This window comes from Methanosarcina sp. WH1, from assembly GCF_000970005.1.
Classification (GTDB): domain Archaea; phylum Halobacteriota; class Methanosarcinia; order Methanosarcinales; family Methanosarcinaceae; genus Methanosarcina.
Genome location: NZ_CP009504.1, coordinates 634,387 through 691,579 on the forward strand (window position 1 = coordinate 634,387; position 57,193 = coordinate 691,579).

At 41.9% G+C, this 57,193-nt stretch carries 57 protein-coding genes and 3 tRNA genes (1 of these 60 cut by a window edge); 26 read left to right on the forward strand and 34 right to left on the reverse strand.

Annotation, left to right across the window (positions count from 1 at the left end):
- Positions 1–29 precede the first annotated feature (29 nt).
- Entirely contained in the window at positions 30–452 is a 423-nt protein-coding gene (gene nikR, locus MSWH1_RS02830; protein ID WP_048125900.1) for a nickel-responsive transcriptional regulator NikR, read from the forward strand.
- 103 nt (positions 453–555) lie between these two features.
- Here the strand turns inward: nikR and MSWH1_RS02835 are convergent, their stop codons facing one another.
- The 3 genes from MSWH1_RS02835 to MSWH1_RS02845 all read right to left on the reverse strand — a co-directional run bounded on the left by MSWH1_RS02835 (position 556) and on the right by MSWH1_RS02845 (position 5,075).
- Positions 556–912 carry a helix-turn-helix transcriptional regulator gene (locus MSWH1_RS02835; protein WP_048125903.1) on the reverse strand — a complete coding sequence of 119 codons (357 nt, stop codon included), beginning with the start codon at positions 910–912 and terminating at the stop codon, positions 556–558.
- A gap of 42 nt (positions 913–954) precedes the next feature.
- The gene (locus MSWH1_RS02840) at positions 955–2,706 is read right to left on the reverse strand and encodes a flippase-like domain-containing protein (RefSeq protein WP_048125906.1); all 1,752 of its coding nucleotides are present in this window, start codon (positions 2,704–2,706) and stop codon (positions 955–957) included.
- Positions 2,707–2,909: 203 nt separating this feature from the next.
- Positions 2,910–5,075: a DUF2298 domain-containing protein gene (locus tag MSWH1_RS02845; RefSeq protein ID WP_048125908.1), complete on the reverse strand. Its 2,166-nt coding sequence runs from the start codon at positions 5,073–5,075 to the stop codon at positions 2,910–2,912.
- 388 nt (positions 5,076–5,463) lie between these two features.
- Between MSWH1_RS02845 and MSWH1_RS02850 the strand changes: the two genes are divergently transcribed.
- Entirely contained in the window at positions 5,464–6,903 is a 1,440-nt protein-coding gene (locus tag MSWH1_RS02850) for an aldehyde dehydrogenase (protein WP_048125911.1), read from the forward strand.
- A gap of 71 nt (positions 6,904–6,974) precedes the next feature.
- Here the strand turns inward: MSWH1_RS02850 and MSWH1_RS02855 are convergent, their stop codons facing one another.
- The 4 genes from MSWH1_RS02855 to MSWH1_RS02870 form a co-directional block, all read right to left on the reverse strand.
- The gene (locus MSWH1_RS02855) at positions 6,975–7,172 is read right to left on the reverse strand and encodes a zinc ribbon domain-containing protein (protein WP_048125913.1); all 198 of its coding nucleotides are present in this window, start codon (positions 7,170–7,172) and stop codon (positions 6,975–6,977) included.
- A 14-nt stretch (positions 7,173–7,186) separates the two neighbouring features.
- On the reverse strand, positions 7,187–7,633 hold the full coding sequence (gene tnpA, locus MSWH1_RS02860; protein ID WP_048125915.1) for an IS200/IS605 family transposase: 447 nt from the start codon (positions 7,631–7,633) through the stop codon (positions 7,187–7,189).
- A 288-nt stretch (positions 7,634–7,921) separates the two neighbouring features.
- Entirely contained in the window at positions 7,922–8,191 is a 270-nt protein-coding gene (locus MSWH1_RS02865) for a DUF3303 domain-containing protein (protein WP_048125918.1), read from the reverse strand.
- A gap of 384 nt (positions 8,192–8,575) precedes the next feature.
- Entirely contained in the window at positions 8,576–9,883 is a 1,308-nt protein-coding gene (locus MSWH1_RS02870) for an NAD(P)/FAD-dependent oxidoreductase (protein ID WP_048125920.1), read from the reverse strand.
- 260 nt (positions 9,884–10,143) lie between these two features.
- On the opposite strand from MSWH1_RS02870, the gene MSWH1_RS02875 reads away from it, so the two are divergent.
- Positions 10,144–12,858, forward strand: coding sequence for a cation-translocating P-type ATPase (locus MSWH1_RS02875; RefSeq protein ID WP_052722542.1), 2,715 nt, complete (start codon positions 10,144–10,146; stop codon positions 12,856–12,858).
- Between the two features lie 76 nt (positions 12,859–12,934).
- Here the strand turns inward: MSWH1_RS02875 and MSWH1_RS02880 are convergent, their stop codons facing one another.
- From MSWH1_RS02880 to MSWH1_RS02890, 3 genes are all read right to left on the reverse strand, one after another.
- Positions 12,935–14,116, reverse strand: a complete 1,182-nt coding sequence (locus MSWH1_RS02880; protein WP_048125925.1) for a cation:proton antiporter — start codon at positions 14,114–14,116, stop codon at positions 12,935–12,937.
- Positions 14,117–14,185: 69 nt separating this feature from the next.
- Positions 14,186–14,833, reverse strand: a complete 648-nt coding sequence (locus MSWH1_RS02885; protein WP_052722543.1) for an HPP family protein — start codon at positions 14,831–14,833, stop codon at positions 14,186–14,188.
- A 382-nt stretch (positions 14,834–15,215) separates the two neighbouring features.
- Positions 15,216–16,862, reverse strand: coding sequence for a flippase activity-associated protein Agl23 (locus MSWH1_RS02890; protein ID WP_048125927.1), 1,647 nt, complete (start codon positions 16,860–16,862; stop codon positions 15,216–15,218).
- Between the two features lie 80 nt (positions 16,863–16,942).
- Between MSWH1_RS02890 and MSWH1_RS02895 the strand changes: the two genes are divergently transcribed.
- The 4 genes from MSWH1_RS02895 (at position 16,943) to crcB (MSWH1_RS02910) (ending at position 19,342) form a co-directional block, all read left to right on the forward strand.
- Positions 16,943–17,236, forward strand: a complete 294-nt coding sequence (locus MSWH1_RS02895) for a ubiquitin-like small modifier protein 1 (RefSeq protein WP_048125928.1) — start codon at positions 16,943–16,945, stop codon at positions 17,234–17,236.
- 20 nt (positions 17,237–17,256) lie between these two features.
- The gene (gene glp / locus MSWH1_RS02900; RefSeq protein ID WP_048125931.1) at positions 17,257–18,447 is read left to right on the forward strand and encodes a gephyrin-like molybdotransferase Glp; all 1,191 of its coding nucleotides are present in this window, start codon (positions 17,257–17,259) and stop codon (positions 18,445–18,447) included.
- Positions 18,448–18,589: 142 nt separating this feature from the next.
- Positions 18,590–18,970, forward strand: a complete 381-nt coding sequence (gene crcB / locus MSWH1_RS02905) for a fluoride efflux transporter CrcB (RefSeq protein ID WP_048125933.1) — start codon at positions 18,590–18,592, stop codon at positions 18,968–18,970.
- A 3-nt stretch (positions 18,971–18,973) separates the two neighbouring features.
- A complete protein-coding gene (gene crcB / locus MSWH1_RS02910) occupies positions 18,974–19,342 on the forward strand; it encodes a fluoride efflux transporter CrcB (protein ID WP_048125935.1) in 369 nt (122 codons plus the stop codon).
- Between the two features lie 291 nt (positions 19,343–19,633).
- Here the strand turns inward: crcB (MSWH1_RS02910) and MSWH1_RS19560 are convergent, their stop codons facing one another.
- Positions 19,634–19,807, reverse strand: a complete 174-nt coding sequence (locus MSWH1_RS19560) for a DUF5350 domain-containing protein (protein ID WP_197074012.1) — start codon at positions 19,805–19,807, stop codon at positions 19,634–19,636.
- A gap of 479 nt (positions 19,808–20,286) precedes the next feature.
- On the opposite strand from MSWH1_RS19560, the gene MSWH1_RS02915 reads away from it, so the two are divergent.
- A complete protein-coding gene (locus MSWH1_RS02915) occupies positions 20,287–21,006 on the forward strand; it encodes a YkgJ family cysteine cluster protein (RefSeq protein WP_048125937.1) in 720 nt (239 codons plus the stop codon).
- A gap of 39 nt (positions 21,007–21,045) precedes the next feature.
- Here MSWH1_RS02915 and MSWH1_RS02920 read toward each other — a convergent pair whose 3' ends face one another.
- The 4 genes from MSWH1_RS02920 to MSWH1_RS02935 form a co-directional block, all read right to left on the reverse strand.
- Complete coding sequence (locus tag MSWH1_RS02920; RefSeq protein ID WP_048125939.1) at positions 21,046–21,732, reverse strand: 2,5-diamino-6-(ribosylamino)-4(3H)-pyrimidinone 5'-phosphate reductase; 687 nt, start codon at positions 21,730–21,732, stop codon at positions 21,046–21,048.
- 228 nt (positions 21,733–21,960) lie between these two features.
- The gene (locus MSWH1_RS02925) at positions 21,961–22,815 is read right to left on the reverse strand and encodes a CBS domain-containing protein (RefSeq protein WP_048125941.1); all 855 of its coding nucleotides are present in this window, start codon (positions 22,813–22,815) and stop codon (positions 21,961–21,963) included.
- An 84-nt stretch (positions 22,816–22,899) separates the two neighbouring features.
- The gene (locus MSWH1_RS02930; protein ID WP_048125943.1) at positions 22,900–23,352 is read right to left on the reverse strand and encodes a universal stress protein; all 453 of its coding nucleotides are present in this window, start codon (positions 23,350–23,352) and stop codon (positions 22,900–22,902) included.
- A gap of 21 nt (positions 23,353–23,373) precedes the next feature.
- On the reverse strand, positions 23,374–24,483 hold the full coding sequence (locus tag MSWH1_RS02935; protein ID WP_048125944.1) for an amidohydrolase family protein: 1,110 nt from the start codon (positions 24,481–24,483) through the stop codon (positions 23,374–23,376).
- A 1,156-nt stretch (positions 24,484–25,639) separates the two neighbouring features.
- Between MSWH1_RS02935 and MSWH1_RS02940 the strand changes: the two genes are divergently transcribed.
- Entirely contained in the window at positions 25,640–25,966 is a 327-nt protein-coding gene (locus MSWH1_RS02940) for a DUF167 domain-containing protein (RefSeq protein ID WP_048130189.1), read from the forward strand.
- 67 nt (positions 25,967–26,033) lie between these two features.
- Positions 26,034–26,468 (forward strand): toprim domain-containing protein, encoded by a 435-nt coding sequence (locus MSWH1_RS02945; RefSeq protein WP_048125946.1) that lies wholly within the window; start codon positions 26,034–26,036, stop codon positions 26,466–26,468.
- 254 nt (positions 26,469–26,722) lie between these two features.
- Here MSWH1_RS02945 and MSWH1_RS02950 read toward each other — a convergent pair whose 3' ends face one another.
- Positions 26,723–27,139, reverse strand: coding sequence for a DUF356 domain-containing protein (locus MSWH1_RS02950; RefSeq protein WP_048125948.1), 417 nt, complete (start codon positions 27,137–27,139; stop codon positions 26,723–26,725).
- An 892-nt stretch (positions 27,140–28,031) separates the two neighbouring features.
- Here MSWH1_RS02950 and MSWH1_RS02955 point away from each other — a divergent pair.
- The 3 genes from MSWH1_RS02955 to proC all read left to right on the forward strand — a co-directional run bounded on the left by MSWH1_RS02955 (position 28,032) and on the right by proC (position 31,564).
- Positions 28,032–29,375: a glutamate-5-semialdehyde dehydrogenase gene (locus tag MSWH1_RS02955; RefSeq protein WP_048125950.1), complete on the forward strand. Its 1,344-nt coding sequence runs from the start codon at positions 28,032–28,034 to the stop codon at positions 29,373–29,375.
- Between the two features lie 138 nt (positions 29,376–29,513).
- Positions 29,514–30,671, forward strand: a complete 1,158-nt coding sequence (gene proB / locus MSWH1_RS02960) for a glutamate 5-kinase (RefSeq protein ID WP_048125952.1) — start codon at positions 29,514–29,516, stop codon at positions 30,669–30,671.
- Between the two features lie 80 nt (positions 30,672–30,751).
- Complete coding sequence (proC, locus tag MSWH1_RS02965) at positions 30,752–31,564, forward strand: pyrroline-5-carboxylate reductase (RefSeq protein WP_048125954.1); 813 nt, start codon at positions 30,752–30,754, stop codon at positions 31,562–31,564.
- A gap of 730 nt (positions 31,565–32,294) precedes the next feature.
- On the opposite strand, the gene MSWH1_RS02970 is transcribed toward proC, so the two are convergent.
- A complete protein-coding gene (locus MSWH1_RS02970) occupies positions 32,295–32,954 on the reverse strand; it encodes a peroxiredoxin (RefSeq protein ID WP_048125956.1) in 660 nt (219 codons plus the stop codon).
- A gap of 330 nt (positions 32,955–33,284) precedes the next feature.
- Between MSWH1_RS02970 and MSWH1_RS02975 the strand changes: the two genes are divergently transcribed.
- The 3 genes from MSWH1_RS02975 (at position 33,285) to MSWH1_RS02985 (ending at position 35,796) form a co-directional block, all read left to right on the forward strand.
- Positions 33,285–34,265: a DUF523 and DUF1722 domain-containing protein gene (locus MSWH1_RS02975; RefSeq protein ID WP_048125958.1), complete on the forward strand. Its 981-nt coding sequence runs from the start codon at positions 33,285–33,287 to the stop codon at positions 34,263–34,265.
- Between the two features lie 38 nt (positions 34,266–34,303).
- Positions 34,304–35,395, forward strand: coding sequence for a hypothetical protein (locus MSWH1_RS02980; RefSeq protein WP_048125960.1), 1,092 nt, complete (start codon positions 34,304–34,306; stop codon positions 35,393–35,395).
- A 221-nt stretch (positions 35,396–35,616) separates the two neighbouring features.
- Positions 35,617–35,796, forward strand: a complete 180-nt coding sequence (locus tag MSWH1_RS02985) for a PspC domain-containing protein (RefSeq protein WP_048125962.1) — start codon at positions 35,617–35,619, stop codon at positions 35,794–35,796.
- Between the two features lie 113 nt (positions 35,797–35,909).
- Here MSWH1_RS02985 and ftsY read toward each other — a convergent pair whose 3' ends face one another.
- From ftsY to MSWH1_RS19820, 14 genes are all read right to left on the reverse strand, one after another.
- Positions 35,910–37,163 carry a signal recognition particle-docking protein FtsY gene (gene ftsY / locus MSWH1_RS02990; protein WP_048130190.1) on the reverse strand — a complete coding sequence of 418 codons (1,254 nt, stop codon included), beginning with the start codon at positions 37,161–37,163 and terminating at the stop codon, positions 35,910–35,912.
- A 236-nt stretch (positions 37,164–37,399) separates the two neighbouring features.
- A complete protein-coding gene (gene pfdA / locus MSWH1_RS02995) occupies positions 37,400–37,828 on the reverse strand; it encodes a prefoldin subunit alpha (protein WP_048125964.1) in 429 nt (142 codons plus the stop codon).
- A gap of 5 nt (positions 37,829–37,833) precedes the next feature.
- The gene (gene rpl18a, locus MSWH1_RS03000) at positions 37,834–38,010 is read right to left on the reverse strand and encodes a 50S ribosomal protein L18Ae (protein WP_369798573.1); all 177 of its coding nucleotides are present in this window, start codon (positions 38,008–38,010) and stop codon (positions 37,834–37,836) included.
- Between the two features lie 54 nt (positions 38,011–38,064).
- Complete coding sequence (locus MSWH1_RS03005; protein ID WP_048130191.1) at positions 38,065–38,724, reverse strand: translation initiation factor IF-6; 660 nt, start codon at positions 38,722–38,724, stop codon at positions 38,065–38,067.
- Between the two features lie 31 nt (positions 38,725–38,755).
- Entirely contained in the window at positions 38,756–39,025 is a 270-nt protein-coding gene (locus MSWH1_RS03010; RefSeq protein ID WP_048125967.1) for a 50S ribosomal protein L31e, read from the reverse strand.
- Positions 39,026–39,044: 19 nt separating this feature from the next.
- On the reverse strand, positions 39,045–39,200 hold the full coding sequence (locus tag MSWH1_RS17800; protein WP_082088016.1) for a 50S ribosomal protein L39e: 156 nt from the start codon (positions 39,198–39,200) through the stop codon (positions 39,045–39,047).
- Positions 39,201–39,317: 117 nt separating this feature from the next.
- Positions 39,318–39,500 (reverse strand): hypothetical protein, encoded by a 183-nt coding sequence (locus tag MSWH1_RS18760; protein WP_048158736.1) that lies wholly within the window; start codon positions 39,498–39,500, stop codon positions 39,318–39,320.
- An 18-nt stretch (positions 39,501–39,518) separates the two neighbouring features.
- Positions 39,519–40,121: a tRNA (5-methylaminomethyl-2-thiouridylate)-methyltransferase gene (locus MSWH1_RS03015; RefSeq protein WP_048125969.1), complete on the reverse strand. Its 603-nt coding sequence runs from the start codon at positions 40,119–40,121 to the stop codon at positions 39,519–39,521.
- Positions 40,122–40,126: 5 nt separating this feature from the next.
- Positions 40,127–40,495 (reverse strand): DNA-binding protein, encoded by a 369-nt coding sequence (locus MSWH1_RS03020; RefSeq protein ID WP_048125972.1) that lies wholly within the window; start codon positions 40,493–40,495, stop codon positions 40,127–40,129.
- A gap of 94 nt (positions 40,496–40,589) precedes the next feature.
- Entirely contained in the window at positions 40,590–41,039 is a 450-nt protein-coding gene (locus tag MSWH1_RS03025) for a 30S ribosomal protein S19e (protein WP_048125974.1), read from the reverse strand.
- 293 nt (positions 41,040–41,332) lie between these two features.
- Positions 41,333–42,607 carry an adenylosuccinate synthase gene (locus tag MSWH1_RS03030; RefSeq protein WP_048125976.1) on the reverse strand — a complete coding sequence of 425 codons (1,275 nt, stop codon included), beginning with the start codon at positions 42,605–42,607 and terminating at the stop codon, positions 41,333–41,335.
- A 319-nt stretch (positions 42,608–42,926) separates the two neighbouring features.
- The gene (locus MSWH1_RS03035; protein ID WP_231585552.1) at positions 42,927–43,289 is read right to left on the reverse strand and encodes a TIGR00304 family protein; all 363 of its coding nucleotides are present in this window, start codon (positions 43,287–43,289) and stop codon (positions 42,927–42,929) included.
- Complete coding sequence (locus MSWH1_RS03040) at positions 43,286–43,531, reverse strand: DUF131 domain-containing protein (protein WP_048125980.1); 246 nt, start codon at positions 43,529–43,531, stop codon at positions 43,286–43,288. The genes MSWH1_RS03035 and MSWH1_RS03040 overlap by 4 nt, the downstream gene beginning before the upstream one ends.
- Before the next feature lie 636 nt (positions 43,532–44,167).
- On the reverse strand, positions 44,168–44,851 hold the full coding sequence (locus MSWH1_RS19820) for a hypothetical protein (protein ID WP_231591885.1): 684 nt from the start codon (positions 44,849–44,851) through the stop codon (positions 44,168–44,170).
- 1,255 nt (positions 44,852–46,106) lie between these two features.
- Between MSWH1_RS19820 and MSWH1_RS03050 the strand changes: the two genes are divergently transcribed.
- The 4 genes from MSWH1_RS03050 (at position 46,107) to MSWH1_RS20700 (ending at position 48,645) form a co-directional block, all read left to right on the forward strand.
- On the forward strand, positions 46,107–47,348 hold the full coding sequence (locus MSWH1_RS03050) for a proteasome-activating nucleotidase (protein ID WP_048125985.1): 1,242 nt from the start codon (positions 46,107–46,109) through the stop codon (positions 47,346–47,348).
- Positions 47,349–47,533: 185 nt separating this feature from the next.
- Positions 47,534–47,608 (forward strand) — tRNA-Glu (locus MSWH1_RS03055).
- A 263-nt stretch (positions 47,609–47,871) separates the two neighbouring features.
- Complete coding sequence (gene tnpA / locus MSWH1_RS17810) at positions 47,872–48,192, forward strand: IS200/IS605 family transposase (protein WP_369798556.1); 321 nt, start codon at positions 47,872–47,874, stop codon at positions 48,190–48,192.
- A 315-nt stretch (positions 48,193–48,507) separates the two neighbouring features.
- Positions 48,508–48,645 carry a zinc ribbon domain-containing protein gene (locus MSWH1_RS20700; RefSeq protein ID WP_082088017.1) on the forward strand — a complete coding sequence of 46 codons (138 nt, stop codon included), beginning with the start codon at positions 48,508–48,510 and terminating at the stop codon, positions 48,643–48,645.
- A gap of 115 nt (positions 48,646–48,760) precedes the next feature.
- Here the strand turns inward: MSWH1_RS20700 and MSWH1_RS03060 are convergent, their stop codons facing one another.
- Entirely contained in the window at positions 48,761–50,182 is a 1,422-nt protein-coding gene (locus MSWH1_RS03060) for a hypothetical protein (RefSeq protein ID WP_197074610.1), read from the reverse strand.
- Positions 50,183–51,432: 1,250 nt separating this feature from the next.
- Here MSWH1_RS03060 and MSWH1_RS03065 point away from each other — a divergent pair.
- From MSWH1_RS03065 to MSWH1_RS03080, 4 genes are all read left to right on the forward strand, one after another.
- Positions 51,433–52,401: an ADP-ribosylglycohydrolase family protein gene (locus MSWH1_RS03065; RefSeq protein WP_048125990.1), complete on the forward strand. Its 969-nt coding sequence runs from the start codon at positions 51,433–51,435 to the stop codon at positions 52,399–52,401.
- A 48-nt stretch (positions 52,402–52,449) separates the two neighbouring features.
- Positions 52,450–52,887, forward strand: coding sequence for a DUF123 domain-containing protein (locus MSWH1_RS03070; protein WP_048125992.1), 438 nt, complete (start codon positions 52,450–52,452; stop codon positions 52,885–52,887).
- 132 nt (positions 52,888–53,019) lie between these two features.
- Positions 53,020–54,549 (forward strand): MBL fold metallo-hydrolase, encoded by a 1,530-nt coding sequence (locus MSWH1_RS03075; RefSeq protein WP_048125994.1) that lies wholly within the window; start codon positions 53,020–53,022, stop codon positions 54,547–54,549.
- 162 nt (positions 54,550–54,711) lie between these two features.
- Positions 54,712–55,245 (forward strand): phosphatase PAP2 family protein, encoded by a 534-nt coding sequence (locus MSWH1_RS03080; RefSeq protein WP_197074611.1) that lies wholly within the window; start codon positions 54,712–54,714, stop codon positions 55,243–55,245.
- 36 nt (positions 55,246–55,281) lie between these two features.
- Here MSWH1_RS03080 and MSWH1_RS03085 read toward each other — a convergent pair.
- Positions 55,282–55,366 (reverse strand) — tRNA-Leu (locus MSWH1_RS03085).
- A 73-nt stretch (positions 55,367–55,439) separates the two neighbouring features.
- A tRNA-Gly gene (locus tag MSWH1_RS03090) sits at positions 55,440–55,511 on the reverse strand.
- A 1,481-nt stretch (positions 55,512–56,992) separates the two neighbouring features.
- Here MSWH1_RS03090 and MSWH1_RS20705 point away from each other — a divergent pair.
- Both MSWH1_RS20705 and MSWH1_RS03095 read left to right on the forward strand, forming a co-directional pair.
- Positions 56,993–57,097 carry a CcmD family protein gene (locus tag MSWH1_RS20705; protein ID WP_082088018.1) on the forward strand — a complete coding sequence of 35 codons (105 nt, stop codon included), beginning with the start codon at positions 56,993–56,995 and terminating at the stop codon, positions 57,095–57,097.
- Between the two features lie 25 nt (positions 57,098–57,122).
- Positions 57,123–57,193, forward strand: partial view of a cytochrome c maturation protein CcmE gene (locus MSWH1_RS03095; RefSeq protein WP_048125998.1) — the beginning only. Its footprint extends 310 nt past the window's final position; the window shows 71 of its 381 coding nt (coding positions 1–71); its start codon is at positions 57,123–57,125; its stop codon lies beyond the right edge, outside the window.

Genomic DNA, 57,193 nt, shown 5'->3' on the forward strand with positions numbered 1-57,193 from the left:
GGATAAATTACAAATTATTTGGTGATTCGATGGAAACAGAACTTATGAGGATAGGGGTCTCCCTGCCCGACACCCTTCTTAGCACATTTGATGAGATTATCGAAAAAAGAGGTTACTCTTCCCGTTCGGAAGGCATAAGGGACGCCATCAGGAGTTACATTTCTTACTACGAATGGATGGGTGACATTAAAGGTCATCGTGTCGGAACTATTGCTGTCATATATGACCACACAAAGCGTGGGCTTTCAAACGCCCTTGCAGACATCCAGCACCATTACTCTTCCCTGATTAAGTCCTCCGTGCACATTCACCTGGATCATGATAACTGTTTTGAAGTAATCGTTCTGGATGGGGACGGTGAAGAAATTAAAGAGCTTGCTGAAGCTATAATGGCCCTTAAAGGAGTGAAATTCTCAAAGCTCACTACGGTAGCCTCAAACGACAAAATGTAATCTTATCCTTCAGGGATACGAATCTATATACAGATTCTATTATTTTTTTAGTGTCATGGGGCTCCTACACATTAAATTGTAGAAAGTCCCTCCACTTCTTCGGTCATTTTTTTTCAAAATGTTTTTCAATGTGCTTCAGTAGCAGGTTTCCGAATTCTGTAAGGTCATAGATCTGGAAATTGCGCTCTCTCCTTGAATCCACGAGCCCTGCTTCCTTTAAGAGCTTGAGATGGTAAGAAAGTGCAGAGTGCTTCTGGTCCGTAGCTTCAACAAGGACACAGACGCAGAGGCTCTGGATTTCGAGGGCTTTAAGAATTCTCAGGCGGGTCGAATCTGCAAGAACCTTAAACAGGCTAACGCTTTCTTCAACATCTTCCTTCAGTGCCGTATGAACAGCCTCAAGCACATCTTCCGGAAGGGAATAGGCATCCCTAACTTCTATTATTTTTTTTTCGAACATTTCTTCCACTCAGACTTTTTGCGGATTTTTTGTTTCAAGTTATCACATCCCTTTCAGCGTGTCGGTATTCGTTGAGAGAACTTCTCTCCATTTGAGCCCGAGTCCCGAGAGGGCGAGCCCGCCTCCAAGCAATGTGATCGAGTTCTTTATTATGTGGTCAAGCACGGCGACTGTAAACCCGAGTTCTGGCCTGATTCCTCCAAGCCCGAACACTGCAGTAAGGGCTACTTCATATGTTCCTATAGCTCCAGGAGTGATTGGAAACGTTTTTACAATGTTCCCGAGGGCTACTGCCAGGAAGACCAGGGAGATGGTGAACGCTGAAGACATATCTCCCCCGGCTGTCGGAAAGGCTTTCAGAACCAGAAAACAGGTAAGGATATCCATACCCCATATGAATAGGGAGGATGCAACCACTGTAAGAAACGCCCCGGGACGGACAGCAACAACGCTTATCTGGTGAACAAAAGTAGATGCAAATCCTTTTATTTTATGGAGAGGTTCGCCAGAAGAAATCACAGAAGCCTTTTTCCCCCCACTCTTTGTCATGCGGCCTTCTCTGAAAGATAATGCAAAGAGAGCTATAAAGAAAAAGAGAACTGCAAGCCCTGAGAACTTGATCAGGGACTCCATCCAGGAAGCAATTTCAAACCTCGTAGTTACACCTGAAGAAGCAAGTGCGGCAATGAAAGTTATTGCAATTATGTCAAAGACCCTTTCTACGGTCAAAGAGGAAAGGCTCGTTGTAAAGGCAAGATCTTTACTTTTTTTCAGGATATACATCCTGCTCAGGTCTCCTATTCGTGCAGGGAGGATCACATTTGCAGACTGGCTGATGAAAATGCTCCCCGTAAGAAAGCCAAGTCCGTAGTGGTTTCCGAGTCTGTTAAGGATCTGCTGGAAACGGATCCCTCGGAGCGGCCAGGAAATGCAGTAAACAAGAGAAGCAAGAGCCAGGGTACTCAGAGACGCCTGCTTGATATTTTCCAGAACAGAGGAAGCGCCCAGAAAGGTTGCAGCAAGGGCAAGAATCAGAAGGGCAAGAGAAGCTGTAATAAATAGCTTTCCTTTCCCAGAAAAAAGCCCCGGAAAAAAAAGTTCCCACCACAGGCGGAAAATCTCTGATCCCATTCCAAGAATATCCTTTACGAAATTGACCTTACTTGACTCTCCATGCCTCCAGTAGACAGGAAACTCCAGAACCCTATACCCCCGGTGCTGAGCCCTGACCAGCAATTCGGTGTCCCAGAACCAGTGCTGATTCTCAACTTCATCGAGCAAATCAAAAAGAGGGTCTCTCCTGAAAGCTTTGAAACCGCATTGGTGGTCGTAGAGTTTTGAATGCAAAAGAAGCCGCACAAGGGAGTTATATCCTCTACTTGCAAACTCCCGTTTGAAAGGTCTTTTTGCATCGCTTTCGGGTATTATTCTCGAACCGGTGGCAAAATCATAGCCACCCGTACTTACAGCTCTGACCAGTTTTTCCAGATAGCTCATATCTGTTGCAAGGTCCACATCAATATAGCAGAGCACTTCTCCTGAGGCTGCCTTAAAAGCCCTGTTCAGGGCTCTTCCCCTGCCCTGTCGTTCCTCGGAATGCAGGTGTTTGACATAAGAGTACTGTTCCGAAAGCTGGAAAGCTATCTGGTCCGTACCGTCCGTGCTCCCATCCTCTGCTATGATGATCTCAAAGGAATCAGTTATCTTTGAAAGAGTCTCTGCTGTTATCGAGACCGTATTTTCTATTCTGGCGGCTTCATTATAAGCGGGCAGAACTACCGAGACGCTGATTATGCGAACAACCTCTTAACATTTATGATAATAATCTGGTTTTTTTTGCCTGAGCCATTTTTTCTCTGAAAAACAGACAATTATAATGTCCCTTTTACGTAATGTCCCTTTTACGTAATGTCCCTTTTAAGTAATGTCCCTTTTACGTAATGTCCCTTTTAAGTAATGTCCCTTTTACGTAATGTCCCTTTTAAGTAATGTCCCTTTTACGTGCCTTTCTTTAATTTATATATTGTGACTGTATCCCGATAAACTGGTTCAAAATAGGTTTCATTCTCAAATTTATCCAGGTTTATGGAATACACCTGCTGTTCAAGTTTACCGATATACACATAGCTTACGTTATATTTATCCATAAGCTCCAGGGCTCTCTTTTCATTGCCAGTGCAATAAATCGAGCGAACATCTTTTATCCTCTTTTCCACTTCTTTGTGGTTTCTTCCCCAGAACCTCTCGTGTCTTGTCCACCCGATGACTGTGGGGAGCCCGGTATTTGCAGAGACCCTGGACGTGTAACTGTAACTGCTACCATCTTCAGAAGCTTCAAGAACTATCGGAGATCCTTTAATATTTTCCTGCATCCACCGTATGGCATTGTAATCTCCCCTATCCAGTTTCTTCATGTATTCTATCCCGTCAAGAGTGGGCCTGGCATTCGTATCATTAATTCTTGTAAAGGTTGATACTACAGGAAAAAAGACACAGGAAATAACTAGTAGCACAAGTACAGTTGACCATGCCTTCTTTATATAAGCCCCCTTCAAAAAAGCTCTATTTTCGGACTCACCCCGGTAACGGAAATGAAGTTCATAGTACGAATAAGAGGCTGCAATAGCAAGGAAAATCCATAAATGCATGTAAAATTTGAAAACCGTGTTCATACGGGCAAAATTGCCTGATATTGGGTCATCAAGAAAAACAACTTCGCATAGAAGGGCAATGAAGGCGGCTGTCGCTATTAGAAGAGATACAAATCCTGTCGTGCTTCTTTCCGGAAGATCCTTCAGGAATAAATACAGAGAAAGGACAAGCAGGGGAAAAAGGACCGCAATCAGGGGAATAGACCATGCAGCAGAAAGAAGTGCTGATACCCCTACCCATAGGATAAAAAACCCGATTTTTCTTCTGGAGTTCAGGCGAGGTACAAGGAAAGAGAAGGTTAAAAACAGGAAAAGTCCGAAAAGGATCAGGAATTTATCAATCGTTGTCCTGAGTTCCGGTACAACAAAATCAAATCCTCCTGCTGCTTGAGGGTTAAAGGACAGATAAAAGGGCAAATATGGCAGGAAGCTGAAGATAGAAACAAGAATGACTGATTTGGAAAATCCTGCAATGAAACCGAATAATTTTTTATTATGAATATAATGCCCGCAATAAAATGCAAAGATAACCAAAAGTGCCAGGCTGAAGTACACCGGGAAATCCCAGGAATTAGAGGGGAACAAAAAACCCAGAGCTATTGAAAATGTAATGAAGGCCAGGCTATTTTCAAATATTGTGTGTTCACTTTTCCTGAGGTAGATATTCAGGAGAAATACAAGTACAAGCAACTGAAACGGAATTGCAAGCAGATGAGGGTGCAGGTCCCCGTGTATGAAAGTGAAATATGGAAACTCGTTTATCGTAAAAGGAATAACTCTCGAACTGCTCCAGTAATACCCTCTTGAAACCTGTTCCTTGAGAACATACATGGATACGAATTCTATAAGTCCCTGCAAATTTCCAAGCAGCATCCCGGACCCCGCAGTAAGGAGTCCATACCGGATTTTACCATGAGTGAGGTTATACCCGATGCCGAAAAAGAGGTTGAAGGAAAGAGCAAAAGTAAAGGCAATTGCCAGGTTAAAAAGGATGGTAGGTTTGACAGCACTGAGTTTTCCCAGAACGCCCACGGAAAGATATCCGAAATAATAGTAAAAATCCAGAAACTCGCCTGCAAACCAGGGATCAGCCGGAGGAAAAGAGGAAGTCTTTATTACTACATTTAAAAAGGCAAAGTCCATAAATTTCTCGTGCATGTATATTTCCGGAAGGTGCACGCGTACAAGTAAGAAAAAAAAGAATCCTGCGAGGAACACGAGTTCATTGACGAGCAGAACTTTTCTTTCGGGGAAAATCTTCTGTTTCCGATAAAGACCAATTGACAGTAGGCAAGGAACAAGGAATGAGATCAAGATCGTAGTATGGTTAAAACCCCATATGTAAGAGAATATCCAGGAAAAATAGGCAACAAGTATAATTCCCAGAGTTTTTGCTGCCGAAGCACCCCTATCAGCCAGCCTGTTTCCAGCATTTCCAGCAAGTGGGATAGAAATCAAACCCAGGATCTCTATAATAAAAAACCATAAAATTACTTGAAGGCAATCTGACACTGTTCTCTGTACCTGCCTGTGAAAGTTATTCTTTTAGCTACTGACAAATTGCAGTCCGGAAAGTAAACTCCGACGTCAAATCCTGCAAAATGTCTTTCCTGACGTATTTAACCTCATGTAATCATCTGGAGTCCCACTCTTATTCTCCAGAAAAGTCTCTGAAGCCTCTTTGAGCCTTTTATGATAAGTGTCCCACAAGTCCGTTTTTTTTGTTTATGTCAGGAGATCCTGTATTTGATACAATGTAATTTGTAAATATACTTATATTTCTGTCGAACAGGAATTTGTTTTTCTTTTTACTCTCGCTGTATTCTTCGCCCCTTTCATTTAAACTATTATCTCAAAGTCATACTATTTTTTGTTAGTTTAAAATAGGTCTTCGCAAATAATGGTAGCTATGAAAATGCAGATTAACGGAAAAGCTGTGGAAGCATGCGGTGGCGAGTTTTTTGATGTTAAAAATCCTGCAACAGGTGAACTTATCGAGCAGGTTCCCCGGGGCACAGAAGAGGATGTGGCTTCAGCAGTCGAAGCTGCTTCATCAGCTTTCTCAGGCTGGGCTTCCGCATCTGCACAGCATAGGGGGGGAGTTTTTTACAGAGCTGCAGAAATTGTCCGGCAGAGGAAGGATGCGCTTGCTGCCCTGCTTACGCAAGAACAGGGAAAGCCTCTTGCAGAAGCCCGAAACGAAATAGAAGGTTTTGCACATGTCCTTGAATATTACTGCGGACTTGCAGGCAGCCTGCGAGGGGACTTCATTCCGGTCCCGGGAAATGGGTATGCTTTTACCGTAAAAAACCCTCTCGGGGTCTGTGCAGCCATAATTCCCTGGAACATGCCTGCTTTGATTATGGGCTGGAAAATTGCCCCTGCTCTTATTTCGGGGAATACTTTTGTGCTGAAACCGGCAAGTAACACTCCCCTTACAAACCTTACCCTTGCTTCTATTCTTGGGGAAGCCGGGTTGCCTGCAGGTGTGCTGAATGTGGTCACAGGACCTGGGGAGACAGCAGGAGAAAGTCTTGTTCGCAGTCCGGATGTAAGAAAAATTTCTTTTACAGGAGAAGCCCGAACCGGAAAACGAGTAGTTGAACTTGCAGCCCACGGGATGAAAAGGGTTACTCTTGAGCTGGGTGGAAGTGACCCTATGCTTGTGTGTGACGATGCCGATCTTGAAAGTGCTGCTGCTGGAGCCCTTAGAGGGAGGTTTTACAACTGCGGTCAGACCTGTACCGCTGTCAAGAGGCTGTATGTTTTTGAATCCATAGCTGAAGAATTCATAAAAAAGCTTGAAACAGGTGTTCGGAGCTTAAAAATAGGAAACGGGCTGGACAAAAATACTAATATTGGACCTCTTAACAATCGCCATCAGTGGGACTATATAAAAGAGCTCACAGCCGAAATTGAGGAGAATGGCGCAGGCAGGATAATTACCGGAGGAAAAGTACCTGCGTTCAAAGGTTCTGATAAAGGGTACTTCTTTGAACCTACCCTTGTTTCGGATGTACCCGAAGACTCCAGACTTTTGAAAGAAGAGGTTTTTGGGCCTTTGCTGCCCGTGGTGACGGTAAAAGACCTGGATGAGGCAATAGGGGAGGCAAACAGTGTCGGTTATGGGCTTGGGGCGTCCATCTGGACAAAAAATTTAGACCGGGCACGTGTAGGATGTGAACAGTTAAATGCAGGGATTATATGGATCAACCAGCATCTGAAGATAGCTCCCGAAGTTCCTTTCGGAGGAGTTAAAGAGAGTGGTTTTGGAAGAGAAAATGGACCTGATGCCCTTTCTGAATATCTGGAAACAAAAACCATAATGTTAAAGACTTGAAATAGAGCTGAGTAGTGAACTATCCCACCCTGTTTTCTGATGAAAGCGAGGACGGAACTTCCTTCGAGTGATTACGTCACCTGGATATTTGCAGTGATGCAAGTATCCATCTGTAATCCTGTTTGTTGAAGATTATCTGAAAAACTCTGATAGCCTGTCCACAAAGCATTCTGTGATAAGAATCGCTTCATGATATTGATAGCACTATTTCTATCTCTATCAATAACGTTTCCACAATCACATTTCATAGTTATTTCCCAAAGAGGCATATCGTGTCTTTTCTTCAGTTGGATTGATCTTTATCTTCTTCGTCAGATGCATATTTGCCTTGATTCTCCACATATTGCTTCAGTATATCTAAGGTTACTTGTCCTTCAAAGATTACTTGCCCTGTCGATGCGATAAAATACGATCTTGACCAGACTGTATCTTTCCATAACATAGTTTTTACTTCAGGGAAGTTTTTACGAATCTCCCTTGAAGTTATTGTTTTTATGGTGTTGATATATTTTGGAATATCAAGCGAAGGTTTTGCTGAAAATAATAAGTGAAAATAGTCTTCGTCACACTCTATATTCAGCACTTCAACATCGAATGTTTCACTTATGTTATAGATTTTAGTTTTTAGAAAATCAACAACTAAAGGGTTCGTTAGAGCTTTTCTCCTATATTTCACATACTGAATTAAATGATAATGGGGTGAATATAAAAAATGGCCCTTAAGATCCAGTTTTTACTATATAGTTATATTTATATTGATGTAACTATAAGTATTAATAATTATGTTACTGTTGTTTTGTAGAAGTTGATGGCTCTCATCCCCCACCTACCAGCCTTCGGCTGTCGAGGAAGGGGACTTCCCGCCTTAGAGTTAAAGAATAGAATTTGATAAAACAGAATTGAATAAGTCCCTTTGCTTTAGAACTATAATATAAAGATTTTCGATGAGCCTCGATCAGCCGGCTCACCGACTTCCTTTTAGAAATTGATTAATGAACTGATATCTTTTCCTTGTAGCTTACTTTTTGTACTTGGGCAGAAGCTGCATGAATTCTGAAGCTTCCATTACGGGGACGCTGTCAATCACGCAGACATCTGACCAGGGCAGGTTGAAGGCTCCGTAAGCCTCGGCACTTTCTGCTTCGTAAAGAATGTAATAGCGGTTTCCGGAAAGGTCAACCCACTGGTTGATGACATCAATTCCCTCAGGAATGTTCAGTTTCTTGAAGTGTTCAAGGATCTTATCGCGATTCTCAGGGTCCCAGGTACTAACGTCCATGAATAACATCTTATACCACTCCTTTTATTTTTTATGCCGCCCATACCCCTTCCTGGAAGCTCAGGCAGCCTCTATTCAGCATGCGGGTTCTTTATTGAGAGCTCAACCTTAAGGAAAACATGTGTGTTCCCCTCTACCATCCCCTTACAGGTATGACCTGTGTGCCCCCAAAAAGCCGGTTTACGGCAGAATTCAGAACATTTTTTTAGTTTTCTCTGTCTCTCCTTTATCTGTCACTCCCAAATCCCCATGAGTGACAAATCCGGTAAGACAGGCAGCCTTGCAGAAAGAAGTTCTACAGGCACAAACAGTATAATATCATCCCTTAGGCTATATAATAGTTCGTCCGAAGGGATTGTTTTGAGTTAAATATTCTCATTAATATACATAACTTTATTTTTCTTTCGTCAGCAGTTCGGCTGATTCAAACCCGGCTTTTACCGAACCGTTCATACTCCTTTCCGGATAATTGGTTGAGGAGAACATACCTGCAAGGTAAAGCCCGGATGGGCCTGCAGCAAAAGGAAGTACATTTTTAAGATAGCCCTGTTCGTATACAGGAGCGGTATCTGTTCTGCGGTAGAGCTTCGTCCAGCGAACCCATTCTCTTGAGAATTCGGGAAACATTTTTTCGAGCCCGCTTAGATAAGAATCAAGAATATTTTCTTCTTTTTGAGTCCAGAGGGCACTCTTTTTGTCCTGGAAATAGGACGTCACATAGACCAGATGTTCCCCATAGTCTTCAAGAGGCAAATAATTGGTGTGTTCGATTACAGCTCCAAAAGGCACATCGGCTTTTATGTTTAACCAGTAATTCCCGTCTTCCATAAGCATCCTGTCAAGCCCTATCAAAGCACACGCCGTCCCTTGATAACGGATATTTTGCAGGGAATCATGCAGAAGCTCAAGCTTGCCTCCGGTGATCCCATCCAGCACCAGTGGTTCTACGGTAGAAATAACTGCATCACAGGCTATAAAATCCCCGTCCACTACTACTCCCTGTACGGCATTGTCTTTGATCACAATTTCCGTTACTTCCTTATTTGTTCGAATCTCTCCCCCATTTGTAGTTATTTCCCCTGACAGGGCTTCCAGAAGATAGTTAAAGCCTCCTCTCATGTACCCCAGTTTTTCTCCTTCTTTTCCCCTATCCGACCTTATTTTCACCCTCCCGATTAGCCAGGCAGCAGATACGTTTTCAGCATTGTCTCCGAATTTACTTTTCATCAAGGGAGCAAAAAAGTTTTCATACACCGACATTCCTGCAGTATCAATTATCCAGTCCTTTGCCTTTATTTGATCATAGGATACAGTGTCTTTTATCAATCTTATCCTTAAGACCAGCAGGCCAAGTTTTGCCAGGTCAAGAATGGAAAGAGGGCTAAAGTGTAAGATCTCAAGAGGTGTGTTCATGGGATAGTTCTTACCATCCACGAAATAGGCGTTTTTTGCTTCCAGCCACAGCATCTGCTTTTCAAGCCCAAGTTCCTTTATAAGGGCAAGAAGTTCCGCATCACTCCTGAATATATGGTGGTAGTACCTTTCAATAAAGTATTTTTTTCCGGAATGTTCCAGAGAGTAGCTTGCTGCCATTCCCCCAATATCCGGATCTTTTTCAAAAATGATTACTTCGTTAGATTTACAGAGCCTGTAACCTGCTGACAAACCGGCAAGTCCACTTCCGATTATTACTATCTTCATGGATACTTTTTCCCTCTATTCATTAATTTTTAAGCTAATTTTGAGAATTGGGCTTCATAACTCTATAATTTCTATATAGAGAAACAGATAAATTCCAAATCTTTTTTACAGGAAAAGCTCTTGTAGAACTATAAATTACAAAAAACCCCTTTGCACATCGATATGTATAACCGCTATATATACATTAAACTCATTTATATTATAGCACAGTACATACTGAGTGCAGAGATATCGGGTTACAAAAAGACGAGGACCAGGGTTTGTACTACGATCAGGAAATTAGCTTGGTTTTTGAGGAGCTGAAGACATCAGAGGAAGGGCTGAGCTCCGGAGAAGCTGAAAAAAGACTGGATGAGTATGGGAAAAACGAACTTAAAGAAAAAGAAAAAGTCTCTGTCTTTCGTCTCTTTCTTTCACAATTTAAAAGTATTTTAATTTTTATCCTGATTATTGCTTCCATTGTTTCGGCTTTACTTGGGGAATCCATTGACGCAATAGTGATTTTATTTACTGTTTTTCTTGCTGGAGTTCTCGGTTTTGTGCAGGAGTACAGAGCTGAAAAAGCAATTGAACTCCTTAAATCCCTGACGTCTCCGGAAGCAGCTGTAATAAGGAATGGAACTGAAAAAAAGATCCCATCATCAGAACTGGTTCCAGGGGACATAATTCTGCTTCAGACCGGAGACCGCATTCCTGCAGATGCCAGGATAATTAAAGAGTTCAACCTTAAAGTTGACGAATCCTCGCTAACCGGGGAATCCGTGTCTGTACAGAAAATTGCCGATTCTCTGCCGGTAGACACTTCTGGAGCTGACAGGAAGAACATGGCCTATGCAGGGACTGCAGTTGCCTATGGAAGAGGAAGGGCTGTTGTCACGGCAACAGGCATGAATACCTCTTTTGGAGAACTTGCCGGGCTTCTTGGGACAATAGAAAGGTCCAAAACCCCTCTGCAGGAAAGCCTCGATAAATTCGGCAGATGGATTGGCGGGGCAACTCTTCTAATTGTAGCTTTTGTTGCAGTTCTCGGGGTTCTTTCCGGCTTTCCCCCTCTTGACATGTTTCTCTGGGGCGTTGCACTTGCAGTTGCTGCTATACCTGAAGCCCTCCCGGCGGTTGTGACAGTAGGGCTCGGGCTCGGAGTAAGGCGCATGGTTAAAAGGCATGCCCTGATCAGAAAACTGCCTTCTGTAGAAACACTTGGGGCTACAGATGTAATCTGTTCTGACAAAACAGGCACGCTTACTCAGAACAAAATGACAGTTGAGAAAATATATGTTAATGGGGAGATCCTCAATGTCACGGGAAATGGATATAATCCCGAAGGACAATTTCTAAAAGGAGATTCCGAAGTAGCAGAGGACGATATACATCTTCGGATTCTTTTGCTGGGGGCAGCTCTCTGCAACGATTCAAACCTTTATAAAGAAGAAGATGGATGGAAAATTACAGGAGACCCGACAGAAGCAGCTCTTATGGTTGCTGCTGCAAAGGCTGGATTTGAAAAATTCGGGCTTGACCGGAAATATCCACGGCTTGGGGAAATACCTTTCTCTTCCGAAAGTAAGAGAATGACCACTTTCAATAAACTGGGGGACAGTCCGGGCAGCTTTCTGAATTCCGAGCTTGCAGCTTTTTCAAAAGGAGCTCCGGAGGTTATTCTTGGTTCGTGTACGAAGATTTTTCTCGACGGTGAAATAAAGGCTTTAACTCCTGAGCAGAAACAGGAGATCTCCGAGCAGGTTAGAGAACTTGCTGATCAGGCTCTGCGGGTTATGTCTCTTTCTTTCCGGCCGCATGAAAAAGGCTTCTCTTTTGAAAAAGTCTCTTCAGGGGAAATCCCTGCAGAGAAGATCGAAGAAGACATGGTCTTTTCAGGATTAATTGGCATGAGAGACCCACCCAGAGAAGAAGCAAAAGCTGCAATCAAAACCTGTGAGGATGCCGGCATTAAGACTGTAATGATAACAGGAGACCATAAGGTTACAGCAGCTGCAATTGCGCGAGAACTCAGAATTTTGAAAGAAAACGATCTCACTCTTACCGGTTCAGAACTTGACAGCCTTGAAGAGAGTGAATTTGAGGACAAAGTTGAAAGGGTCTCAGTTTACGCCCGCGTTTACCCTACCCATAAACTGAGGGTAGTTGAAGCTCTTAAAAAGAAGGGCTATGTTGTGGCGATGACCGGGGACGGGGTAAATGATGCTCCTGCCCTGAAAGCTGCGGATATGGGCATTGCAATGGGCATTACAGGCACCGATGTGAGCAAAGAAGCTTCAAGCATGATCCTTACAGATGATAACTTTGCGTCCATTGTCTCGGCAGTAGAAGAAGGACGAAATATTTTTAAAAATATCAAAAATTTCATCACTTACGGACTCACAGCCCATATCGGGGAAGTCCTGATCGTCCTCATTGCAATTCTGGGCTGGCAGATGCTGCCTTTGCTTGCCGTACAGATCCTGTGGATCAATCTTATTACAGATGGGCTTCCTCCTATGGCTCTGTCTGTTGAACCTCCTGACAGGGGGCTTATGAAACAGAAACCCCGGAACGTTGAGGAAGGGCTTATCACCCGCCGTGAAATCGTTGCCGGGATGGGGTTAGGAGGGCTTATCGCTTCACAGGCACTGATAGTTTTAGTCTGGGCTCTTGACAGCGGTTTCCCGATTTCGAAACTGCAGACTATGATCTTCACCCTTGTGGTCTTTTCAGAGATGTTCAACGCCTTCAACTGGCGTTCTGACAGGTATTCGGTTTTTTCTCTCGGGCTCTTTACAAACAAAGCTCTGGTCTTTGCGGTTCTGACTACGGTGATTCTGCAGTTGATGGTGGTTTATATTCCCTTCTTCCAATTTGCTTTCCGGACAGTCCCCCTTTCCCTTTCTGAGCTGGGAATCATACTGGCTTTAGCTTCCACCACACTCATCTCGATGGAGATTGTAAAGTACCTGAACGTAAGGAGAGCCCACTGACCAAAAAAGATGTGAGTTCATCCGGCTCTCTGCATTATACAACCGGGTTCATGTCCCTCATTCCTGATTAAAACCGTCATGCTTTGATCCTATCATCGGTCTTATTTTTTCTTTCAGTTTGGATCGCAAACTTCAAAAGCGGAGGTGAAATCAGGATGGATATAATTACCATAAAAACCATCGCTGAGAATATTTCCTCGCCGATGATCCCCGTGCTCCTGCCTATAGTCAGCACCACAAGTTCTATCCCTGCCCTTGGCATGACTCCTATCCCGAAGATAAGGCTTTCATAAAAATCAAAACCTATAACTTTTGATCCTATAAAGCCCCCTATTAGTTTTCCAGAGAGGGCTAAGAGGATAATCAGGGGAATCAAAATACCTGCATTTACCAGGTCGTAAAGGTCAATTGAAAAACCTATAAAGGCAAAAAAAAGAGGGATCAATATCCCGTAAGCCAGCCCTTCTACTTTGCTCTGTACGTCCTGGATTTTGGCAAGAGGAATTTCCGAAATTAAGACTCCTCCTATAAACGCCCCTATTGTTACATGGAGCCCAAAAAACTCTGCAAGATAGGCAGAAAAAAGAGCTACAATAACCACAACGGAAAATACTGCTTCTTTTTCATGCATTTTCTGAGCATAGACAAAAATCCTGGGGAAAAAATACTTCCCAAGGATATACATAATCAGCAGAAAGAGCAGGATTTTTCCTGCAATTGTAAGAAAACCTAGAACTGAAGGAATGCAGTTAAAACGGGCAAAAGTAATCACTATGGAAAGCAGAGATATCCCTACAATATCATCAAGGATTGCCGAGAAGAGCATTATTGTTCCGGGTCTGCTGGAAAGATAGTTCTGGTCTATAAGAGTATTGAGCACTGTTCCTATGCTTGTCGGACAGAAAGCAACTGCTATAAAGAGGCTTTGAAGAAAACTGAAATTAAAGATTTTCCCAAGCCCGAAACCGAAAAAAAAAGCAAAAACCACCTGTGAAAATGTAGGAACAAAAGCAACTAATACTGCAGGTTTCAGGTCCCTTAAGCGCACTTCTTTATATCCTGCAGTAAAAAGCAGGAAAATAGCTCCAAGCTGAGCAAAGAAAGCGATTACCACGGTTTCTACGTTAACAAAAAGTACTCCAAGTAAGATGCCTGCAAGAATTTCTCCCATGACTGAAGGGAAACCTGCTCTTTCTGACGCCTCACCCAGAATTTTCACACTGAAAATAAGAAATAGTATCTGAAACAGAGCACTCACTGCTGTTAGTCCTCCACTTTCTTCTCCTGTTCTTTGCCTGAACTTCCATTTTCTCGGAGTTTACCATTCTCAGAGCTTATCTGGATTTTTTCTTCTCCTGCAAATCTCTTTTACGAGATCTTTCTTGGAGATAATTCCTGCCAGTTTTCCATTATCGTTGACGCAGACACGGTCAAACCTGTGCTTCATCATCAGGTCCGAAGCGTCTTTGAGCGTAGCGTCAAGAGAAATTGTCACCGGGTGTGTAATCATTATGTCTCCAGCTTTTCCTCCAAGAGACCTTATAGCCGTAAGAGGGGTATGTTTTGATCTGGGAACCAGGCATAAGAGCAAGATTTCAAGAACGACGTCAAGATCAATGATTCCCACAAGCTCATTTTTCTCATTCACTACTGGAAAAGTATGGTAGGGGAACTTCCCAAAAAGTGAAAAGACTTCTTCCATAGGAGTGTCTTCCCGTACCGTGACCACGTCTCTGGTCATGAGTTCTTTAATTGTTATCCAGAGGCAGCTCTCAAATCTTTCGCCTGTCTGTTCGGATGGCATAAAGTCTTCCAGAAACTCTCCAAGAGTATCGGATAATCCTTCTTCCTTTTCCGAAACTTTTTCCAGAGGTTTCTCTATTCCTTTTTTTCCTCCTCCCCCTTCTTCATTACTGTTTCCTTGAGAGAAGCCCATTCCTGCAAGATTATTTGTTAAAAAGGATATTTTGCCCATAAACAACTCCTATTTAAGGATTCTCCCCTTTTTACATATTATTTGTGTTCGCTTATGGAAATCAGTTGATTTATTCCGAGTCCAAAAAGGGAGACTTTCAGAAATCTCTCCCTGCGCCGCTCGGGGGATGCAGCCGGTCCTCCGTCCCGATAAATAAAAAATTGAAAGCCAGTATCGCGATCAAGAGAAAATATACTGAAGAAATGTCCCACTGAAGAAATGTCCCCCGTTTGAGAGAATACTTCCCCTAACTCCGAGAACCTTTTTTTTAATTCACAGGTAAATACAGGTGTTTTTACATGCTGGCTTCTGGCTCAACTTGGGAAGCAATCGGGATTCATCTGCTCATAAACCTTCAGTCGGAACCCCCTGAGTCTTTATCTCAGGGGTAGTTGACTTCAAGTTTCTTCTTATAATAGAGGGCGAAATCCCTTCCCGGACGTAGAGTAAAGTTGTAAGAGGAGTACTCTTCTTCAGAGATTTCCCTGTACATATCATAGGATGCGGGCACAATAATAGCATCGTATTTACTGCTCGCTGGAGGTTTTGAAGTATATCCTATTTTTTCGTAGTCCCGCAGGTACCAGGGCAGGGGCCAGTACAGTTTATTCGGGTCAACCACGTAAAGTCTCAGAGTTTCAGGCTTTCGGTCAAATCCCTCTATTTTTTCCATGAGCTCCCGAATATCCGGAGAAGCCTGTGTGTACGTCATCAGTTCTGCTGGCTCCATGCTCCTATAGTAATTTACCGAAATACACTGGCTCAGGGAAATTATCAGGGCGAGTGCCAGAATCCCTGCTGTTACATTGCGGGCTTTTCCGGAGTGTTTTACCCTGAGAGGAGGCTTCGGGCCTGTCAGAGGGCTTATACTTCCTCCCAGATGCTCCTGTTCCGGCACTACAGATTCGGTATTTCGGGAAAATATCTCTCCCAGATAAGCTCCTGCCAGGATCCCGAAAGGCAGGACGATATGTACGACGAGCCAGGGGACTTTTTCCTGGAGATAGGAATAGAGCAGCAGGCTGGTAAAGGCCCAGTAACAAAGGAAAAAGAAAAATGAAGCGTTCTGCCTTTTATTTTTCAGGAAATGGAAAAATCCTGCAGCTCCAAAGATTACAACCGGGATCTCATATCGTAGAAGAATGGGGATATAATAGTAAAAGGGTCCTCCTATCCTCTCTATCCTGTGCATTGCCAGCCAGTGAGTAAAAGCCCTTTTTACGATTGAGAAAAGGGAAATATCGTTCCTGAAAAAGCTTGTATAAAAATACATTATTATGAAAATGGAGAACACCCCTGAAATAAGAATTTCAGGGAGGAAGGGTAAAAGAACCGAAGCTTTGCGGAGGAGGGTCTTTTGCAAACTCAGTTTTTCCCTCTTCCAGCTTGAGTAAATCCAGTATAGTAAGCCCATCCCGGCATAAGCTCCGAATATAAGTATGATAATATAGGCGTTTTCCTTTGCAGTTACAGCAAGGGCAAGGGAGGAGGCTGTCAGGATAAGGTAAGGGTACCTCTTTGAGCTGTGGATATTGTCAAGATAGCGGAAGGCACCTATAACAGCCGCCAGGGTGCAGAAAACAATTATCATATCGTTTCTGAAGAACCTTGATATGTAGACCATGCTTGGAGAAAATGCAAGCAAAAACATTGACCAGAGCACTCCGCTCTTTCCCAACTCTTTTTTCAGCAAAAAAAGCAGCAAAATAGTTGCCACTCCGAAAAAGACCGGGACCAGGCGGGCTGTTGTATCGTTTATTCCCAGGAAATGGAAGACGACTGCAGTAGAATGGAAAAGAAAGGGACCGTGGTAGGCTGGATTATAACTGTACTCTCCGCTTTCAAGCAGTTTAAGGGTAAAACTACCGTGTACGCTTTCATCATGATGGAAAACTCTCTCTCCAAGCTCAAATAGCCTGAGAGCCAGGGCAAAAAAAACGATCAGAAGCCCTAAAAGCCTGTACTTTGTATCAGAGAGCCTCAAAGAATTTGCCGAGTCATTCAAATCATCGTATGGACTTTTCTGCATCGTTTCCCAAACCTTCCGGTGATGGCTGCTCCTTATAAGGCATAGGTATATTTAAGGAATAGGATGAAATAGTCTTCTTCATGGCTGAAGTAAAAATTAAGTTATTTGCAAATCTGCGTGAGGCAGCAGGCACACCTGAACTCCTGCTTTCCGGAGAAAAGGTTATTGATGTCCTTTTATCCCTCACAGACAAACATTCCGAGTTAAAAGGTCTTATTTTTGAAAAAAGCGATGAAAAAGGTGATAGCCCGGTCCTTTGCGGCTCAATTAATGTCCTGGTTAACGGGAACAATGTCAGACATCTGGAAGGGCTTGATACTCTCCTTAAGGACTCAGATGAAATTGGAGTTCTACCTCCCGTTTCAGGCGGCTGATTTTTTCAGGGGGCAGGAGTATGGGCAGGATATTTAAAGAACGTACTTCAGTTGATGAAGCTTTACGGCTTTTCCTTGAAAGCATTTCTCCTCTCAGGCACACAGAAGAAGTCTCACTTGAAGCCTGTGCAGGTAGAGTACTTGCAGAGGTTGTAGTTTCCAGGAGGGATGTTCCTCATTACAGGCGTGCTGCAATGGACGGATACGCTGTCAGGGCATCCGATACCCCGGGTGCTTCCCCTGCAAATCCCGTGCTTTTACAGCTTTCTGACAGTATAGAGGAAGGGACCTCTATGTGGGTCCATACCGGAGCCGTGCTGCCGGAAGGAGCTGATGCGGTTGTAATGGTTGAGGATACTGTTACGGTCGGGAACCTGGTTGAAATCCGAGCTCAGGTGCATCCGGGGAGGAATGTGGGACAGGTAGGAGAGGATATTAAAAAAGAAGATCTGGTTTTTGAGGAAGGGCACCTCCTTCGCCCCTGTGATGCTGCAGTACTTGCCTCTCTCGGACTGAACAGGATAAAAGTTTTCCGTAAACCGGTGGTTGCAGTCATCCCCACAGGAGATGAGCTGGTGAGTCGAAAAAAAGCAGGAGAAATTCCTCCGCCGGGAATGGTGCTCGAGACGAATGGACTTATGGCTACCCTCTATGTGGAGAAGTGGGGCGGAATTTCCAGATATGCAGGTATCGTGCCTGACCAGCCTGAGAGCATAAAAGAAGCGATAGAGGCAAATCTGGATGCCGATATGGTCCTTATCTCAGGCGGAACTTCAGTTGGTAAAAGGGACCATGCACCCGAGGTTGTCGAATCCCTGGGAAAACTGCTTGTACACGGTGTAGGAGTTAGCCCCGGAAAGCCAGTAGCCCTTGGAGTCATAGATAATATTCCTGTGGTTTGCCTTCCAGGCTATCCGGTTGCCGGACTTGTTGCTCTATACCTTTTTGTCCGCCATGGAATCCGAAAGCTGGGTTCCATACCAGAAGTACCGGAATTTGTCCTTAGAAAGCGTCTGGCTGCAAAAATAAGTTCAAAAATAGGGTATGTTAATTTTATCCGCGTCGTTTTTGAAGGGGACATGATACGCCCACTTATGGGAAAGGCAGGTGTCCTGAGTTCGGTTGCGAAGGCTGATGGCTATGTGCTCGTGCCTGAGAACCTGGAAGGCTATGAAGAGGGACAGGAAGTGAACGTCTACCTTATCGAGTAAAATCGAGATAGAAACATGTACAGCCATCTTTTACTAATTTTTCCTTCTCTGAATATGAATAATATTTTATACTAACAGGCGGTAATGGGAATGACATAACCGTCCTGTACTCCAATTTTTAATAATAATATCAGTGAAGAAAATGCCCTCTCCAGATAAAGAAATGGATAAGATTTTTTTAATAGGAGTCGGCGGCTTTCTAGGAGCCGTTTGCCGATTTTTGCTCTGTGAGCTTGTGGAAGGGCAGCTTGGCATCCTCTCTGTAAACGTACTTGGGAGTTTCTTGCTGGGCATGATAATGTACGACACTGAGTACCTGGGCTTCATAGGTCCTAAGGGAAGGATCGCATTCGGAACAGGGTTTATGGGAGCATTTACAACCTTTTCCACATTTGCAGTTCAGTCTTTCAGCATGCCTTTTATTCCTGCCCTTGAAAACGTCAGCGCCAATCTCTTTCTTACCCTTACAGGTGTGTTCTTCGGCAGGAGTGTTATAAAAGCCCTTTCAAGCAGGGAGATCTGAGACATGTTCCCCACTTCAGGCATCGGAGAACTCTTTTTGATAGGCACGGGCGGTTTCATAGGGGCATCTCTCCGCTATACGGTTTCAAGCCGTGTACCAATAATCCAGAATATCCCTGCAGGAACCCTTACAGTAAACCTTCTGGGCAGCATAGTTCTTGCACTCTTTACTTTTTCCTCTGAACCGGAATCAATGGTCTATCTGGTAAACATAGGAATTCTTGGCTCCTTTACAACCTTCTCCACCTTTGCCTATGAAACGTTCAGGTTGCTTGAGGACGGGCAAAACGTTTCATTTTTCCTCAATATCTTTCTAAATGTTATTCTCTGCCTTCTGGGTGTAAGCATCGCATATCTTGCCCTCATGCTTTAAGTTTGAATATATCGCCTGGGGAGGTTACTTAGGGCAGGTTAAAAAGATTGTTTAATGGCTATTTCAGTCGTCCTGCCCACTTTGAGTTATTATTTGAAAGCATCAGCTGTTAGAAATAGCGAATTAAAAATCCGGATTTGCAATCGAGTTGCCTTGGATGGGGTAATCTCTTGAGAATTAATGTAAAAAAAGACTATTATTTCTCTAAAAAATATAACTAAGTAGCTATAAAATTTAACTAAGTAGCTAAAAAATATAACTAAAAATGGTAAAATAGAAAAACCCTTAAAATCACTTTACAAGGGCTTTTGCAGATCTTCTTATGAAACGCCTCTTGTGACCTGAAGATGTGAAGCGCTGTGAAGGTCCGGGGTGTGCTTTTTGAGATTTCGATTTCTGGACCTTAATTACTCTGCCTTTTCTGCCTTTTACCTTTACCCAATCAATGCTGCCGGTTTTACCCATTATCATTCCTCGTTAATTTTGATTTGAATTTATTCTGTATTTGTTTTAACTTATAGTGATTTATTCACTATCATATTCGCCTTATTGCTGACCACTTCTGTTTGCCGCGGATTTTTTTCCTTCAGCAGTGTTTAAGCAAAGAGGTATTTTGATTCGATGATGTGTCAAATCGAAAATCTTTCAATTATCTTAATTGGAATACTTGATATTCCTTGAAGCCTGAAAGTAAGAAATTATAAGTTTCATCAAGCCTTGAGTTTATCATAAAGAGAAATGCTAGTAATTAAATGTTACGGACATTCCCCGAAATTCGGGCATAAAAATGTGGGAGATATGCACAAAATATAAATAATTCTACCTCCGGAAGATGCATATAGATCCATCTGAAACTGCATAGGTACCAGGATAATTCCAGAAAGGATGAAGAGCAGGATCGATGAATAGCAGGACAAATTTTAAATTATTATTTTCTGAAAAAGGTGATTTCCGTAAAAAATAATCTTATTGAAACCAGGCTTGCCGAAGTGCGAGAGGAACTTCTGGATTTGAAAAGCTTCCCTGAATCTGAATTTGTCGGCATAATCAAAGAACTGGGATTCAGGTGCGAACTCTGTGCCCGCTGCTGCACTAAAGAGTTTAACGACCATGTGTTTCTGCTTGATTCAGACCTGGATAGTATAAAGCAAATAGACCCGGATGCAATCACTCCTGCCCCTTATTACGAGTTTTGCGACCAGAAAGGCAGGTTTTACGTTTCCGGCTATGCTCTTAAAACAAAGCCTGATGGCTCCTGCATTTTCCTGGAAAATAAGAGGTGCAGGATTTATGAAGGGCGCCCTTTAATCTGCAGGGTATATCCTCATATGCTGCATAGGGAAGCTGATGAAACAGGAAAAGTAGACTGGCGGCAGATAAGCGGCTTAAACGAGCATGGAAGCTATCATTCAGAACTCGACAACTCGACATGTGAAGAACTTGCACAGGAGACTAGGGCGTATGAAGAAGCTTACCTTGTGCAGATGATTGGTTTTCTCGAAGCTATGAGGATTCACTTCAGGAAGAACCGCTTAAAACACGTCCAGAGTATATACGACCGCAAAATGAGGGAATTCCTTAAAGGGGAATGCGAACTGGAAGTTTTTGTATACTGCAAAGGTGGGTTTGAAATACAAAAACTCAGGCATAGATCATATAGGTAACCGGCAAAATTTTTGAAAAATAGTCAGAAAAGGAAAATTTCAGTTCCTTTTCCCTTTGACCTTCCACTTAAGAAGTATTCCGTCCTCAATTCTTTCAGCCGAAACCAATTCAAGTCCATAGAGTTCGGTTTCCTTAAAACCTTCCCCATCCATAAAAGTCGGGGCTGTTTTTCCTCCTATGATAAGGTTTCCAACGAAAGTGTAGATCTCGTCAACAAGGCCTGCGGAGAGCATACCCCAGTTAAGGGTTGCACCCCCTTCGACCATGAGGGTGTTTATGCCCATTTCCTTTAATGTTCCTGCAAGCTCTAAAAGGTCAACTTTAAGGTCTCCTGTTTTAATGACCAGAGCTTTTTCTTCCAGAGTTTTGATTTTTTCTGCAGGAGCTGAATTCGAAACAGCAATTATCCTGAGCCCTTCTCCTTTTTTGAATATATCGGCGTCCAGAGGGGTTCTTGCGGCACTGTCCACAATAATCCTTATCGGGCTTTCGCTTTTTCCGGCGGTTTTTCTGGCGGCTTTCCTTTCAGCAGATTTTACAGTCAGGCTGGGGTCATCGGCAAGTACGGTTCCTATCCCTACCATGATTGCATCTACCTGAGCTCTGAGTTCATCCACTCTCTCAAAATCAAGTTTTCCAGAGATCTTTACCTGCTTTCTCTCTTTTGTTGAGAGCTTGCCGTCAGCTGACATAGCAGAGTTTATAAAAATGAAGGGCCTGTCCATATTATGTCTCCTGAAGAAAAAGTCTTAAATTGAGAGGCACTTTGTATAAAAGTAGCTTTCCAGTATTCGAATTCTGGAATAGACATGGTATTTGACTTTAAGTTCGTTTTTCTTTCCGTTTTTTCGGGCTGTATTTATTTTTTGACTGAAATTGGTTTGAGCAGGGACCTGAACTATTTCTGACCCGGCTCAAAATTGTTTTCAGTCAGGCATGCATTTTAGCCTGGTTTATTCCGATTCTATCAGGGGCTTCAGGAGGTCATGGTCTCTTAAGAGACCCTGAAGCTTGCGGTTTGAATTAATGATTGGTATCTGGTCGATCCGGTTACGTTTCATTTTTCTTGCGCAGTCGCTGACAGATGCAATATATGTAGCTGTGATCGGTTCCCGGATCATGATGTCACTTCCAATCAGATTGGGGACCTTGATCCTGGACACGCTGTAGTAAATGCTCATGGTATCCCTCATGGATTCCCAGGTCCAGGCATCGTCATCCTGGCCTGCGGACATATCCGACATCTCCACGCTGTCTTCAATAACGCTTGCAGAGATAACGTCCCTGTCCGAGATAATCCCTATGAGTTCCAGGGTAGCATCAAGAACAGGCACAGCCTTGACCCCGGCAAGTTCCATGATCCTGGCTACAACAGGCAAAGGCGTATCACTGAAGATTGCAACTACTTCCTTTTCCACATAGTCCTTGATAGGAATGTCGATATTCATATCCGCAATTGTGCCTACAACGTCTGCAACCGTAACAAGCCCCACGAGTTTTCCATCATCGACGACCGGAAGTCTTCTAATACCGTGCTGCAGAAGCAGGCGTGCGGCAGTCTGCAGGTCCGATCCAGGGGATATGGTTATCGGGTCTCGTGTCATAAGAAGGGCCAGTTGTTCTTCTTCAGGGTTTTGTAACAGGTTTGTCCTGGTTACGATTCCTACTACTTTGGAATCTTTTAGTACCGGGACTCCTGAGATATGTTTATTCTTAAGAATTTTAAGAACTTCGTCCCTGGAACCTGGCAGGGTAGCGCATGCTACGTCCCTTACCATGATATCTTCTATGAAGATGTTTTTTGGCATATGATCTACACCTGTGTTGTCCTCTGAATCTTGGATTTTTTGATTATCGATACTTCTTCAAAAGGCTTCCAGTTGATAGCAATATCAGCTTGTTTCTCCACTCCGAACGACCATTACCGGAACTGTTGAGCCTCTAACTACCTTTTCTGCAACACTTCCCATAAGGAATCTGTCAAGTCCGGTTTTTCCGAGTGTTCCCATAACTATCAGGTCAACATTGTTATTCTCTGCGAACTCGAGAATCTCATTACTTGGGTGCCCTTCTTCGAGTACCTCCTTTACATCCACGCCTGCGGCATCTCCCTGTTTTTTCACTTCTGAGACTGCCTTTTCCCCTTCTTTCTTCAGGATTTCGTACATTGCTTCCCATCCGGTATCCATTGGTATTGACGAAAAAGAAGATGTGTCCACTACGTAAAGTGCGTGAACTGTAGCCCCACTGATTTTTGCAATTTCAATTCCGTAAGAAATTGCCTTCTGGTTATTCGCAGATCCGTCTGTTGCAATTACTATGTTCCGGTAAAATTCGCTCGTCATGTCTCTCTCTCTCCATTTGCTTTACGAATGAAGTACCGCTAATATATCATCGGGCCTCGCCCTCTTTGTGATTCCACTTATCGGGTTCTTTATCCCTGCCAGATTATTTGAATTCCCATTCAGGATCATCACATTAGCTTTATTCCCCTTTTCTATAGAACCCGTGGAGTCTGGCCCCATTACAAAAGAACCATTAAGTGTGCAAATTTTAAATACTTGTCTATCCTCGATCGAAAAGACTTTGGACATGAATTCCATTTCAGCAAACATATTTACAGAGTTTAACATTACATTATCTGTCCCTGCTGCTACCCTAATTCCAGCCTCAAGCATTTCAGCTATCGGTGCCATTCCCACCCCCGTTATGAAGTTTGACCTCGGGCAGACCACAACTGGAACTTTGGTCTGAGCTACTTCATCCAGGTCTTTTTTTGTGGCATGTGTTAGATGAACCAACAGGTCTGGCTCCAGGGAGAGGGCATTTTCAATGTCATTTCTGTTCTTTTCCCCTGCATGGATTGCAAAGAACTTTTTTCGATCTCGTGTGCAGGCTGTAATCTCCTGCAAGAGTTCCATATCGAGATCATTTGCTCCACTCATTCCAAGTCCATCAGAATGCAATAAAACCCTTCTTACTTCGGCAAGCACCATTTCCAGAGGTAACTGGGGTTCTGTAGGTCTACCAAATATAAGGGAATGCAGGTCCAGTCCCTCAAGAGCTTTATTCAGGGCTGCAACTCCTACAACTCCTCCTTCTCTAAAATCCGCAAAAGCACAGGTTCCGGTCTCAATCATATCCAGGAGAGACTTTTTAATGTACTCGATAAGTATTTTATAAGAAGTCTCCCTAAGAACCCTATGTTTTAATCCATCCGGCGGCTTTACCAGGGAGTCAAGATCTCTCTTGACCCGAAAACCGTAAGTTTTTCCCAGGGGTGGGTCTTTGCAAACTGAATCTCCGAGATGGGTGTGGGCATTGACAAAACAGGGCGCTATTATGTTTGTAGAACATGTATGCTCTTCTCCAATTTCCGTGATAATCCCGTTTTTAACACAGATGTACCCCTCTATAGGGTTCAGTTCAGAGCCTGCAATAATTTTTCCGGGAATTATCTGTTCAGTGCCGTACATATATATGCACTTCCGCTGCTCATCAAACGCCTGTGCTCAGTTTATGGAAGACCAATCATATACATCATATATATCTTTTCCTTAAGCCCTTTTTACAGTACTCAGACATTTTCTCTGTTTCGGACATGCCAGGACATTTTTCCTATTTTTTAAGCGGCTTCCTACAGATATATTCATATGATGAATATGTACATGAAGAATATTCATATGATGAATATGTACATGAAGAATATTCATATGATGAATATGCACATGAAGAGGTTCTTTTTACCGGCATATTTATAAGTTAGTATATATATATAACCATCAGTCGCATTGTATAGGTCCTTGCATGAGATAATGGAAAATCCTAACTATGAGTGTACAGACAACCCCAATGTGATACATCGATAGTGTGACACTGCTCGGCACGAGGGTAACTGAAAGGGACTGCGGAAAACCAGAGGATGAGCTTTCGGAGTTAGTGCGTCCGGGCTACAGCACTATTCTATATAAATCTTTTTTAACTCTAAGGCGAGAAATCCTCTTCCTCGACAGCTGAAGGCTGGCAGGTGAGGGATGAAAGCCGTCAACTTCTACAAAACAACAGTAACATAATTATTTATACGTATTGTTTTATAAATACAGTAATTGTCGGGAATCCAGTTACTCATTTATAGGAAGAAGTGTAAAACCCATGAAATCTTAATTTCATGGGATATAAGCGTCAACTTCTTCAACATTATTTTTGATATTCGTTGCCTTTTGATATTCGTTGCCTTCATATGTACCATCGTCTAATATTATATTAGATTAAGGCATGTGAAAACCAAGCAACCTTTTTCCAAAAGTTTGTCATCAGGCTCGATAGGTCTTGAATAAATCCACTGTACCAAGTTCGTATTCATGTAAAGCCTAAACGGACGAATGGACAGAACTCAGTAGGGATGGTATAGCCCGAATTAACGTAGTACTTACGCACTTGAATTGAAAAATCATGCACATGCGGACTCGTCAACATTATTTAAGTTTATTCAGTTAAGTCTTTCTCGCTCGTGGTATTAAATTCAACTGCGTAAATCCTACAACGCTCATGGAGATATCGATGGTCTTCTATGAAATGAGAAGCCGCCAAGTCTTTAGCTTAGGGGTAGTTCACATATATAACTTCTAAATGATGATACATATGTCCTTCGAAGAGGCAATAAAAGCTCTGGATTCCGGTATTATAATTGATATCGAAGTTACCCCGGGTTCCAGATTGCTTTCTGTTCCCAGCGGTTATAATGAATGGCGCAGGAGAATTGAAGTGAAACTGACTAAAAATGCCCAGAAAGGAAAGGCAAATGAACAACTTATTGAAAGCCTTGCCGAACTCTTTGGTATCAGCAGTTCAGATATCCTGATAAATAGTGGAACTACAAGCAGCAAAAAATCTTTACTGATTAAAGGGGTTTCCTATCAACGGGCAGTTCTGGTTTTGGGAACCCATTTAAAAGAGTGAAAACAGGATTTAAGGAAATGATTTCAAACTTATATCCCCTGTTTAATGAAAAAGGTTGCAGAATAACGTGACTGATCTTGAAATTTACAGAAAAAGGCTGGAAAGAATTGAAGGGCTACTCTCAGAACTTTCAGAACATTCTGAAAGGGGAGCAGTGATTATTGTTGAGGGAAAAAGAGATATTCTTTCCATGAAACGGCTTGGCATTGAAGGTAACTTTGAGCTTGCAACCCGTCACCCTCTTTTTAATTTTTCTGAAAGAATAGCTAAACTCGGTTGCGAAGTTATCATACTCACGGACTGGGATCGGAGAGGTGACCTGCTTGCTGTCAAACTTTCTGAATACTTTGGTAACTTCGGAATAAAGCCTGAACTCCAGATCCGGAAAAAACTGAAGTTAATAACACAAAAAGAAATTAAAGATGTGGAAAGCCTGTATACTTACGTTTCCAAGCTAAGGTCAAAGACAGGCTCATCTTTAGATCCGGAATACGAAACATGAGACTCGAAACTAATAGACCACCTGCAGATTCCAGAAGTATAAACTGATCTCAAAGGGATATTGCAAGAAGAAAAATCTGAACAAAAATTATGCTAAAAGTCAGCTATCTAAAAGTCACTATCTAAAAGTCACTATCTAAAAGTCAGGATCTAAATAAGAGAGTTCTCTTTTTCTTAACATATTTCTGAAAAATAGAACAAGAGTAAAAATATAAAATAAATTAATATTTGCTCTAGCCTGAAAAAGAGAACCTTTTATTCTTTATGCATCGGATTGGATGATTCTCCTTTCTCCTGAATCATATCCATACTTTGTGGATTTTTTTGGTGATTAAATGTTCTGTCAAATTCCGGATATTTTAAAAACTTGCCAGCCAGCTCTTCAAACATTTTATGCCTTGGACTGATAATAATTATATGTGCAGGGGGGTGAATCTTCTTCAACCTGCTAATAGCCGCTCCAGCGTGGTTATTTAACTCCACAAGGGCTGCAGAGTTGCATTTTGACTTGAGTGATACGCCCATCACACTTACAAGAAGTTCATCAGCATAGTTAGGTTCTATACATTTTGGAGTCGCTGAAAATTGAATATGTCCGTATCGTTCTAGGTCATGTAATGCTATTTTTACTTTATCCGAGTCGTCTGCCCGGACTAACGCGAATGATTTCATTTTTTACACACCACCAATCTACAGAGTTATCCCCATTTCGATATGGATCTACCCCTATAATAAACTTTGTGTATGAAAAGGCTTAGTGGACGACCATGACTTTCCGGGCTAATGCGGCATCCTCATTACATCAATAATGTTAAAAATGACCAGTTCCGGGGTCGTATTATTTTGTCCGCCTTTTTTATTATGCAGAATATGCTCAAAAATTACAGGGGATTCCACAATTTCTTTTTTCAAGATTTCGTATGCGCTTCCGTGAAATAAAGTCGCATATTCTATAGTTATATGCATCGTATATATATTCGTTTTGAAATAATATTTTACTAACAGGAGAACTTTATCTTAAATCCTATTTAGTTGAGTTTTTAATAAATGATTTTTTTACTTTTAATAATATAATATTCTCTTGTTGATCCTGTAAACTACATCTTTTAATTTTTCTGTTTCAGCATAAATGGAGATATTTTTCCGGGCTAATTATGAAGTCGGGGAATATTCCAGCTTCAAGCGGATTTTTATTCTCTATCTAAATATTATTTTTTATTAAATAAAATAGTATTAATATAAACTTAACTACTTGATTCTATCATATGAGCCAAAAATTGCTTTGCTAAATGGTATCTTTTATTTAGAACCTTGCCATATCATATACCGAAACGGCATACAAAAATATTTATCATAGGACTCTCTGGGTTCTTTTTTCATCTCCGTGCATGAAAAAACTCAAATATTCTGTGGACCGAGTTCTTTCTCTTATAATCTCATTAATTACATTTTAAGTAGACCTTTGACCCGGTAAGTTTGGTTTAATAAATCGGATTCTGTTTAAGAGCCTGTTACCAGCCTATCCGGTTGAAGCATTCAGGGTTTACATAAAGACGGTGAATATATGGCTGAAGATATTGAAACGAAAGTGATTAAGGCAAAAAAAGCTTCAATTGAGCTTTCCGATGTAAGCGAAGAGATCAAAAATAGGGCTCTCGAAGCTATGGCAGAAGCCCTGGATAGGGAAAGAAAAACTATCATCGAGGCAAATTTAAAGGACCTTGAATATGCAGCCGGACTAAAAAAAGCCGGGAAGCTCACTCAGGCTCTTGTTGACCGGCTTAAGGTCACTGATTCAAAGGTTGACGGGATGATCGCAGGAATCAGGGATGTAATTAGGCTCAAAGACCCTGTAGGGGACACTCTTTCCACACTCGAGCTGGATAATGATCTTATCCTCTATCAGGTTAGCTGTCCTATAGGGCTAATAGGAGTAATTTTTGAATCCCGACCTGACGTAGTGCCTCAGGTAATGTCTCTTTGTCTGAAGAGCGGAAATGCAACAATTTTTAAAGGCGGAAGTGAAGCCAGGGAATCAAACCGCACAATTTTCGAAATTCTTGTAAAAGCCATCGAATCCACCGAGGGAATGCCGAAAGGAGCCTTCCAGCTAATGGAAACCAGAGAAGAGATCATGAGCCTTCTAAGCCTTGATGCTTATGTCGACCTCCTGATCCCCAGAGGCTCCAATGAGTTTGTCAAGTTCATTCAAGATAATACAAAAATCCCGGTACTCGGACACACAAGCGGGATCTGTCATATCTATGTGGACGAATTTGCAGATCTGGACACAGCCTGGAAAGTCTGTTTTGATTCTAAAGTCCAGTACCCTGCGGTATGCAACGCCATTGAAACTCTCCTTGTAAACCGCAGGATTGCAGAAGTTTTCCTGCCTAAGATGGCAGAAATGTATATTGGTGCAGGAGTGGAACTGCGCTGTGATGAGGACAGCTATTCCCTGCTTGTAAAAAAGAGGCTTTCTACCCTTTCAAAGGCTACCGAAGAAGACTGGGGCCTCGAATATAACGACCTTATCCTTTCAATAAAACTCGTAGATACCATAAAGGAAGCAATTGGCCATATAAACACATTTGGTTCCCATCACACCGATGGAATAATCACGGAAAATGCTTTCCAGAGAAAAGAGTTCATAGGGCTTGTTGACTCTTCAAGTGTTATGGTGAATGCCTCAACCCGTTTTGCGGACGGCTACCGTTATGGGAAAGGTGCTGAAGTTGGAATCAGTACGAACAAGATTCACTCCCGTGGACCTGTTGGCATGGAAGGGCTGCTTATTTACAAGTATATTCTTATGGGTAAAGGGCAGGTTGTTGCCGACTATGCTGGAGAAAACGCAAAACCCTATACTCACAGGAAGCTTGATCTTAAGTTTAAGGATGTGAATTAATACATTCTAGAATATTTATGATATATTTATATATTTGAATTGAAATACCAGCGCAGGTTAAGTGCAAAAATCGGAAATCCTGACTGCAGCTGAGATTATCTGCAGCCATTTTCCAAATAAACTTAAGAGGCACTTCCATTGACAGATAGAAAACAATTCTTTCGTGATGTTAATAAAATCGTTATTAAGATTGGAACTTCTTCGCTCACCAGAAAAGGCTGCGATCATACAAGGGAAAACTGCAACATTGACCCGTTCTTCATGGAAAGAATCGCAGCTCAGGTATCCGAGCTTCGAAAACAGGGAAATGAAGTAATCCTTGTAAGTTCGGGAGCGATAGGTGTCGGGCTTAACGAGCTGGGCATAGACCCTAAACCCCGTGAGATCCCTATAAGGCAGGCCGCTGCAGCTGTAGGGCAGAGTATACTGATGCAGGACTGGATCAGGGCTTTTTCCAGGTACGGGATGAAAGTAGCCCAGATACTTCTGACCTACGAATTCTATTCCGATCGCGTAACCTACCTTAACCTGAGAAACAGCATTTCGACCCTTTTGGAGTATGGGGTCGTCCCGATAATAAACGAAAACGACTGTACCTGTACAAACGAGATTGAGGCAATCTTCGGGGACAATGACAAACTCTCTGCAATGGTTGCAAGCAAAATTGATGCCGACATCCTGATCATCCTTTCAGATATTGACGGTCTCTTTGACAGGAACCCAAAAACACATAGTGATGCGAGACTGCTGACTCTTGTAAAAAATATCACACCCGAAATCGAGAGCTACGGGGGAGACCCTACAAGCTTCAAGGGTGTAGGGGGAATGCGGACCAAGATAAAAGCTGCAAAGATCTGTAGCATGGCAGGCTGCTATGTAGTAATCGCAAACAGTGATATAGAGGATGTTATCCTGAAGATTCTTTCTGGAGAAGAGATCGGAACTCTTTTCCTTGCTGAGAGGCATATTCAGAAAAACCGTGCCCGCTGGATTATTCTTTCCAGGGCTTCAGGTACTGTTCGTGTGGACGTCGGAGCGAAAGTTGCAGTTCTGGGAAAAAACAGTCTCCTTCCGGCAGGCATTGTGGATATTGAGGGAACTTTTGACAGGGGAGACGTCGTGAAGCTCGAGTGTGAAGGCAGGGTCTTTGCAAAAGGAATTACGGACTATACCTCTGAAGAACTTATCAAAATAAAAGGAGCCCAGACAAATCAGATTGAAAATATCCTGGGCTATAGTAATTATAATAATGTTATAAAGAAAGAAAATATCGGCATACTGGAAGAGTTTAACTAAACCCACCAGACTCAGGAAGATTTAATGGGCCTCTTCTGGCCCTGGAAACTATTATTATCGATCATGAGGAGATTTCATATATGACAGATCAAAAAATAGGATTCATCGGGGCAGGGAAAATGGGCTCTGCTCTCATGAAAGGCATCATTAAAGCTGGAATCGTAAAGCCTGAAAATATCGGTGCAAGTGATGTATACGAGCCCTTTTTGAAAGAGCTGCAGGCAAATCTGGGTATCCGGGTGTCAACTGAAAACACTGTTATCGTCCGGGAATCGGACATTCTTATCCTTGCAGTAAAACCCCAGACACTGGGCTCGGTGCTCGCAAATCTGAGGAATGAGATTACTTCAGAAAAACTCTTGATATCAATTGCTGCAGGAGTGCCTCTTTCTACCTATGAAGATGCTCTTCTTGAAGGTACAAGGGTTGTGCGCGTGATGCCAAACATAGCAGCGACAGTTTCTGAAGCTGCTTCAGGGATTTCCCTTGGAAAGAATGCTACTCCCGAAGACCTGAAAGTTGCCCTTGAGATCTTTTCTGCGGTCGGCACAGCAGTCCAGGTGCCGGAATCTCTTATGGATGCAGTAACAGGGCTTTCGGGAAGCGGACCTGCGTTCATTTTCCCGGTTATTGAAGCAATGGCTGATGGGGCTGTCCTTGAGGGGATGGATAGAAAGAGTGCCCTTACTCTTGCAGCCCAGACTGTACTTGGAGCCGCAAAAATGGCGCTTGAAACAGGCATGCACCCCGGAGAACTCAAAGATATGGTTACATCTCCTGCCGGAACTACCATTCAGGGGATTCACGCTCTTGAAGAAGCCGGAATCAGGGCTGCCTTTATGAATGCCGTTATAAAGGCAAGTGAACGCTCAAAGGAACTTGGGAAAAAATAAACTCCGATTCTTTCCTTCCTTCTCTTATTTTCTATTATTCATTTTTTTTATAGGTTTTCAAAACGTAAATTTATCCCGATAAAATTCGGTTTAGGGTAAATCCATTCTTTTTTTCTACCTTTTAACCTTTTTCTTGCTTATTGAATTTAATTTTTCATTAATAGTTAATGATCATTTATGTTAAATATCCGTAAATATTATATATCAGTGTATTCAATATTGTCTATATCTAATAATCAGGCTGAACAAATCAGGCTGAACATGAAAGATTGGGGTTAACGGGGGTCATACTTCCTATCCATGTCCAGTTTTCAGTTATATAAACATTCAGTTATATAATCATTCAAACCCTGTAGAGTTCTATGCAGGTTCTCCAGGGTTACAAATTTTCCCATTAATAGCGACGTTAGTCAGTTATAACAACATTCGTCAGCGAACTGAGATAATCAAGTTAGAAAATCACGGTTACTTGAAAACTAAAATGAGCAAAAGATCAACTACGTCTGAACTAAATATTCAAGTTTTTCATGCTGAGGTTTTATGAATAATAAATTGCGATAAATTATGGTGAAACGGAGTTTTGGACCTTCTTCGTTCACCATTGGGGAATCTCTTATGGGGGTAAGAGGTTCCTCTTCAAATTTATTCTATTTTTATCTTCGCCTAATCTCTTATTCTCTGCGAGATTACTCTTGAAAAAAGGAAAATAATGAGATTTATTATTTTTAACTTACTTTTTGCTATCTTTTTTCAGGCATATAAACCAATCAAGGCAGCACTTGCCTTCTTCTGTTTTTCCAAGCCTTTCTTTTACTGCTTCCATCGTATTTGGAGGCGGAATAATAACGTCTTCTCCTGGCTGCCAGTTCGCAGGGGTTGCAACTTTTTCTGCTGTATTTTTCTGCAGTGCGATCACGATCCTCTTGATCTCCTGCATATTCCTTCCGGTTGACTGTGGATAGTAGAGTATTGTCCTGATTTTTGCCTCCGGATCAATAATAAATACGGCTCTTACAGCCTGGGTGGTCGAGGTTTTTGGCTGGATCATGCCATATTTTTTCGCGACATCCATCTTCAGGTCTTCTATCACCGGGAATTTTATCTCGAGATTCTTCATCCCTTTATATTCGATTTTCTCTTCTATTCGCTTAAGCCAGGCAATATGGGAAAAGACGCTGTCTATGGAGAGTCCTATAAGTTCTGTGTTCATTTCCCTGAATTCTTCCTGCATACTGGCAAAGGTCATGAATTCTGTAGTGCATACGGGCGTGAAGTCTGCAGGGTGACTGAACAGGATTACCCATTTTCCTTTATAGTCCTCGGGGAAATTGATCGTTCCCTGTGTGGTCACTGCGGTAAATGAAGGGGCATCATCTCCAATGAGAGGCATACGTATCTGTTCGGGTTCTGTTTCTGTGATGTTTTCACCTCATATTAAGACTGCAATATGTTTCCATTATCTAGAGCACGACTTCAGGTTATTGATACTGAATCTTGATATGCACTATCTGCTCCCTTAATCGTCCCCAAAAACTACCTTACTATTATTTTCGTTGCTATATATCTCTTACTAATAATGGCAGAATATCTCTTTTTTCTGGAAATACTGCATTTATAACCTTTTTTTATAATAGTTTCGTTTGTCTCCTGAATACGTCTCATGCCTTTTTTTGTCTGAAAAATAATTTATTCAAGCAACTCCTTTTTATATGGGGGTTAAATGAGAGAGTTTTCCAGGCCAAAGGTTGTTGTCAGCAGTTGTCTTGAATTCGACCACTGCCGATATAACGGAGATATGATTAGCAGTCCTGTTGTGGCAAAACTTAAGGAGTATGTTGATTTTTTGCCTGTCTGTGCAGAAGTAGAGATCGGGCTAGGAGTTCCGAGAAAGCCGGTGAGAATAGTCCTTGACAGAGGAGAACACAGGCTTGTTCAACCCTCCAGTGGGAAGGATGTCACCGAGGATATGAAATCTTTTTGCGCCCGTTTCCTTGACTCTATAGAATATGTGGACGGTTTTATCCTGAAATTCAGGTCTCCCTCCTGTGGGTTCAAGGACGTGAAGATTTACTCCTCTGCAGAGGGAAGAGGGTCAATTGGGAAAACTTCAGGGTACTTCGGGGGCGCAGTTCTGGAAAGATATCCTCTCCTCCCTATTGAGGATGAAGGCAGGCTCCGGAATGTACGGATAAAAGAACACTTTCTCACAAAACTTTTCACATTTGCTACTTTTCGAAAAGTAAAGGCTGAAGGTAGTGTTAAAGATCTAATAAGCTTCCATAAGGAGAACAAGTTACTTCTAATGGCTTACAGCCAGGTAGAGCTCAGTAAATTAGGGGGGATTGCCGCAAATAGAGAAGGCACACCCTTCGAACAGCTAGCTTCCGAATATGAGGAACACCTGTACAAAGCTCTCTCCAGTGCTCCCAGATACACCTCAAACATCAATGTGTTAATGCACGCATTCGGGTATTTTTCGGATGAACTTTTGAGCCGTGAGAAGGCCCTGTTTTTAGACTGGGTTCAGAAGTACAGGGAAGGAAAGGCATCCTTTTGTCCTGCAATAAATACAATCAGGTCCTGGATTGTACGGTTTGGGAACGACTACCTTATGCATCAGACCTTTTTCGAACCGTATCCTGAAGACTTGATGGAACTGAATCCTATAGAATCTCACTTAAGAGATGATCTCTGGAAATGAGGTTTTATTAATAAGGTATTTCAGGATGGACGTTAATCATGAAAGCTAGAATTAAACTAATTTCTCTTTTTTTACTCGTTTATCTGGTCGGGGTTTATTTCTTCTGGCCTTTTTCTGAGATCTCCGGGGATTCTGGCAATAAAGGGATACAGAATAACCAGCAGGGGGCAGAAAATAAGAATGTCGGATCTTCCAGCAGCCTGGTCGCGGAAGAATCCGTAGCTCCGGGGAAATCTTCCCGAACTTACTTATGGAACTATGAAGGCTACAGATGGAGCCTTACTTTACTTCTTGACGATAAACTTTATGACGCGTATAAGTCAAGGACGCGCAAAAGGGAATATGACCTTTTTGCTTCTGACCCGTACGATGACCGTTTGATAAAAAATATTGCAGATACCCTTCTTTCCCTTTCAAAAGAGTATGGGCTTGAAGAAAACAAGGTTCCCGGGCTTTGTGTTTCTTTTGTCCAGTCCCTGAACTACACTTCAGACTTTGCAAGTTCCGGATATGACCAGTACCCCCGGTTTCCTTATGAGACCCTTTATGATAACGGAGGGGACTGTGAGGATACCTCTGTCCTTTCCGTAGCAATCCTGCAGGAGATGGGTTATGATGTTGTCCTTCTCAGACTCCCGGAGCATATGGCACTCGGAATAAAATGTGATCCTAAAACAAAAGGCAGAAGTTTCGAATATACTAACAATCATTACTACTATCTGGAGACTACAGGAAGCAACTGGCAGGTAGGGGAGATGCCTGAGGAGTATAAAGATGAGCCAGTTCAGGTCATCCCTGTGTATAGAAGACCTCTTGTTAATCTTGATTTCAAGGCTCAGTGCGAGTATTCAAAAAAAGAAGGGATAGTGGACGTTAACGTTACTCTGAGAAATGTGGGGTCCGAAATAGCTGAAAATACCACTATTTATGTTGCCCTTCAGGCTGATGATGAAAGCTGGGCATGGGACCAGATAGAAAGCGATCCTGTAAATGTCGAACCTGAAGAAGCTTACCAGTTTGTTGCAAAAGGGCTTAGAGTTCCCGGAGGCAAGACATTCAGGGTGTATGTGAGGGCTATCGGGGAAAACCTGTTCTCTGAAGAGATAATGAGTGAATGGGTAAGTATCTGAGAAAAAATTCAGTTCTGATTCATAGACCAAGTTCAAAGCCTGAAATTTCGGGGAATTTTGACAAACTCCAAAAATTGGAGAGTCATTTATTGGAGAGTCACTTATAAATCTTATATAAATAATATATTATAAGTGGAAAAATTAGATAAAACTCGATATAATTAGAGGACTGGATATTTTTCAGGGAACTTAGAATGTTTCCCTGAAGTAGAGGTAGTCATATGAAGAAACTATACAGGTCAAAGAAGAACAGGATTATTGCTGGAGTATGCGGGGGTATAGGTGAATACCTTGATGTAGACCCTACGCTTATAAGGCTTTTATGGGTGTTCCTTTCCCTTCAAGGGATTGGAATAGCTGGCTATATTATAGCCTGGGTTATAATCCCTGAAGAGCCTTAAAAATACCCAATTTTGCAGTTGAATTCTCGGAAAACAGTCTAAACTGTAAACATAAGTGTGCTCTTTCTCTTCCGGAAATTCTTTAGTTCTCTGATTAGCCTGCTGCTTGATGCTTACTGGTTGAAAAGCTGGTCCACAAACCATTCGGGATCGAACTTTTTAAGATCTTCATATCCCTGTCCTACACCGAAAAAGAGAATCGGTTTGCCTGTAATGTAAGCAATGGATATGGCAGCTCCTCCTTTGGCATCGGCATCGATTTTTGTAAGAATGGACCCGTCAATCGGGACAGCCTCATTAAACTGGGCAGCCCTTTCTACCGCATCGTTTCCGGCCACGGCTTCGTCCACGAAGATAATAAGGTCCGGAGAACTTACCCTGCAGATCTTCTCCATCTGTGCCATAAGGTTCATGTTAGTGTGCATGCGGCCTGCCGTGTCAGAGAGCACAAAATCGATTTTATGTGCTTTTGCATACTGTACAGCGTCATAAATGACGGCTGCAGGATCGGCTCCGGCCTGATGCTTTATCATCTTTACCCCAAGTCTGCTTGCATGAATCCCAAGCTGGTCAATAGCACCTGCCCTGAAGGTGTCCCCTGCAGCAAGGACTACGGAATAATCAGATTTAAGCAGCCTGTGTGTCATCTTTGAGATGGATGTTGTTTTTCCGGTTCCGTTAATCCCTACAAAAACAATATGAACCGGCTTTTGCTTGTTTTTTACGTAATCATCAAAATCAAAGGTATTGGCAGACACAACATCAAGGATTGATTTCCTCAAGGCTGTTTCAACTATCTCCCCGGTATTGCTTCCAATCCGTTTTGTAGTGCCTGTGAGCTGGCTTTTCACGGACTCGACAATAGCCTCGGAAACTGAGAGAGCAAGGTCACTTTCCAGAAGACCCATTTCAAGCTCCCAAAGAGGTTCTTCCAGGTCTTTATCGTCCAGATATACTTCCCTGTTAAACACGAGGGCTTTAGCTTTCTGAGCAAATCCGACTTTCGGGACGACCTTTTTAAAAAAAGACTTTTTCTCTTCAGGAGGCTTTTCTTCCTCTACTTTTTTTTCTCCTGCCTTCCTTCTGTCTTCAAGCCTTTTCCTGTATTCAGCTTTCTTCAGATCTTCTATTGGAATATGGGCAATACCTGGAGAAGCAGTTCCCTTTTCGGCTTCGGGACTTTCTTCTTTCTGGACAGCCCTGAGGGTCTCTTCCTCAATTCTCGGTTCAATTTCCTCTTCGAGGCTTTCTTCGCTTTCAGGCGCCTGCTCAACGACTACTGGTTCGACTTCTACTGCCTTTTCATCAATCGTTTTGCTGAGCGCCTTCTTAAAACTCCCAAGTTTCTCTTTAAATTTGTTGAACACAGGATCCATCCCGGAAAAATTCAGTAAAAAATAGGAATTTAAGTTTAATGAAATAATTGAAATCAATTAGATAATTAGAGTTGATTGAATAATTTAAGTTAATGATATTATTCGATTCTGATATTATTCGATTCTGATATTATTCGATTCTTAAATACGGTTTCTGAGTCCCTCAAATCCGCTTACGGTTTCTGAGTTCCTCAAATCCGTTACCTGTGCCTGAACCGGGGCTTTTTTCAGGCCTGGCCAGGTTGAAGTTTTGCAGCTTCTGCTTCAAGGGCCTGCATTCCCTGTGCAAATTTAGTCAGTGAAGCATTCATCTGTTCAAGGATTTTCGTAAGCTGCTCTTTGCGGCGGTTCAGAGTTTCGATAGCTTCCTCTGCAGTTTCCTCTGCACTGAAACCCGCTCCGAGATTAACAATGACCCGATCTGCGTTCTTGACCTCCGCATAAACATAAGAGCCAAAACCTACCGGAACCATTGTTTCCGCAGTCTTGCCTGTTTCGGATGCTGCTTTCAGCTCATTTATTGTCACAATGGTCTGATCACAACTGGAAATAGAAGCCTGCACCATGCTTATCTCCTGCCTGAGCGCTTCAGCCTGCCTCTGGAAATCCTGATGCCTGGCTGCCAGATTTCTGATCTCTTCACTGACTTCTGCCATATCCTTCACTCCTCAGCTACGCTTTCGATCTGGACCTGGCTTCTTTTAACGCCGTGCTTGCTTCCGAAGATCGAATACGTCTTATCGGTTGCATTCTTTTCGTTCTGGCTTTCGACCTTCTTTGTGAAGTTTTCCCAGGTATTTCCTGCTTTAAATTTGCCTTTGACAATAAAACTCTTCATCATTACCACTCTCTTGCTGTAACTTTTTTCTGGAACAGATGGATGATATGATGCTCATTCCAGGAACCCAAGGGCTTCTTCAATTCTCCCGAGTTCTGGCCCTGTTGTTTCGGAGCCTGCTACAAAGTTCTTTGAGTTCGCGAGCAGACCTGAGCCAAGCATCTGGGTTCCGAAGTTAGTAGTCCCTATGTTTACCGGAAGTCCGAAGATCTTTTCCAGAGATTCTCTTTCTAAAGTTGTTACTTTTGGGTGTACCAGAAGCCCTTTATTTGTTACGGCTCCTGCCATCCCTACATTTTTAATCCCGGCAATTGTTCCCCTGTAAACATCTACCTTAAGGGTTCCGGCAATGGCTTTCAGAGCTCTATCTGACAGGTCTGGGTGCACAAGGGCTGCGGAATCGTTTGCAAGCACAATGTTTCCTACTGCATTCAGCCTGTCCGGAAGGACTCCCACGGGAACCCCGGTGAGTCTCTGCATCTCTTCGGCACTGGATCCGTATGGAAGCAGAAAACCATTTGAGTTGCCCCTGGAAAGGGCTCCCACTACAATGCTTCCATTTATAAGAGTTTCGATGACCCTTACATCCAGCACCTCTTCGAGTATAGCGCATACCTCTGGATTTGTCAGAGGGGGAACGAGAACAATATCTTCGGTACAGGTTGCAAAGACCCCGATGATCGGGGTATCGTAGATATCCACTGTTCGTATCATATTCTTTGACTTTTCGCTTTCTCTGGTATATTTACTGGGCAAGTTCTGCCTGTACTTCACCATCTGCAAATTTCACAGCCCGTACCCTGATTGAGAGAGGTGGCTTTTCACAGCCTTTTTCCCAGAGACGTTCATTGATGGATTTATCCAGCTTAACCTGCGTTGATTCGGTTTTCATGTGCTTTACGAGAAAACCCCTTACTTCAGTAACTGCCCTGCTAGCTCTTTTCCATGCAGGGACCTTCCTTGTCTCTCTGAGGGGTATAGTATATATCTGTTCTTTAACCATGTCGTCTGCCATTTTTTCCCACCATCCTCGCTTATTTCACATCCAAGCTTCTTCTTCTCCAGTGTCTGCGCCTGGGATGACTCACTACCTTCCGGTTAGTTTTCACAATAACCCACACAGGGACTCGCGTATTCTGGTTGTGCGCCTTTGCAAGACGCTTCTTCTGTCCTTTCATGTTATGACTCAAGTGGATCACACCTGTTGACCTGTAAGCAATCTGATTCTGTTAATTTACAGTTATTCTGTTAATTTACAGTTATTCTGTTTATTTACAGTTATATCCAGTAATTAGCTGATCGTGATTTCAATCCTTACGTAATTGCGGCTCTACCATGCCAGAATGAATCGGCAGGCCTGTAAACCATATCCTGTAAATTCTATGATGTTCTGTGGTAACCTGCAGCAGTATAAGGGTTGAATATAACTCGATTATTCTATAAATCTTTATTCCAGAATTTTCCTCTTCAGGGAGGTTTCCAGTTTTCAAATGCATCTGCTTCTTTTTTCAAGGATATTTCTTCCTTGAAAGCACATGGGACTGAATATGAACCGGAAATAGTTCCTTGATCATCTCCTTCCCCTGTCTCTGCCGGATTAACTCCCTGAGTTCGGTTTCATAATCTGCTTTCTGGGTGCTTTCGCTCAGCCCCTGTTCGACATTCAGATAACATCCTACAAGAGAATCCACAACTTTTTTGCCGAATCCTTTAAGGGGGCAGGAATACTGTACTCCCAGCCGGTCTTCAATGCTTCTCACCTGTGAGATCGAAAGCACTGGAACCCTGTCATCTCGCCTGGTTCCGTCGGCAATCAGTTTAACTGCCGGATCCATAGCAAGAGTTTCGACAGCTCTTTCGTGGATATAATTGATAGCGCTTTTTGGAAACCCTTCTTTCAGTACCATCTCGTATGCCTTTTCCAGGATCTCCCTCTCAAGAGAAAGGACCCTGTGTGGGAAATGTAACTCTTCAGCAGTTTTTGCTGCGATTTTTCCTGTAGGGAGCAATCCGAAGTTACAGGTTACGAGTTCAACCTCAAAAAACGGCTCTAGCAAAAGGGCAGAGAGTGAACTGTCCTTACCTCCACTAAAGAGGACCGAGACTTTCATTTTGATTAAACCCGGGTTATGGACGTCTTGCGTTTCTTTGGCTGCATCCGCATCAGGAGTGTTTTCAGCTGCTCATCATCGATTTGAGACTGGAGCCTTCCACTCTGGGCAAGCGATATCAGCTGCATCTCAAGTTGTTCCCCAAGAGCTGGCCTTGACATCTTCAGAGTTGTCAGACGTTCCCTTGCTTCGGGAGTCAGGATCTGCCTCAGTATCGACTGCTTCTGAGCTTCCATTTCAGCTCTTGCCTGTTCCTGCTGATAAGCCGCCTGTGTGTCAGATGGCTGATTCTGTGCCTGCTGTTTCTGGATTTCTGCAAGCCGTCTCTTTCGGATTTCTTCGAGTTCGTCATCCATATTAGACATGGCAATCACCGAAAAAATCGGTTTTCTGAAATATTGTTAGTATGTTAGTATATATGAAAGGGGATCCGAATTTTTTAGGTCCCTTTCTAAAAGATCTTCTCTTTCAGTATTTGGCAAGTCCCGGAATCTTTTCGAGCAGTTCCTGCTTAAGTTCGTGTGCTGCGTTATCCATCATGGAACGTCCTTTTGCAGATACTGTTCTTCCGTCCTTTACCTTCTGCAGGAAGCCTGCTGCTTCAAGCTGCTGTACCGTCTTTCTGGCAACAGAACCACTGCCCTTTGCCTTGTGGGAGGGCTGAGAACCATTATCCTTCTTTCCCCCATATACGGAGCGGAGTCTCTCGGTTCCGATTGGTCCTTCTGTATAAATCTTTCTCAGGACTGCTGCGCACCTGATGTACCACCAGTCTTCATTGGTTGGGGAAAGTTCTTTGTGAACCCCGGTTTTCACGTTCCCTGCCCATTCTGGGGGAACGATCTTTTCATTTTCCTTAAGAATACCTGCAAGTTTTTCGATCATTTCCATTGCAGGGACATCGAATACTGTTGTCATGCTCTCCTCCTTATGCAAATTAAGTTAGTTTTGCAGGTTCGGGTGATAGCGCCGATTCTTCCCCCCGAATCTGTCAGGAATGTAACTCTTGTTCTCGAAAAGAGGTAACTCTATTCTCTTCTGAGAAGTCCATTGCTGGTTTTTAGCTGGCTACGGACTCTTAAAATTTGGGCCAGAAGGCCCGATAATGCCGGTTAATATGATTTTAGTCTAAACTGGAAAATGGAGTTGATAAATTTATTGGTTAATATATACATTTTTCGGTAATCTGCTGGACAGATTTACTAATGGCATTATTCTTTTTTAAAGGTTTGTGCCCTTCCAGGACCTACAGATATATAATTGACAGGGACTTTCATAAGCTCTTCAAGCCTTCTGACATAGTTTCGGGCATTTTCAGGAAGCTCACCATAGGCTTTCACCTCTGTCAGTTCGTCTTTCCAGCCAGGGAGATCTTCATACACCGGGATGCAGTCCCATAGATCTTCTGTAAGTTCCGGGGGATAGTCCAGGCTTTCTCCTTTATGTTTGTATCCAACACAGATCCTGAGAGAGTCAAGGCCTGTCAGTACATCCAGCTTGGTAAGGGAAATTTCCGTATATCCGTTAAGGGCAATGGCTTTTTTAAGAAGTGGAAGGTCGAACCAGCCGCACCTCCTGCCTCTGCCTGTAGTCGTCCCGAACTCTCCTCCGGCTTTCTGTATCCTTTCTCCCAGTTCCCCGGAAAGCTCTGTTGGTAGCGGCCCTTCCCCGACTCTTGTTATATAAGCTTTTACTATGGCAATAACATTGTCCACCCTTGTAGGCCCCACTCCAAGGTTGGCACATGCAGAACCCGCAATTGTGGAAGAAGAGGTTACGAATTTCTGGGTTCCGTGTATCACATCAAGGTGGGTTCCCTGGGCAGCTTCAGCCATGACATGCTTTCCTTCATCAAGAGCCTGATTGATTTCCTTGGAAACATCCGTAACATAGGCAGCAAACTGTCTTCCCAGTTCAAGGTATTTATTTATTAGGACCGGGTCTCTGACGATCTTCGGGTCTCCCCCCATTGTCTCGATTTCTTTTTCTTTCTGGGGAGCAAGTTCTTCAAGCCTTGCCAGGAAACGATCCTTATCTACAAGTTCAGCCATGCGGATCTCGTCCCTTGCTACTTTATCAATATAGGCATAGCCGATTCCGCGCCGAGTGGTCCCTATTTTTGTTTCCCTTGCAGCTTCCCTGAGCCCGTCCATTTCTATGTGGTAAGGCATAATAATGCTTGTTTTTGCATCAATCCCGAGTTTTCCCGGGTCTACCTTTATCCCATGCTTCTCAAACATTGTGGCTTCTTCGGCTAAAACCTCAGGGTTCAGGACAACCCCAGGCCCGATCAGGACCCTGGCATCAAGCAGGATGCCTGAGGGGATCAGGTGCAGTTTGTAGACCTCATCTCCTACCCTGACTGTATGGCCTGCGTTGTTCCCACCCTGGAAACGGGCAACAATATCATAATTTTTTGAAAGAAGGTCGACAATCTTACCTTTTCCCTCGTCACCGAACTGCGCGCCTGTGATTATCGTAAACATAAGCCCTGAATCGGGCTTAACCTTAATAAGGTTTTGTCCGGTTTAAAGGAGCAGGTAGTTTTAAATTCTGCGCCTTTGAAAACAGAGGGGTTCCCTGGTTAATTGGTTGGTATTATTCCGAAATGACCTTTGTTGTATCTCCTATTTCTCCTTTCCACGTGCCGCTCCCTGTTTGAGCCTGTCTGCATACAGTAGATAGAAACAAAAACTAGGCAGGAGGGACCTAATACCGAATATCAATCTTGTGGCTGGAGAAGACCAAAACAGAGTAGCTTTGAAAACAGAGTAGATCAGTGTTTGAATGCAGATGAAGGCAAATTCAGAAGATTATGCCTCTGAAAATAAGCAGACTGAGAACCATCAGGATTATCGCAAGGATTGTTGCTGTCTTTGCACTTTCCCCTTCGCTTCCAAAGATAATCGGGATCGGGCCAAGCATAATTACTCCTCCACCCCTTATCCTTGATTCGGCTTTTCCTGCATGAGGTTCTTTCTTACCGGGGTCCTCGAAACCGAAAGAATTTCCCGAATCAGCATCTTTTCCGAACCAGCCCCTTCTTTTTGAATATCCTTTTCCAGGTTCGGAAGTTTCGCGCATGCCTATGGCTGTTCCGATTATAAGTATTAAAAACCCGAAGAGTATAATGAAAATTCCAGTTAAAACAAGTAAGTTTCCAATCAACGTTTCGTCTTCCACAGGAATAGATAAAGAATTGTTATTAATAATCCAAGTCCAAGCATATTTGTTGTAATTTCAGGAGTAGAGCCGAATACTATCGGAATGGGTCCGAGCATGACCAGTCCGCCCATTTGAGTGCTTGCAGGATGCTGTAACATTGTAAGAATTATACCTAAAAATACTATAACAAAGCCAACAAATGTGACTGTTGCACCTACTCTTAGAAAATCTTCTGATACACGCATGTGGAATGATATTATGCTTCTATTATTAAATCTATCCTTTGAATTTTTTAGGCATGTAAACGAGTTTATTCTTTTTATTATCTTTATTGTAGAACTATAACTGAAGTTGAGATAATATATCAATAATCTGGTAAAGTCAAGGTTCTATTTTGAATATTTGTACAAAGTTGCCTCTTTTCAGCCCCGGGTTCTGAATCGTTCCAACGAAAGGTTTTTATATCGTTCATTCCCCAGGGCAGAGATGTATAAAAATGCCGTAATATTCCATCTATGTATCTCAAATTCTGGCTCTTTCAGGGAGAAATGCGGTGACATTGAAAAGTGACAATTATGCATAACTAATCGAAAGGAAAAAATAAAGAGTATGAAAGAAACAAAGAAACTGATGTGTATTATGTGAGTATTATAAGACAAGAGTCTTTTTAATTTTTTCTGGTTTTTCTTCAATTTCAAAAATAATCATAAAATTTCATCCGAATTTGAGTAAACCAATCTACACATCTTGGAAAAGTTGATCCATTCATATGTACAGTTTTAAACATTTTTCAATTATGGATTGATTCTTGTGGGATTTTTCAATAGCTACGACTGGAAGACTTCAAGTTTAGGTTCTAAGTTTCCATTTTTCCTTTGCTTTTATCCATATTGGAATCTTGCCCTCATTAAGGGTGAGAATCCTTTCCATTTACCAGTACTGAAACACCGTTTGTTGGAATAAGTAAATAAATTATAACAAAAATTAGTTAGGCCACTATCGGTTTTAAAAGATCTTGCTTTGTCTACGATATCACATGTCAAAGAAAATATCTGTTCCATTGTATTATTCGTCTCAGGTGTAAAACCTTTTTTCAAGAAGCTTACATTCTTCTTGAAAATCTCTTCTGCATAAGAAATCGCTTTATGAGACGCTTCTGAAAGTTTCAAATTAGAGTCAAATTTTCGTATCTTTTGAATATATGCAACAGCACTGATGGCCGTATAAGAACGGATCAACTGACAGATCTCATTGTACACAACCCTGTCATTATCTGGGATCTCTTCAATAGAGTTCAATTCCTCATAATATCTCTTGCTAACGTTTTTTAATTGATGAAACACGCAAAAAAAATGAGCCACTTCAGGGAACACCCTCTTTACGGCTCCTATGATTGCTTTGTCCTCATCAGAAACAATCTTTTGTATTTTGCCTTCGGGAAATCGATTCTTTATTTGAATGAAATGAGGCATCAGAGCTTCAATTGTTGGTAATCGGTCAGTTACCTCAAAATCTAAAATTACCTTTTCTTCGGTAGCAACAACGTAAACAGATTTATATCGCATTTTCTTCCATTCTTTCTTTGGAATCGTTCTCTCCAATAGATTTTCAAACTTTTATTTCCAGCCTTTTTTGATCCAATCTCCATCAACATACAATGTTTCGCGAAAGGCAACTTTTTGATCCAAAAGTTCTTGCTTTGAAAGTTCTGCTCGTTTTTGTTCATATAACCATAGTGAAGTTGCACAAGGAGCTCTTCCACAGAAGGTTATCAGGCCTTCTGTATATGTTCCCTATTCATCGTGAATTGTTAGACTGCATCGTTCATCATATCTAACATTCATTTGTTTATCATAATATTCAGAACTGTAATCTGCAGAACCAGGAACACCAATAATTTGATCGTGAAAAGGTTTCTTGCAAGCAGGACAAAACCAGTATGTAACATTGCGAGCTATAGTGCCGTGACTTGACAAAATAAAACGAGTGTAGTGAGAGTTCACATGTAATTTTCTGCCACAATCAGCATAATAAGTAGATAATACGGGGAACATAGGTTAGTATCGATTTCCAACCAAAACTTTTGGCAAAGGAATCATTATTTTTCCGTCAACTACCGTTTTTATCATTGACTTATCTATTGCGACGTTTCCTTTTCCTATTAATTGAAAAATTATCAAAATATAATTAAAATTTGACTGTTTTGCATGATTTAGAGAGGAAAATCTAAAGACCAGAAAAATCTAAAGACCAGAAAATAATAATAAGTTTCTTAGACAATTTTATAAGGGTTAGCAATGGGCGGCAGGAACTTATATATATCCTTTTTATATTTATATGTGCATAATTATTCCCGGCATCTTATATATACTGTGAACACGATAAGAACCTCTTCAATTGCATTAGAACCTCTTCAATTGCATTTTAACCTTTGATATGCGTACGCTATCCTGTAAAAAATATATGTATAAATTGTCCTGTACTGGGTAACGTGCAATTGCTCTCTTAAGGGCAATAGTCATGAAAAGTATTGTTCTGTTCCTGGCGTCCGTTTTCAGGCTTTTGCTCTTTTGTAAAAGCCCTGAAGGAACGGAGGCAGATGCCGGAAGATAATTGCATCTCCAGACAGAAATCTGCAGGGTAATTGCTCAGGGTAATTGCTAAAACTCTGATAGCTGCAGATCATCACCTGCAAATAAGGTTACTCGTAAACCTTTTACCTCCGAATCAACTAAATCAACCATATACACACGTTTAGAACTCAATTAACCTGAAACCAATATTCAAATCAATTTTATATCATAACACAGGTGTATTCAAATGTCAGAAGACAGTGCCATAAGGTCTTCCCTGGAAGATATTAAGTCTAGGGTAGAGTTTCAGCTTGAAGGCGGGGAGATCATTTCTGAGGATGTGAAATCTCTCTTAACCGAAATAGAGATACTTAAGGTCCAGAACGAAAATATGAAGGCACGGCTCCTTGAAGCCAGTGTAGCCACAGGCAGGCACCTTCAGGAAATCAATAAATTAAAAGCTCACCTGGAACAACTTACCGAACCTCCACTTTTCATTGCAACCATTCTTGAGGTAAATGGGGAAATTGCCCTTATCAGACAGCACGGAAACAACCAGGAAGTCCTCACGCAGATCCCGGAGGAATGCCTCGGGAAAATAGAGCCTGGGATGAGGGTTGCGGTAAATGGGGCTTACTCGATCATTTCCATAGTGAGCAGGGCTGCCGATGTGAGAGCTCAGGTTATGGAGCTTATCAATTCTCCGGGTGTGGACTACAGCATGATTGGTGGGTTGGATGAGGTACTTCAGGAAGTCCGTGAAAGCGTGGAACTTCCACTTACCGAACCCGAACTTTTTGAGGACCTGGGAATTGAACCTCCCTCCGGGGTTCTGCTCCACGGCGCCCCTGGGACGGGAAAGACCCTGATTGCAAAAGCCATAGCTTCTCAGGCAAAAGCCACCTTCATCCGGATGTCAGGTTCAGACCTCGTCCAGAAGTTCGTTGGGGAAGGCTCAAGGCTTGTCAAGGACATTTTCCAGCTTGCAAGGGACAAGTCCCCAAGTATCCTCTTCATAGACGAAATCGATGCTGTGGGCAGCATGAGGACCTATGACGGAACAAGCGGCTCGGCGGAGGTAAATAGGACAATGCTTCAACTCCTCGCTGAGATGGATGGATTTGATCCAAAAGGAAATGTAAAGGTGGTTGCTGCAACCAACCGGATTGACCTTCTTGACCCCGCTCTCCTCAGACCCGGCAGGTTCGATAGGTCCATCGAAGTTCCGCTCCCTGATGAAAAAGGCAGAATCGAGATCCTAAAAATCCACACCCGCAAGATGAAACTTGCTGATGACGTAGACTTTGAAAAGCTTGCAAAGGTCCTGTCAGGAAGGAGTGGGGCAGATATAAACGTAATTGTCAAAGAAGCTGGGATCTTTGTTCTGCGCAGGCGCGGCAAACAGATCACCATGGCAGACTTCATGAAAGCCTATGACAAGGTCGTTAATGTGCAGGAGCCAACAATTCCTCAGGCCATGTTCGTATAACTTCGGTTACCGGAAAAGTAAACAGATAGCCTTCATTCTGAAGGAAATCTCCTCTAACTCTCTGCCGGGAAGTATGCATATCCTCCCGGCTGCTTCAATTTTTTTTGAAAATCAGTCGAAAGGTTTATATTTTATAAATCACTTGAACGTATGCTGTCTTAGGGACAGAACATAATTAACAGCGTGCTCCGATAGTGTAGCTCGGCCAATCATTCAGGACTCTCACTCCTGCGACTGGGGTTCAAATCCCCATCGGAGCACTTTTCCTTTTTACACTCGTTTTTTATACCATTTTTTACACTCGTTTTTTGATTTTGTATTTTAGGACTCAGATAATTGAATTGAAAATTCAATTGTTTTAACTCTAAGGCGTGAAGTCCCCTTCCTCGGAGCGTAAGTGACAGGTGGGGGATGAAAGCCATCAACTTCTACAAAACAACAGTAGAATAATCAGTTATACTTATAGTTATATCAATATAGTTATAACTATTCAGTATAAACTCTGGGTCTTAAGGGCCATTCTGTGAATTCACTCCATTATCATTTCATTCAGTGTGTGAAATATAGGAGAAAAGCTTTAACGAATCCTCTTATAATTGATTTTCTCAAAATAAAAATCCATAGCATAAGTGAAACATTCGATGTTGAAGTGCTGAATATCGAGTGTGACGAAGACTATTTTCACTTATTATTTTCAGCAAAACCTTCGCTCGATATTCCAAAGTATATTAACATCATCAAGACAATAACTTCAAGGGAGATTCGCAAAAACTTCCCTGAAGTAAAAACTATGTTATGGAAAGATACGTTCTGGTCAAGATCGTATTCGAACAGAGAACTGTAAAGTACGTAGAACAACAGAATCAGCTTCCAGCATTGAAATAAAAATTCCCTGAGTACAATATAGTGTATTCCAAAATACTGTGATCGGTATTGAAAAAGCTCGATGCTAATTACAAATTATTCTTCTCACTCTGGATAAATGGTGATAAATCTGCAAGACCACCAAAGTTCAGAAGTGGAAAATACTTCATGACGTTAGTTTACAATCAAAGCGGATTCAAAATCAATAGTGGAAAACTCTGTTTCTCTCATAAGGTAAAAAAGAAAACGTTCTCAGAATAGATCAACTCAGAATCAAGGATATTTTTCTCGTTTCATCGAATTCTTGACCTACAAGGCGGAGCTTATAGATAAAAGAGTAATAAGAATTGATGAAGCTTATACATCAAAGGAGTGCTGTGCTTTCATCAGAAAGCATGGCGGGGTAGTTCACAAAAAGTCTTCTTTAGTATAAAAAAATAAGGAAATTCAAAAGTTGCCTGCAGAGCAGGCAACTGCGTAAGTTCTATTAACAACATTGTACTGATACAATGTGTTTTTGTGTGTTTTTTAGTTTTTAGTTTCACTTATTATACGGTGTCCTCTTCATCGTTTGCTTCATCGTTTGCTTCATTGTTTGCTTCATCGTTTGCTTCATCGTTTTCTTCATCGTTTTCTTCATCGTCCCCCTCATCGTTTTCTTCATCGTTTTCTTCATCGTCCTCTTCATCGTTCGCTTCATTTATGGTTATATTCTTGGTTATGGTACTTCCTGCATTGTCCCCATTATTTTCGACGCTTCCTGAATCCTTCCCATTATAATTTTTGGAGCCTGCATTGTCCCCATTATTTTCGGTGCTTGCTGCATCCTTTCCATTGTTATAGGTGCTTCCTGCACAATCCCCATTATTTATGGTGTTTCCTGAATCCACCCCATAATTTCTGGAGCCTGCACATGCCCCATTATTTCCGGTGCTTCCAGCTGCCACACCATTATTTATGGTGTTTCCTGCTACTCCCCCATCATTTATGGTGTTTCCTGAAGCCACATCATAATATCTGGAGCCGGAGCCATCTCCACAATTAATGGTACCGCCTGCTACTTCTCCATAATTATCGGTGTTTCCTGTACATTCTCCATAATTATAGGTGTTTCCTGCATCTTCCCCATAATTTCTGGAGCCGGAATCAACCCCGTTATTAACGTAGCCGCCTGCAGAATCCCCATAATTATAACTGCTTGCTGCATCCTTTCCATTATTTATGAAGTTTCCTGCACCTTCTCCAATGTAATTTTTGGTACCTGATCCATCCCCATTATTAATGTAGCCATATGCTACATCCCCAATATTATGGTAGGATCCTGCATCATCCCCATTATTAATGGTTGCTCCTGCTTCCGTCCCATTGTAATATCTGGAGCCTGTAGCCTCCGCATTATTTTGGGTGCTTCCTGCATACTCCCCATTATTTTGGGTGTTTCCTGCACACTCCCCATTATTTATGGTGTATCCTGCCTCTTCCCCATAAACTCTGGAGCCTGCGTACGTCCCATAATTAAAGATTGCTCCTGCGTATAGCCCATTATTAATGGTTGCTCCGGCGTACGTCCCATTATTTTGGGTGTTTCCTGCACCAGTTCCATTGTACGCTTTACTCCCTGCATAATCTCCACTATTTACGGTACTTCCCGGTTCAGCACTCGCTGCTGCAGTACTCCTCTGATCAGGGTTGAACTCCGATAATTGACGGCTAACTTTAGGAGCATCTGCGGTGTTTGCTGCATCCGGTTCAACTGTTGTGAGATTGTTAACTATGAGGGTGTTAATTGAGACATTGACAAATGTGACATTATTAAATACGACATTGTTAAATTCTACATTTTCAAATGAAACAGTGTCAAACGTGTCTTCTGAGATCGTCACATCGTTATATGCAATTTTGTTGTCCTCTGGATCTCCTGTATCGTCCTCTGCTGCTGCTACATTTGTCAATAATATTAAGGTTACCATGAAAAGATAACCTGTCTTTTTTAGGATGTCAAATCCTGTTTTTCCATTTGTTCTAATACCCCACTTCCCCATTTGTTCTCATTCCTCACTTTTGTTAACTAAACACAATGCTTAAACGCTGTGTTTTGCTATTGACATGCTTACCTACTTTCAAAGAAACGTTTTTTAGATATTATCATAAGGTGCGAAAATAAATAGGTATGTATGGTATACATTAATATTAATACAGTTTTAATTATTTTAATATTGTTCTATTTATATATGTATACAGTTATATTTCCTGGTTTCTCCAAAATAAGGTATAAATAAAGGATTTAAATTGCTTATTTTTTCTGATAAGCGCATATATTATCTTATTAAGGTAAAAATAGATGTCAATAATTACATATCTAGTTAATAACTCTTATATGTCCTTAAAAACAATAATAAAGTTAAATAATTGCTTAATGTCTGCCAAATTATATTTATTTGTAACTATGGCATCCAGTATTATTATTAGTTATATTTAATTAAACGTCCAAAATAAGGATAAAATATCTTTTAAATATCAAATTAATAATTTTTACCCATTTTAAGGACAAATAATTCCATCAAAAAGTATATTTTTATTGGAAGACAGCTGAAACCACACTTAATTTCCTATATACGGCTCAATAACTCTTAAAAAATGAATTATTTTTTGGAGATCCAATCTAAATAACTATAACTTAATAATTTTTGAACTTATATATTTGAGGATCAAAATCAAACATTTGCAAATCTGTCACAAATATTATGAATTAGATAGTTAGAAGTCTTATGCTACTTTTTTTTCAATTCAACTGCGCAGGTTGTCCACTACTTAATGGTTGAGATGTACTCATGGTTGAAGGGTATGATAAGTTCATACGGTTTACTCTTGAATCAAAGAAGGTCAAGTTTGAGAGTAACATGATATCGGGATTAAGGTATGTGGAGTTGCAAAGGCACTATGATAATCCTGCCCTGTATACCTAGAACAAAAACAAGATCATTCTGCTGAATTCTGTATCTAACAAACCGAAATCAATTAAAGCATTTTAAGCTAAACACAGCCTCCTTGTAAAAGTCCTGGCAATCATGGAAATGTACTCATAGAGCTTCAGGATTTGGGATTTTTACCTCAAACTATTAGCAACAATTTGATATAATTCAAAAACTCAAACCTATCTGAGTAAGCTTAATTATACATGAATAGTCACATTTCTCTCTTGAGTTATGGAATTGAAATCATGAGTACAGATAACACACAAGCGACTCCATATCTTGAAAGCAAGCTTCGTAGCTTTCTTTTCGGCACCGCATGCGGAGATGCTCTTGGCCGTCCCGTAGAACATCTGAACCTTGAGCAAATAGAAGAGAAATATGGAGAAGATGGAATCCTTGAACTCTCTCCAGAGTCTTCCTGGACGGATGATACCCAGTTGATGCTTGTACTTGCCCGAGGGCTCCTGCATGGGGCAGAACTTGAACTTCCAGGGCTTATGGACAAAATCGCAGAGGAACTTGTCCTCTGGCTGGATGAGCCTGACCTTGGAGCCGGAGCAACAACCAGAAGTGCAGCCCTTAATCTCAGAGATGGAATTCACTGGAGCAGGGCAGGAATAAACTCAAAAACATGCGGAAGCCTCATGCGGGTTGGAATCCTTGGTTTCATTTTCCGGAATGACCCCGAAAAACTGATAAAAGCAGCTTCAGTTTCCGGTAGAATTACCCACTCTAATCCTACTGCAGATGCTGCATCCATTGCGGGAGCATATGCTGTAAAACTGGCTCTTGATGGGGTAACCCCCGAAGATATGTTTTTACCTCTTCTCAAGGCAACGGAAGGGATTTCTGAGGAGTTTACGGAATCTCTGAAAAGATCTTATGAACTGGCTCATAGTAATTTGAGTGATGAAGAGGCTCTCCAGAAAATAGGGCAGGGCTGGTATGCCGATGAAACTTTTGCCCTTGCTTATTTCTGCATTCTACGGTACCCTGATGATTACAAAAAAGCCATTCAAACTGCGGTGAACATAACCGGAGATTCAGATTCAGTGGGCAGCGTCGCAGGCGGGATACTCGGGGCAAGGCTTGGGATTGAAGCAGTACCTGTCTCCTGGGTTGAAGCCCTGAAGGAAAAAGATAAATTGGAGGAAATGGTTGTGCCTCTGCTTGAGAAGTACCTTCAGGTTTCTGAAAATAAATTGAGGTCTTAAAAACCGAAGTCGCTAAGAAATCGAGTTATTAATAATCGGAGTCTGAAAATGGATTTTTCCGAAAAAGGGGTTTACTGCCTGGTGTTTGAGAACAGGGATTGCATAATTGAAGTAGGGAAAAAGGGCACGTTTTCGTTTCCTGCAGGTTTTCATATCTACGTAGGTTCGGCCCTCGGACCCGGAGGCATGAAGAGACTAAAAAGACATATTGACCTTTCTTCAAAAGGGGATAAGAATCCCAGATGGCACGTAGATTATCTCCATCTGAACTCTTCGTTTAGATTGTCCCAGGCAGTTTGTGCCGGCACTTCTGCCCGGCTTGAGTGTGAAATTGCCTGCAGGCTTGGGGGGGATTCAGCTCCGGGATTTGGGTGTACGGACTGTGCCTGTAGATCCCATCTCTTTTACAGGAAAGAGAACCCTCTTTTTGAGATCAAAGGAGTTTTTGAGGCGCTTGGACTCCGGGCTGTTGTGCTTGAGTGCTAAATTATTATTATATGCTGAATTATTATTTTCTTTTAATTCTCCATTTTCTCATAAACAGGAAAGTTTAAAGTAAGGCAGGATTTAATCTAAATTAACCAGAAAAACGGTTTTTACCTGATCAGGGGATGTTTCATGGAACAATTCTCTTTTATCGCTTGCATGCCTGACAAGCCCGGAGCCCTGCACAGTGCAGCCGAGATTATCACGCGGCATGAAGGAAACATCAACCGGATACAGTATGACCGGAGGATCGACAGGAACACTGTCTTTTTTGAGGTAGCGGCTGCTTCACAGGCTTACCAAAAAATCCTTGAGGAGCTGGAAAAAATAGGTTACCTCCAGACTTCCCTGCAGCCTGTAGCTTTTCTTAAATTCAATGTCTATCTCCCAAACTGCCCAGGAGCATTATTTGATCTCCTGAACTATATCACTTCTTCAGGGGCAAATATCACTTTCCTTGATTTTGATGACAGGGGGCAGCATCCTGAAAGGCTAGTCGTGAGCCTTAACATTGAAAATGCCGGCCTTATAGATGCTCTCCTGAACCAGCTCAAATCAAAGTACAGGCTTGAGATTGTTGAATATGACACAACAGGGGAAAAGCTTGATGATACGGTTTTTTATCTGAGGCTTGCCCAGAAACTGAGGAACTATCTCGGAAATGCAGAAGATGCCTTTTTAATGAAATTTTTGCACGACATCAACCATATCGCCCAGGAACTCTCAAACCTGCGAAAAGACCCTGTTGAGGTCTTTGAGAACATCCTCAAAGTCGGAGAAACCCTTAACCGGACTTCAGGAGAAGGCTTTTATGCCGATGTGCAGAGGATCAGGGTAAAGGACGGCATTGAACTTTTCTGTTTCCAGCTTCCTTGTGGAGGAAATATCTATCTTTTCGATACTCCTGAAGAAAGGGTTATGATTGATACGGGCTATGGGATATACCAGCCGGATGTCGTGAATATGCTCCAGCACTACAGGCTTGGAGACCTGAGCCTGCTTAAAAGAATCTATATTACTCATGCAGATGCTGACCACTGCGGGGCTGCAGGCTATTTTTCCGCTCCTTCTTACCTCAATAACGAAACCTTGAAAATTACGCGGGAAACCAGCAGGGCTTATGGGTCCAGCAATCAGGGTTGTATTCTGGAAGAGGTTTATACAAAAATGATTAATCTCTTTTCAAGGTTCACTCCTCCTTCAAATGTGATCCTTTTCCCTGAAATCCCGATTCAGGCTGAAGAAGTCGAGAAAAGGGGAGCTTTTCCTCTTATTGCTCGCTTCAGGATAGGAGGTCTGGAGTTTGAAGCCCTTCAGGGTCTTGGAGGGCACATGCATGGGGAAATCTTCTACCTGTGCCCTGAAGAAGGGCTTGTTTTCCCTCAAGATTCAGTGATTAATTTCAGGAGCTTGAGCCCGGAAAGGGCTGAATACAATTTCCTGGCTGATTATCTCATGACATCGGTAAATGTAGACAGCAACCTTGCAAGAGAGGAACGAAATGCCCTCATGTCCCTGATACTGGAACTTGATAACAAACTCTCCAAGAAAGGCAAAAAATGCTTAATCTGTTGTGGACACGGTTCGGTGTCCAAACTCGAAGGTGGAAAGCTTGTCAAGCATTCCGGTTCAGAGAGATACCTTGCAAGGAGATCTCCGTAAGAGAAAAGCATATGCAAAAAATGGGCGCTTTAAAAAATAGATAGTTTGAAATCCGAAAATAGACAAATTAAATTAAGATAACAGATTTTAGTCCTGGTATTCTACAAAGTTAAGAAGTGATCCCGCTTGTCAATGTTTTCTCAGTTTGATTATTATGTTCTGATGTTTCTGAACTCCTTTTCCTTTCTCGACCCTTTCATGTTATTTGTAAGCCTTAAATTTGATTACTTTCTTTTCCTGATCATTGCTGTACTCTATTATTACAGAGGAAGGGAGCAAACAATTCTCTTCCTTGTCTTACTCGTATCGGCCTGGTCTCTAGCCCTGGCTCTCAAGCCTATTTTTGAAGTCCCGAGACCTGAAGACGTCCGTTTTGTAACCTGCACCACAGGATACTCTATGCCGAGTGGGCATTCGCTTATGTCCTTTGCTCTGGCTACTTTTTTGCACTCAAGAGCAGGAAAATTTAAACTTTTAGTCTGGATATTTGCTATTACTGTAAGTTTGAGCCGGATATTTATCGGAGTCCACTACCCCTCGGATGTGATTGTGGGCGCGCTCATAGGCTGCATAGTCGGATTTTTCTGGCTTTATGTTGAAAAGGCGCTGGTAAAGTACGGACTTTACGGAAACTCTCTGGAATCCCGGCAGGAAGGTAAAGAAGAAGTTTTTGATCAAACTCTTCAGCGGCCCTGATATTATCTGAGGGGTCAAAAAAGCCTGTAAAACAAATGCGAGGGGTGCGATTCGAACGCACGAATTCCTGCGAAAATGGGTCCTAAGCCCATCGCCTTTGACCTAGCTGGGCAACCCTCGCACTACGTTGTCTTTGTATCGTGATAAATAAAATAAGAGAAAAAATTATTTAAAACTATTTAAAAAGGTTTAAATGCGCCGACCGGGATTCGAACCCGGGTTTTGGGCTTGGAAGGCCCAAGTCATAGCCACTAGACCATCAACGCAAACTGCAACACATCTAGAGGTATTTGTTAAATATAACGTTTTCGCTCGACATTATATATTTTTTTATTCACTCCAGCAATATTGTGGTATATCTCCTTTTTTTCCTTACTCTATTCTCTCCGATTTTTATAGGAAGAAGCGTAAAACTCACGAAATCTTAATTTCATGGGATACAAGCGTCAATTTTCATAGATTTTTAAATTGTTGATTCTGCTAAACTATTTTTCGTATTAAGTTAATTTAATAGTAGATACTGTCACCACAACCCAAAATGCGAAAACCAAACTGGGGGAGTTGGATAACAGGGTATCGTATACCTGAAGGGATCGGGAACATTAAGTTGGAGAAAACCGGAAGCTCTAAGCATCTCAAGTACTCTCACGATCATATATTCATTTCACCTGTGGTATGCGGGGCAGGACCTGTATGACTTGTCCTCAGTAGAGGGAAGGATGAATCCGGAAACCGCTAAATCTTTAGTTTAGCGTAGTTCACATGGTCAATATCTCCTAAAATGGCTTTCTGGATTTCTCCCTTGTTGCATGCAGGGTTGTGGCTGGGCTACCACCGGTAAGAAAAAACTCCTTACTATGCTTGACCCCGAGAACCATCTTTCAATACAAAAATTATAATGTGCCTCCAAAATTCCATCTGGCGACCTGCCCCCTGAAGAAACAAAATAGGCATGTAAATAAATGAGGACTACCTGATTATTCGAAGGGGAAAAAAGACTGTATAATTATTTGGGGTGGAATTGTTTGGGGTGGTATAGTAATAAAAGGCATCCAGATGATGTAGTAATAAAAGGCATCCAAAAGGCATCCAGATGATGTCTGAAAATGTGCCATTGCAAATAGTAGTCAAATATCTTCGGGAAAAAGGCAAATAAGTAACTCAGGTTACTGAATTGTTCCGGTTATAATTTCGAGTTTGCAAATTCGGATAATAGCATTAAATAGTGTGAAGGCACCAGTTGAATTTTTACAGTTTTTATATATTCCAGTTCTATATATATTTCTATTTTATTGTTAACCCTGCTCGCTTGAGAAATGGGTTTATTACATGAATATTTTAGAGTAAATATCACCAGATAAAGCTTTAACAATCTTATTTTTTTATTATTGTTACAAGTAAATATTCTGGCTGAATTCATCGATTTTTGCTACTTTTTGAAAGAAAGCCACTTTATATCCAGTATTTCCTTTGTAAAAATTTTAATTAAATAATATTCAAATGATTATATAATACTGTAAAAATAATATTGGGCTCTTTAGATAAGAATAATTATTTTTATTTTTACAGTGGATAATAAAAATATAATTTTTCCTGTTTTTTCCCTCTGGAATCTTATTTCTCTGATAAGAGATATATACTCTTATATAGGGCTAGACATAAGTTTTCAAAAACAGTTTTCTTCCTTTATACTGCCCTGGCTTCAAAACCGGGCTGAAGAAACTGATAGTGCAAAGACGTGATATAAATGGAACCCTTTATTCTGGCGTTTGCAATCAGCTGGATACTCATATTTGCATACCTCCTGTCATTACTTAAGACGTATGCAGAGTCCAACAAAAGGTTAATGTAATGATCGAGTTATACGGGGTTTTAGAATGAACAAAAGAAAAAAATCATTGCTTGCAGTTGCTTTTATTGCTGGTGTGTTTCTTATAGGGTTATATGG

Bases quoted from the DNA above. Each gene is read 5' to 3' on its own strand.
- nikR (WP_048125900.1), top strand. From the start codon at position 30: ATGGAAACAGAACTTATGAGGATAGGGGTCTCCCTGCCCGACACCCTT.
- MSWH1_RS02835 (WP_048125903.1), bottom strand. From the start codon at position 912: ATGTTCGAAAAAAAAATAATAGAAGTTAGGGATGCCTATTCCCTTCCG.
- MSWH1_RS02850 (WP_048125911.1), top strand. From the start codon at position 5,464: ATGGTAGCTATGAAAATGCAGATTAACGGAAAAGCTGTGGAAGCATGC.
- MSWH1_RS02855 (WP_048125913.1), bottom strand. From the start codon at position 7,172: ATGCCTCTTTGGGAAATAACTATGAAATGTGATTGTGGAAACGTTATT.
- MSWH1_RS02865 (WP_048125918.1), bottom strand. From the start codon at position 8,191: ATGTTATTCATGGACGTTAGTACCTGGGACCCTGAGAATCGCGATAAG.
- MSWH1_RS02870 (WP_048125920.1), bottom strand. From the start codon at position 9,883: ATGAAGATAGTAATAATCGGAAGTGGACTTGCCGGTTTGTCAGCAGGT.
- MSWH1_RS02885 (WP_052722543.1), bottom strand. From the start codon at position 14,833: ATGGGCAAAATATCCTTTTTAACAAATAATCTTGCAGGAATGGGCTTC.
- MSWH1_RS02890 (WP_048125927.1), bottom strand. From the start codon at position 16,862: ATGCAGAAAAGTCCATACGATGATTTGAATGACTCGGCAAATTCTTTG.
- MSWH1_RS02895 (WP_048125928.1), top strand. From the start codon at position 16,943: ATGGCTGAAGTAAAAATTAAGTTATTTGCAAATCTGCGTGAGGCAGCA.
- glp (WP_048125931.1), top strand. From the start codon at position 17,257: ATGGGCAGGATATTTAAAGAACGTACTTCAGTTGATGAAGCTTTACGG.
- crcB (WP_048125933.1), top strand. From the start codon at position 18,590: ATGCCCTCTCCAGATAAAGAAATGGATAAGATTTTTTTAATAGGAGTC.
- crcB (WP_048125935.1), top strand. From the start codon at position 18,974: ATGTTCCCCACTTCAGGCATCGGAGAACTCTTTTTGATAGGCACGGGC.
- MSWH1_RS19560 (WP_197074012.1), bottom strand. From the start codon at position 19,807: ATGGGTAAAACCGGCAGCATTGATTGGGTAAAGGTAAAAGGCAGAAAA.
- MSWH1_RS02920 (WP_048125939.1), bottom strand. From the start codon at position 21,732: ATGGACAGGCCCTTCATTTTTATAAACTCTGCTATGTCAGCTGACGGC.
- MSWH1_RS02925 (WP_048125941.1), bottom strand. From the start codon at position 22,815: ATGCCAAAAAACATCTTCATAGAAGATATCATGGTAAGGGACGTAGCA.
- MSWH1_RS02930 (WP_048125943.1), bottom strand. From the start codon at position 23,352: ATGACGAGCGAATTTTACCGGAACATAGTAATTGCAACAGACGGATCT.
- MSWH1_RS02935 (WP_048125944.1), bottom strand. From the start codon at position 24,483: ATGTACGGCACTGAACAGATAATTCCCGGAAAAATTATTGCAGGCTCT.
- MSWH1_RS02940 (WP_048130189.1), top strand. From the start codon at position 25,640: ATGATACATATGTCCTTCGAAGAGGCAATAAAAGCTCTGGATTCCGGT.
- MSWH1_RS02950 (WP_048125948.1), bottom strand. From the start codon at position 27,139: ATGAAATCATTCGCGTTAGTCCGGGCAGACGACTCGGATAAAGTAAAA.
- MSWH1_RS02955 (WP_048125950.1), top strand. From the start codon at position 28,032: ATGGCTGAAGATATTGAAACGAAAGTGATTAAGGCAAAAAAAGCTTCA.
- proC (WP_048125954.1), top strand. From the start codon at position 30,752: ATGACAGATCAAAAAATAGGATTCATCGGGGCAGGGAAAATGGGCTCT.
- MSWH1_RS02970 (WP_048125956.1), bottom strand. From the start codon at position 32,954: ATGCCTCTCATTGGAGATGATGCCCCTTCATTTACCGCAGTGACCACA.
- MSWH1_RS02975 (WP_048125958.1), top strand. From the start codon at position 33,285: ATGAGAGAGTTTTCCAGGCCAAAGGTTGTTGTCAGCAGTTGTCTTGAA.
- MSWH1_RS02980 (WP_048125960.1), top strand. From the start codon at position 34,304: ATGAAAGCTAGAATTAAACTAATTTCTCTTTTTTTACTCGTTTATCTG.
- MSWH1_RS02985 (WP_048125962.1), top strand. From the start codon at position 35,617: ATGAAGAAACTATACAGGTCAAAGAAGAACAGGATTATTGCTGGAGTA.
- pfdA (WP_048125964.1), bottom strand. From the start codon at position 37,828: ATGGCAGAAGTCAGTGAAGAGATCAGAAATCTGGCAGCCAGGCATCAG.
- rpl18a (WP_369798573.1), bottom strand. From the start codon at position 38,010: ATGAAGAGTTTTATTGTCAAAGGCAAATTTAAAGCAGGAAATACCTGG.
- MSWH1_RS03005 (WP_048130191.1), bottom strand. From the start codon at position 38,724: ATGATACGAACAGTGGATATCTACGATACCCCGATCATCGGGGTCTTT.
- MSWH1_RS03010 (WP_048125967.1), bottom strand. From the start codon at position 39,025: ATGGCAGACGACATGGTTAAAGAACAGATATATACTATACCCCTCAGA.
- MSWH1_RS03015 (WP_048125969.1), bottom strand. From the start codon at position 40,121: ATGAAAGTCTCGGTCCTCTTTAGTGGAGGTAAGGACAGTTCACTCTCT.
- MSWH1_RS03025 (WP_048125974.1), bottom strand. From the start codon at position 41,039: ATGACAACAGTATTCGATGTCCCTGCAATGGAAATGATCGAAAAACTT.
- MSWH1_RS03030 (WP_048125976.1), bottom strand. From the start codon at position 42,607: ATGTTTACGATAATCACAGGCGCGCAGTTCGGTGACGAGGGAAAAGGT.
- MSWH1_RS03040 (WP_048125980.1), bottom strand. From the start codon at position 43,531: ATGCGTGTATCAGAAGATTTTCTAAGAGTAGGTGCAACAGTCACATTT.
- MSWH1_RS19820 (WP_231591885.1), bottom strand. From the start codon at position 44,851: ATGCGATATAAATCTGTTTACGTTGTTGCTACCGAAGAAAAGGTAATT.
- MSWH1_RS03050 (WP_048125985.1), top strand. From the start codon at position 46,107: ATGTCAGAAGACAGTGCCATAAGGTCTTCCCTGGAAGATATTAAGTCT.
- MSWH1_RS03060 (WP_197074610.1), bottom strand. From the start codon at position 50,182: ATGGTAACCTTAATATTATTGACAAATGTAGCAGCAGCAGAGGACGAT.
- MSWH1_RS03065 (WP_048125990.1), top strand. From the start codon at position 51,433: ATGAGTACAGATAACACACAAGCGACTCCATATCTTGAAAGCAAGCTT.
- MSWH1_RS03070 (WP_048125992.1), top strand. From the start codon at position 52,450: ATGGATTTTTCCGAAAAAGGGGTTTACTGCCTGGTGTTTGAGAACAGG.
- MSWH1_RS03075 (WP_048125994.1), top strand. From the start codon at position 53,020: ATGGAACAATTCTCTTTTATCGCTTGCATGCCTGACAAGCCCGGAGCC.
- MSWH1_RS03080 (WP_197074611.1), top strand. From the start codon at position 54,712: ATGTTTCTGAACTCCTTTTCCTTTCTCGACCCTTTCATGTTATTTGTA.
- MSWH1_RS20705 (WP_082088018.1), top strand. From the start codon at position 56,993: ATGGAACCCTTTATTCTGGCGTTTGCAATCAGCTGGATACTCATATTT.